Source organism: Pseudomonas sp. IPO3749, from assembly GCF_013386605.1.
GTDB lineage: Bacteria > Pseudomonadota > Gammaproteobacteria > Pseudomonadales > Pseudomonadaceae > Aquipseudomonas > Aquipseudomonas azotoformans_A.
The window spans coordinates 1-57254 of the sequence record NZ_JACARN010000003.1 but is presented as its reverse complement, the minus strand read 5'-3'; the positions used below and the strand labels follow the sequence as shown (position 1 = coordinate 57254).

The window sequence follows — 57254 nt, the reverse complement described above, 5'->3', positions numbered from 1 at the left end:
GCGTCGAAGGGTGAGCGCGAACCCAGCACTGCTTCCACGGTGAGCGCGCCGCATGCCAGGGCGCCGGCGAACAGGTCTTCGCCTTCGAACAGGCCACGCAGGGCATAGGCGGTGGACACTTGGGTGCCGTTGAGCAGCGCCAGGCCTTCTTTGGCGGCGAGGGTCAGCGGCGTCAGGCCGGCGACTTTCAGCGCTTCGGTGGCTTCCAGCCATTCGCCCTTGTAGCGTGCCTTGCCTTCGCCCAGCAGCACCAGGGACATGTGCGCCAAGGGCGCCAGGTCGCCGGAGGCACCGACCGAACCTTTCAACGGAATATGCGGGTACACCTCGGCGTTGATCAGCGCGATCAGCGCGTCGATCACCTGGCGGCGGATCCCGGAGAACCCACGGCTGAGGCTGTTGACCTTGAGCACCATGACCAGCCGCACCAGCGCATCGCTGATCGGCTCACCGACGCCGGCGGCGTGGGACAGCACCAGGGAACGCTGGAGGTTTTCCAGGTCTTCGCTGGCGATGCGGGTCGAGGCCAGCAGGCCGAAACCGGTGTTGATGCCGTAGGCGGTGCGGTTCTCGGCGAGAATCTGCTCCACGCAAGCAACACTGGCGTCGATCTGCGCCGTGGCGCTGTCATCCAGACTGAGGGTTACCGGCTGCTGGTAGATGGCTCGCAGTTGGGCAAGGCTCAGTTGGCCTGGAATCAGGTTTAGCGCAGTCACATTCATACTCCTTTTGAATTGTTCTTTTGAATAAGGCTTCAGTGCAAATTCGGTAAGTCGGTGCTTTTGAGCAGTTGGGCAGCGGCCGCAATGTCCGGCGCCAGCCAGCGGTCCTGCTCGTAGGCTGGGACCACTTCACGCAACAGGCGCCACGCGCGGTCGGTGCCGGCGCCGAAGCGCTGGTCCTTCAAGAATTCGAACGCCTGGGCCGCCAGCAAGTACTCGATGGCGAGGATCTGCGTCACGTTGGCCAACACCTGGTGCAGCTTGAGCGCGGCATTGGTGCCCATGCTCAGGTGGTCTTCCTGCAGGCCCGAGGTGACGAAGTTGTCGAGCACCGCCGGTTGCGCCAACTGGCGGTTTTGCCCACACAGCGAAGCGGCGACGTACTGCACGATCATCATCCCGGAGTTGACCCCAGGGTTGCTCACCAGAAACGCCGGCAAGCCGCTGACATGCGGGTTGATCAGGCGGTCCAGGCGGCGTTCGGCCACCGAGCCGATTTCGGCCATGGCGATTGCCAGCATGTCCGCCGCCAGTGCCACGGATTGTCCGTGGGGGTTGGCCTGGGACACCACGCGGTAATGGTCCGGCGTGCCGAGTACCAGCGGGTTGTCGGTGGCGCTGTTGAGTTCGGTCTCGACCTGGCGCGTGGCGTGTTCCACCTGGTCGCGGGCTGCACCGTGGATCTGTGGGATCGAACGGATGCTCAAGGCGTCCTGGGTGCGAATGCCCTTGCTGCTGGCGATCACTTCACTGCCATCGAGCAACGCGCGCAGGTTGATGCCGACGTGTTGCATGCCTGGGTGCGGTTTTAAGGCGATGATCTCTTCGTCAAACGCGTCGATCTGGCCGCGCTGGGCTTCAAAACTCATGGCACCGATCACGTCGGCCCATTGCAGCAAGTGATGGGCATCGGCCAGGGCCAGGCAGCTCAGGCCGGTCATGCACGGCGTGCCGTTGACCAGGCACAGGCCGTCTTTGGCGCCGAGCACGACCGGATGCAATCCTTCCGCGCTTAAGGCCTCTTGAGCCGGAACGATGCGGCCTCGGTAACTCACATTGCCCACGCCCAACAAGGCCACGCCCACATGGGCCATGTGGGTCAGGTAACCCACCGAACCCTGGGACGGCACTTGCGGTGTGATGCCATGGTTGAGCAACGCCAGCAACGAGTGCACCACCTGCGGATGCAGGCCGGATTTGCCGTGGCTGTAGTTGATGATCGCCGCGCAGATGATCGCGCGGGTCTGCTCGTCACTCAGCACCGGGCCAACGCCACAGGCATGGCTCAGCAAGGTATTGCGCGACAGCTGGCTGAGTTGTTCGCCCTTGAGCGACACATTGCACAGCGCGCCCAGGCCGGTGTTCACGCCATAGGCGCGCTCACCGCTGGTGACGATGCGTTGCACGATGGCCTGGGCATTGTCGATGCGTGCCCAGGCCTGGCCCGAGAGTTCGAGGACCGCACCGTGGCGGGCGACGGCGACGACGTCCTGCCAGCGCAACGGCGTATCGGCGATGGTGATTTTTGTTGCCTGGGACATCTTCATACCTTCTTCAATTCTTGTGCAGCCTTGCCGGCCTATTCGCGGGCAAGCCCGCTCCCACATTTGATCGGGTTCACACACTTCAAATGTGGGAGCCGGGCTTGCCCGCGATGGCGCCAGCCGGTCCACCACATAATCCGGATCAGACCACCGCCGCCCGCCGCTGAACGAACCGATCCACATACTCATCCGCCGGCGAATGCAGGATCTCCCGAGGGGTGCCGACCTGGATCAGCTTGCCGTCCTTGAGGATCGCAATGCGGTTGCCGATGCGCACGGCCTCGTCGAGGTCGTGGGTGATGAACACGATGGTTTTGTGCAGGGTCTTTTGCAGCTCCAGCAACTGGTCCTGCATCTCGGCGCGGATCAGTGGGTCGAGTGCACTGAAAGCCTCGTCCATCAGGATGATGTCGGTGTCCGCCGCCAAGGCGCGGGCCAGGCCGACGCGCTGGCGCATGCCGCCGGAAAGCTGGTGCGGGTATTTGTTTTCGTAGCCCTTGAGGCCCACGGTTTCGATCCAGTGCAGGGCGCGTTCGGCGCAGACCTGCTTGGTTTCGCCACGCACTTTCAGGCCGTAGGCGACGTTGTCGAGCACGCTCTTGTGGGGCAACAGGCCGAAGCTCTGGAACACCATGCTGATCTTGTGCCGACGGAATTGGCGCAGGGCTTCCATGTCCAGTTGCAGGATGTCTTCGCCGTCCACCAGGATCGCGCCGCTGGTGGGGTCGATCAGGCGGTTGAAGTGGCGCACCAGGGTGGACTTGCCGGAACCCGACAGGCCCATGATCACGAAGATCTCGCCAGTGCCGATGCTCAACGACAAATCGTTCACGCCGACCACGCAACCGGTCTCGGCCAGCACCTGGTCCTTGGTCTTGCCCTGGCCGATCAGCGACAGCGCATCCTTGGAGCGGGCGCCGAAGATCTTGAAGACGTTTTTAACTTCGATTTTGCTGACAGTAGTCATTTGCTCGCCTCATGCCGTGGACGACCATAGGCCTGGGTAATGCGGTCGATGACCACTGCGAGAATCACGATCGCCAGCCCGGCTTCGAGGCCACGGCCGACGTTGAGGGTCTGGATGCCGACGAGCACGTCTTCACCCAAGCCTCGGGCGCCGATCATCGAGGCGATCACTACCATCGACAGCGCCATCATGGTGGTCTGGTTGATCCCGGCCATGATGCTCGGCAAGGCCAGCGGCAGTTGCACGCCGAACAGTTGCTGCCAGCGGTTGGCACCAAAGGCGTTGATGGCTTCCATGACTTCGCCGTCGACCTGGCGAATACCTAAGTCGGTGAGGCGGATCAGCGGCGGCGCGGCGTAGATCACGGTGGCGAAAATCGCCGGGACCTTGCCCAGGCCGAACAGCATCAGCACCGGAATCAGGTACACGAAGCTCGGCATGGTCTGCATGATGTCGAGCAGCGGCATCAGCACCGAGCGCAGGCGATTGCTGCGTGCGGACAGAATGCCCAGCGGCACGCCGATCAGCACCGAGATCACCGTGGCGACCATCATCAAGGCCAGGGTCTGCATCAGCTTGTCCCACAGGCCAACCGCGCCCACCAGGAACAGCAAACCGACGATCACCGCCGTGGTTACCACCTTGCGGGTGGCGTGCCAGGCGACGCCGCCGACGATGGCCAGCATCAGCCACCAGGGCGCTGCGCGCAGCAGCCCTTCCAGGTTGACGATGGCCCATAGCAGGGTGTCGGAAATGTGCCGGAACACATCACCGTAGTTGGTGACCAATGAGTCCACCCAACCGTTGACCCAGTCGGCGATGGAAAACGTAAAACTCTCAGGAAACATATCGTGCTCTCGATCCAGTGGGTTGTGGCCAGGCGCCCGGCTGCCCCCTCAGGGTAGCCGGGCACGCTTGACCTACAAGGCCGCGTCGATTTTCTTGGCTGCGTCGTCGCTCACCCAGGCGTGCCAGACTTCAGGATGTTCCTTGAGGAAAATTTTCGCCAGTTTTGGCGACTCAATTCGCTCCTTGGCCATGCGACCCAGGTTCTGGTTCAGCAGGTCGATCGGCAGGTTGACCTTTTCCAGCACGGCCACCAGTTCCGGGGCTTGCTCGTGGAAGGTCTTGGACAGGCCGACCTTGATGCTCACGCTTTTATCCACACCGGGTTTTTCTTCCAGCTTGACCAGGTCGACCTGGCCCATCAGCGGGGTTGGCGACCAGTAGTAGAACAGGATCGGCTCGCCGCGCTTGTAACTCGACAGCACCGCCGCATCCAACGCCGGGCCGGTGCCTGGGCGGAAGTTGGTGTAGGAATTTTCCAGGCCATAGCTTTTCAGCATTTCGCTGTTGTCCAGCTCGCAGGTCCAACCGGCCGGGCAGTTGTAGAAACGGCCTTTGGAGGGCTCTTCCTGGTCCTTGAACACCGCAGCGTACTTGGCCAGGTCAGCAATATTTTTCAGGTCCGGAGCCTTGGCTTCCAGCTTGCGCTTGGCATCGCCTTCGATCACATAACGCGGCACGTACCAGCCTTCGATGGCACCGACTACCGGGGCGCCGACGCCGACGACTTTGCCGGCCTTCTCGGCCTTGTTCCAGACTTCACTGCGGCCCACCCACTCTTCGGCAAAGACCTGGATGTCGTTGCTGCTCAGGGCGTTTTCCATGGTGATGGAGTTGCCCGGCAGGCTGTCGGTTTTGCAGTCGTAGCCTTTTTCCAGCACGGTTTGCAGGATGTCGGTGAGCAACATGCCGCTTTCCCAGTTCAGGCCTGCGAATTTCACCGGCTTGCCGGATTCGCACCAGCCGGCCGCCTGGGCGCCAGCGCTTGCCAGCAAACCTGCAGAGAGCAGGGTGGCCATCAGGGTCTTATGCATTTTCATTGTTGTGACGCTCCCAATCTTGAAATGGATTACGGCAGTCAGTAGGCATCCTGCCCTGTCCACGTCCCATCAGGCTTGTGCCGCCAGCCCGGTTGTTGTTGGTATAGCGCCCTGCTCTGTTGGCAGGATCAGTTGATCGGGCACCGTGCCGTGCCATTTTTTCGCACACAGGTAATACAGCGCTGCCGGCAGTACCAGACCGATGATCCAGGAAATGTCCACATCACCCAGCGCGGCCACCAAAGGACCGGTGTAGAACTTGGTGGAGATGAACGGCAATTGCACCAGCACGCCGAACACGTACACGCTGATCCCCAGCAGGTTCCAGCGACCGTAGCGACCGTTCGGATCGGCCAGCGCCGGTACGTCATAACGCTCACGGGTGATGCAGTAGTAGTCCACCAGGTTGATCGCGCTCCAGGGCGTGAAGAACGCCAGCAGGAACAGGATGAAAGACTTGAACGCACCGAGGAACGAGTGCTGGCCGAGCAAGGCGATCAAGGTCGCGGTGCCGACAATCGCCAGCACGAACACCAGGCGTTGCAAGCGCGTGACCTCCAGGCGGCCACGGAAGCCGCTGATGATGGTCGCGATGCACATGAAGCTGCCGTAGGAGTTGAGCGTAGAGATGGTGACCTTGCCGAACGCGATGCTGAAATACAGCAGCGCCGCAGTGGCCCCCGTGCCACTCAAGCCGACGATGTAGGCCACTTCGTGACCGGCGAATTGCCCGTTGGACATGGCCGCGGCAAACACGCCGAGGACCATCGCCACCTGCGCGCCGATCACCGAACCGGCACCGGCGGCGAGAAAGGTTTTCACCGAAGAGGTCTTGCTCGGCAAATAGCGCGAGTAGTCCGCCACGTAAGGGCCGAAAGCGATCTGCCAGGACGCCGCAAGCGACACCGCCAGCAGGAAGCTGCTCCAGCTGAAGTGGCGGATCTGCAGGAGTGCGCCAACGTCGGTCTGGCTCATCAGACGGCTGAACAGGTAGACAAAGGCGATCACGCCAATGACGCTGGCGACACGACCGATGAAATGGATTACCCGGTAACCCAACACCGTGACCAGCACAATGACACTGGCGAAGATCAGGATGCCGATGCTGTCGCTGACCCCGAACAACTGGCCCAGCGCCTGACCGGACAATACCGTGCCGGTGGCGGTGAAGCCGAGGTACATCAGGCACACCAGCACGATCGGAATCGCCGCGCCGTACACGCCAAACTGCACCCGGCTGGAGATCATCTGCGGCAGGCCCAGCTTGGGCCCTTGCGCCGCATGCAACGCCATCACGCCGCCACCGATCAGCTGACCGACCAACAGGCCGATCAACGACCAGAACACATCACCGCCCAGCACCACGGCCAAGGCCCCGGTAACAATCGCGGTGATCTGCAGGTTGGCACCCATCCACAGGGTGAACTGGCTCAATAGACGACCGTGTCTTTCCGCTTCCGGGATGTAGTCGATCGAACGTTTCTCGATCAACGGGGTGGTGTCATTTGCAGCCATGGGTGTTCAACCTCTGATGGATTGTTGTCAGGGTGGTGCTGGCTTACTTGATCATCGGCAGGTTCAAGCCCTGCTCCTTGGCGCAATCAATCGCGATCTGGTAGCCGGCGTCTGCGTGACGCATCACCCCGGTGGCCGGGTCGTTGTGCAGTACGCGGGCAATACGCTCGGCCGCTTCGTCGGTACCGTCGCAGACGATGACCATGCCGGAGTGCTGAGAGAAGCCCATGCCCACGCCGCCGCCGTGGTGCAGCGAAACCCAGGTCGCGCCGCTGGCGGTGTTGAGCAAGGCGTTGAGCAGCGGCCAGTCGGACACGGCGTCGGAACCGTCCTGCATGGCTTCGGTTTCGCGGTTCGGGCTGGATACCGAACCGGAGTCCAAGTGATCACGGCCGATCACCACCGGTGCCGACAGCTCGCCGCTGCGTACCATTTCGTTGAACGCCAGGCCGAGCTTGGCGCGCTGGCCCAGGCCCACCCAGCAGATACGCGCCGGCAGGCCCTGGAAGCTGATGCGCTCGCGCGCCATGTCCAGCCAGTTGTGCAGGTGAGCGTCGTCGGGGATCAGTTCTTTGACCTTGGCGTCGGTCTTGTAGATGTCTTGTGGGTCGCCGGACAGCGCCGCCCAACGGAACGGGCCGATGCCACGGCAGAACAGTGGGCGGATGTAGGCCGGGACGAAACCTGGGAAGTCGAAGGCGTTTTCCACGCCTTCTTCCTGGGCCATCTGGCGGATGTTGTTGCCGTAGTCGAAGGTCGGGATGCCTTGTTTCTGGAATTCCAGCATGGCTTTGACGTGCACGGCCATCGACTGCTTGGCGGCCTTGATCACAGCAGCCGGCTCGGTCTTGGCGCGGGCGCGGTATTCGTCCCAGGTCCAGCCGGCTGGCAGGTAGCCGTTGAGTGGGTCGTGGGCGCTGGTCTGGTCGGTGACCATGTCCGGGCGCACGCCGCGCTTGACCAGTTCCGGCAGGATTTCCGCCGCGTTACCTAGCAGGGCAATGGAGATGGCCTTGCCTTCTTTGGTGTACTTGGCGATACGCGCCAAAGCATCGTCGAGGTCGGTGGCTTGTTCGTCGACATAACGGCTGTTGAGGCGGAAGTCGATGCTGACCTGCTGGCACTCAATGTTCAGCGAGCACGCGCCGGCGAGGGTCGCGGCCAAAGGTTGCGCGCCGCCCATGCCGCCGAGACCGGCGGTGAGTACCCAACGGCCAGTCAGGTCGCTGTTGTAATGCTGGCGACCGGCTTCGACGAAGGTTTCGTAGGTGCCTTGGACGATGCCCTGGCTGCCGATGTAGATCCAGCTGCCAGCGGTCATCTGGCCGTACATGGCCAGGCCCTTGGCATCCAGTTCGTTGAAGTGTTCCCAACTGGCCCAGTGCGGCACCAGGTTGGAGTTGGCGATCAGTACACGCGGGGCATTGCTGTGGGTCTTGAATACGCCGACCGGCTTGCCGGATTGCACCAGCAGGGTTTCGTCGTCATTCAGGTTGGTGAGGCTCTCGACGATCTGGTCGTAGCACTCCCAGTTGCGCGCCGCACGGCCGATACCGCCGTACACCACCAATTCTTTCGGGTTCTCGGCCACTTGTGGGTCGAGGTTGTTCATCAGCATGCGCAGCGGCGCTTCAGTCAGCCAGCTTTTGGCGGTGAGCTTGTTACCGTGGGCGGCACGGATTTCGACGTCGCGGTATTTTGTAGGCTTGGCTTTAGAAAAATCGGTCACTGCTGGACTCCTCGGCACGATGCGCGAACATGGATGGTGCGAAGGAGAGTCTTACGCACACATCTTTACTTGTACATACAAGCATATGCAATCAAGCGGCCAACTTTAGAAAGGCGTCGTCGGGATTTTTCGTGGAGGGGTGTGCAAGCCTTGGAAATTGAGGCTTTGAGGCTTGATGAAATTTCTTGCAGACGTTTCTTGCCGGGAGAGGGGTTTGTCACCACAACGCAGCGTTGCGCCGCATTGGGGCATTCGGTAACAAAATGGTGCGCACGGTTGGGAAGCGAGGGTGGGCATGCGTAGCAGTGAAATAGCGCGCCTGGCCTGCCAGGCAAAAGGCGCGTCCCAACGACGATTTTTCTGAGTTATCTGTAGCCCAGTAAAAACGGATTTTTTCGTATATTCAGTGGTTTAGAGTCGGCTTTCACACACCCAACACCCTGGAAGACTTATCGTGACCACTCTAAAACGGGCAGGCATCTTTATCGTACTCATGGCGACAAGCATGGCTTCAGTCCAGGCCATTGCCGCCACCTTTACTGCGACCCTTGATAAAACAGGAAAAGTTATTGCGCAGTCACCCAAGTGGATCAAGGACGTGAAACTCACCGCCCAACCTGATTACTTCTCCGATTACAAAGTCAGGTTTGTGCCGGGAGTGTTCAAGGACGCGCCACGGTTTTGCACCGTGTCGGTGACGGACGTCAGCTCCAATGATCACATCTTCTACGGCCACGCCAAGTTGGGGAGCGTCCCGGCGATCAACTACGTCAACGTTTTAACGCTGAAAGTGGGAGACAACAAACCCGCTGGCGATTCTTCGATGGGCTTTCAACTGATGTGCGTTAAGTAAACCCATCTCTCCATACTGGCTGAGCGCCGGTCATACAAGCGCTCAGCTGTTGCTCAGTTCGATAACGCAACAGCGACCGCTCACGGTAACCTCCAGCAGGTCAGTGTTACCGTCCACTTGCAGGCAGTCGTGATGGCCAAGTTTCTGGTCCAGCACCTTCACTTCATCCGCAACACTGAACACCAGCACTGTCTGCGCGGTGCTGAAGAAGCGCTGTTCGCCATCGATCCATTGCAGCCGTGCGTGGTAACGCTGGGGCGAATAGATCAGGTTGAAGTCGCGGATCGGCCCGGTAATCAAACGGCATGACACTTGGCTGTCACCCTTGAACGCAAAAGCTTGCAGCGGCAGCAACCCGCGTTGTTCTTCGCCGTCTACGGTCAAGACCATGCCAGCGCCCTGGATCACGGTGATCACGCGCTGGTAGCCGGCAAAGGTGGAGAAGCCGCCGGACTCAGCGATATCCGCAATCGACAAGCGCCAACCAAAGCCATCCAGCCCTGTACCGGCATCACGGGTGATTTCTTCGGTGCTGCCGCCGCCGTTTTTCCAGGGCATGCGTACGTAATCGGCGGCGCGCCAGACTTTTACGGAACTCATTTACTGAAGCGTCCTTCCAGGCTGTGACGGGAACCGGGGTGGATCAAACGCGCGGCGGTCACCGGTTGGCGACCCGACCAGGTGCGTCGGCGAATCAACAGGCACGGCTCGGTGGGTTCGATCTGCAGCAGCTTGCACTCGGCGGCGTCGGCAAGGATGGCTTCGACCACGTGCTCGCCTTCGGTCAGTGGCGCCACCTGGTTCAGGTAGGCATACGGCGTTTGCTGGGTGAAATCCTGTTGAAGGTACTCCGGCGCGACCAGGGCATTGACGAAACGGTCTTCGATTTGCACGGGAATATCGTTTTCGAAGTGCACGATCAATGAATGGAAAACGCGCCCGCCTTCACGCATCTCCAAGGCGACGGCGCGCTCGGAACCGGCAGCCTCTTCGCCCAGGTGGATGACCTGGCAGGTATGCCGATGACCGCGTGAGGCGATCTCATCGGCAATGTTGTGCACTTCGAACAGGGCTGACTGGCTCTTGGGCTCGGCGACAAAGGTGCCGACACCTTGCATGCGCACCAGCAAACCTTCAGCGGTGAGCTCGCGCAGGGCGCGGTTGATGGTCATGCGGCTGAAACCCAGCTGGCTAACCAGTTCGCTCTCCGACGGCACGCGGTAATGGGGCGGCCAGTTGCCGTTGAGAATCTGCTGGCTGATCATTTGTTTGACGCGGGCATACAAGGGCGCCGGACTTTCGTCCATGTGGGCAGCCAGCGAAGACTTGGCAGGCGGAGTCGGCACAGGGAATCCTTGCAGGGGGAAAAGATGCATAGATTGCCGGAGTTTACCGAGCAGGCAAACGTCTGTATATGTATATACAAATAAACACACGACCGGAGTGCCTTGATCATGTCCGCTTTCTTTGCCGAACGCGCGCTGCTGCCTAATGGATGGGCCAATGATGTACGTCTTGAAGTCAGCGCCGAGGGCCTGCTGACAAAAGTTGAGGCCAATGCCAGTGCAGAGGGTGCCGAACGGCTGAGAGGCCCGGTTTTAGCGGGTATGCCCAACCTGCACTCCCATGCATTCCAGCGCGCCATGGCCGGTTTGGCCGAAGTGGCGGGCAATCCGAATGACAGCTTCTGGACCTGGCGCGACCTGATGTACCGCATGGTGGGCAAGATCAGCCCGGACCAATTGCAGGTGATCGCGCGTCAGCTGTATATCGAGATGCTCAAGGCCGGCTACACGTCGGTGGCCGAATTTCACTATGTGCATCACGACGTCAGCGGCCAGCCGTATGCCGATCGCACGGAACTGTCACGGCAGATCAGCCAGGCAGCGGCCAGCAGCGGGATTGGCCTGACATTGCTGCCCGTGCTTTACACCCACTCCGGGTTTGGCGGCCAGGCGCCGAATGAAGGCCAGCGGCGGTTTATCAACAGCACTGAAAACTACCTGGACCTGCAGGCGCGGTTGAAACCCCTCCTCGCCGCACAACCGGCGCAGCAGTTGGGGCTGTGCTTCCACTCGCTGCGCGCAGTCACGCCGCAGCAAATCAATGATGTGCTGGCCGCCAGCGACAAGGCGTGCCCGGTGCATATCCACATCGCCGAACAGCAAAAGGAAGTCGATGACTGCCTGGCCTGGAGCGGCAAGCGCCCGCTGCAATGGCTGTATGACAATGTTGAAGTGGATGAACGCTGGTGCCTGGTGCACGCCACTCATGCCGATGCGGATGAAGTCGCACGCATGGCCAAGAGCCGCGCGATTGCCGGCTTGTGCCTGACCACCGAGGCCAACCTGGGTGATGGGATCTTCCCGGCGGTGGACTTTCTGGCCCAGGGCGGACGCATGGGTATCGGCTCCGACAGCCATGTGTCATTGAGCGTGGTAGAAGAGCTGCGCTGGTTGGAATATGGCCAGCGCCTGCGCGATCAGCGGCGTAATCGGTTGTATCGCAGTGATCAGCCGATGGTCGGCCGTACGCTGTTTGACGCCGCGCTGGACGGCGGTGCCCAGGCATTGGGCCAGCCGATTGGTCGACTGGAAGTGGGCAAGCGTGCGGATTGGATTGTGCTGGATGGCAATGATCCCTACCTGGCGACGGCGACTGAGGATGGGATTCTCAATCGCTGGTTGTTCGCGGGCGGCGATCGGCAAGTACGGGATGTGCTGGTGAACGGAAAGTGGGTGGTGCGCGATGGGCGGCACGCTGGCGAAGAAGACAGCAATCGCGCATTCACACAAGTCCTGAAGGACCTACTCGGTTAAAACTGTGGGAGCGGGCTTGCTCGCGAAAGCGGTTTGTCAGCCAATACATCTGCCGACTGATCCACCGCTTTCGCGAGCAAGCCCGCTCCCACATTTTAGTCCGCGTTTATTCAGGGTTATTGCGAGGTCTTCGCCATCTGCTTGTCCGACGTGCGCCAGATCAACCGCGTGGTGTCATACCCCTGCTGCCGCGCCCTGCTCAGCAGGTCTTCGCGGGTGTCCGCACTGACCGTCGGCGTGCGCGACAATATCCACATGTAACGCCGGCTCGGGCTGCCCACAATCGCGGTCTTGTAGTCATCACTGACGTACAGCACCCAGTAATCGCCCTTGGCAACGCCCGGCAACAGCGCGGTAAACCAATTGTTGAATTCCACCCAGAGCTTGTCGGTCTTGCCAGGCACTTGCGGGGTGGCGGTGCCCTTGGCTTCTTCCCACTTCCATTCGGTCGTCAGGCAGCGGTTGAACACCGACATGTCGCCATCGGGCAACAAGGTGTAGCGGGCTTCGGACTGCGCGCAGTTGCGCTGGAAGTACATCGGCAATCGAGCCAACTCATACCAGGTGCCCTGGTAACGCTTGAGATTGACGTTGCTCGCTGTCTTGGGTTGCAGATCATCGCCAGAATGGCTGGCGCAGCCCGCCAAAAACAGGCTGGCACAAAGGAACAAAACAAAACGGATCATTCTTCTTCTCCCGCAGGCTCTCGCCCCGGTTTACTTCAGGCCTTGCCCGGAAAACATCAGAACCTTGTCACCGGCATATTGAACGCTGATAAAGCTGTTTTTATCGCCCCAGGTGCAACTGGACATGCCCAGCGCGCCGGAGCAATCGGTTGGCTTGCCCAGCAACGACTCCACTTCAGCCTTGGCCATGCCAGCCGACAATTTTTGATAATTTTCTTGGTTGACCTTGCTGCAAGCGGCCAACAGCACGCAAAAAGCCAGCAAAGCGAGACGGCGTAACGACATGGAAAAACTCCTGGAGGGACGAAGCAGCGTGGGTATCTGCCAGAAGCTTAGAAGGGAAAAGAGGTGTCTGGTTCCCGATGAGCGAAAACAAAAAAGCCCCGAAAACGCTGAAACGTTTCGGGGCTTCTTCAAGGGTGAACCGGCTCACAACAACGCCAGCCACTTATCGCATCACGTTACTTCTTGTGATACGCCGTCACCCGCTCAACTTCTTCCTTCGAACCCAGGAACACCGCCACACGCTGGTGCAGGCCTTCAGGCTGGATGTCGAGAATGCGCTGGTGGCCGTCGGTGGACGCGCCGCCGGCTTGCTCAACCAGGAAGGACATCGGGTTGGCTTCGTACATCAGGCGCAGTTTGCCTGGCTTGGACGGCTCGCGGCTGTCGCGTGGGTACATGAACAGGCCACCACGGGTCAGGATACGGTGCACGTCGGCAACCATCGCAGCCACCCAGCGCATGTTGAAGTTTTTCTTCAACGGGCCTTCTTCACCGGCCATCAACTCGCCCACGTAGCGGGTCACAGGTTCTTCCCAGTGGCGCTGGTTGGACATGTTGATCGCAAATTCCTGAGTAGAAGCAGGAATGGTGATGTCTTCGTGGGTCAGTACGAAGCTGCCCATTTCGCGGTCCAGGGTGAAGCCCTTGACGCCGTCGCCCAAGGTCAGCACCAGCATGGTCTGTGGGCCGTAGATGGCGTAGCCGGCAGCAACCTGTTGGGTACCTGGCTGCAGGAACGCTTTCTCGTTCAGCGGCTCGTTCTGGCTCAGGTATTCGTTCGGGCAACGCAGTACCGAGAAGATCGTACCAACCGGAGCGTTGATGTCGATGTTGGACGAGCCGTCCAGTGGGTCAAACACCAGCAGGTAGGCGCCTTTCGGGTATTTGCCGGGGATCTGGTAGGCATTGTCCATTTCTTCGGACGCCATGCCGGCCAGGTGACCGCCCCATTCGTTGGCTTCAAGCAGGATCTCGTTGGAGATCACGTCGAGTTTCTTCTGCACTTCGCCCTGCACGTTTTCGGTGCCCATGCTGCCCAGGACACCACCCAGTGCGCCTTTGGACACGGCGTGGCTGATTTCCTTGCAAGCACGCGCCACCACTTCGATAAGGAAGCGCAGATCGGCAGGCGTGTTGTTGCTGCGGGTCTGCTCAATCAAATAGCGACTCAAGGTAACGCGGGACATGTAAGGCTCCGGAAAAGGGGGGGCTTGAAAACCCGCGCAGTTTAACGCGAGTCGGGGCGTATTTCCTCCTATCAGAGGATTTAAACCCAATAGAGTTCATGGACTTTATTTAACGTGCCACCGGCGGCTTGCGCAGCAAACTGTAGGCCATGGCGCCCAGTGCCGCCACGCCGAGCAGCAACACGGCCCAGAGGCCGAGTTTTTTCCAGTCTGTTGCGGTATCGGCAGCGGGCGCGACCGCGGGCGGCGCAGTGGCGATTTCCCCGGTGACCGTTGCCTGCCCCAACGTCTTGAGACGCTCGGCGCTGTAGTCGGGGATCAAGGTCGAGAGCGGGAGGTTCGCCGCCTTGGCCGACGCATTGCCCAGCGCCAGGATGAACGGCGGCTCGCCCCGCGCCAGGAACACCAACTGCGTAGCACGCACCGCAAAACGCAGCGCCGGCGCCTCGCCCCCCAGGCCGCCACCGCGCTCATCGACGGTCAACTTGAGTTCGGCAACCGTCTGGCCCGGCAGCTGCAATTCATCCTGCACCACATCCCGACCATTCTGGGTCAGGCGATACAGCAAGCCATTGCTCAGGGGCTGCCAGGCCTGCAGGCTGTCCCTGCGCCCCGCCAGCGTCACGGGCGCCAAGGTGTTGGGTTGTTTCAACTCGATGCGCAGCCGCTCAAGACTCAGCCCCGTGGGCAACTGCCAGCTGTATTCCCCGGCCTTGAGCCGCGTGCCCGCCAACGGTTGCGACCATACCAATGGCAGGGGCAAGTGGCTGCGGGTGGCACTCACCAACTGGGCAGAGGTCAGCAATGGCGCGGCCTGGCCTTGCCAGACCAGGCGCAAGTAACGCGCCGATTGCCCCGGCAGGCTCACGTCATGCTGCTCGACCCGTTCGTCGGCAAATGACAAGCGCGCCACTTGCCCATCGCCCCAGGCTTGCCAGTGCTGCAAGTCATCACTGGCTTCAATGCTGAAACGCTGGAAGCCTTCTTGCTCATGGCTCCAGTCCAGGCTCAATTGCTGCAAAGGCGCCTTGATTGCACTGGCGTCCAACACCCAGCCGCGCAGCACTTGCTTGCCGGGTTTGGGCGCAGAGGATGGCGTGATTTCCACCAGGGTGCCTGTGGTGGTGGCCTTCATCACCACGTCGGGCAAGGCTTGCTCGGTATCGGCAGCGTACAGCGGGAACCACTTCACGTCGGTGACGTTGCGAGTCTCGGAGCGTTGCGCGGACTGACGCGACAACGCATAGGCCTGGGGTTCACCGGCAGCGTTGAATACCCGCACATCGCTGAGATCGGCCTGACGTGCACTTAGTTGAACCGCCAATGGCAGCTCCAGGCGATACCAGGGACCCGTGCCGCTCACGGCCAGCGGCACCTGGGTGGCGAAATCGGCCGGACGTTCTTGAGCAAACGCCGCCGAGCACAGCATCCACACCGTCAACCCACTCAGACTCAGCTTGCCCATCAAGAAGACGCTCCCTCAGTTTCAACGCGTTTGGGCGGCAGCGGCGCAAAGTAGCCCACCACCAGCAACAAACCGCCCACGCCGATAAACGACACGATCCGCGCCAAGCCGCCACGATTGCTCAGCTCGACAAAGAACAGCTTGGCCACCACCACCGCAATCAGTGCCGCACCGATCAGCCACACTTCGCGGCGATGGCGCAGGTGGCCGCCGATCATCAGGCCGAGGGCGATCAGGGTCCAGACGATCGACAGGCCAGCCTGCACCAACATGGACTCCAGCAGCGCATCCAGATAAAACGGCACGCCGCCCCAATGGTGGGCTGTGCGCATCACCAGCGCAGTAAAAAAGGCGAACAGCGAAATGCCGGCCACGCCCTGGGCGATCAGCTCGACACGCGGCCCACGCTCCGGCGCCACACTGCGCGACCACAGGTAAATGCCCAGCAGCGCGAACAACAGGCCCAGGTCCAGCGGGTTGAGCAGCGGCACATAGGGCAGCGGCTTGGCCGTGCCGTCACTGAAGATATTCGCCAGCCAGAACCAACCGAGCATCAGCACCGCCAGCGGCAACGCGGCGAGCACGCGGTATTCCCTTGGATATGCCGAAACGGGCCACGGCCAACTGCGCGGCGCGGCGGCCAGCACCAGGTACAGGCTTGGCAGGATCGCCCAGCCCAGCCAGCGCCAGGCGTTGTATTCGCTCGACAGCACCAGCAGGCCATAGCGCAATTCCAGCGCCAGCACGCCGATCAGCATCCAGCAGCCCAGCACATGAGCCGCGCTCAAGACTTTTCCAGGCACCAATGCCGTCAAACGCCGCAGCGAGATGAAATGCACCACGAACACCGCCAGCCAGGCCAGCCAGCCGAACTGCGCGGCAGGGTGGTAATACTCGGTCCACGCGCCCCACAACACCAAGCCCGCCGCAGGCATCAGCAACGTGCTGGCGATACCCAACGCCACCCAGCGCAAACGCAGCGCCACTGCCGTCCAGATCACCCCGCTCAACGCAGCCGCCAGCAGCAACAGCGGCGCGTGCAACGCCGCAGGTGCCAAGCGCCACACTTCAATGATCACCGCCAGCGCCCACCACGCCACGCCCCAGGCCAGCAGACCTGCGGACAAACGGCCACGGGGTAAGCGCCAGGCGCCGAGCATTGCCGCCAAGGCAATGATCATCGGCGTCCAGGCATTGTTCACCGGGTCGAGGGCAAACAGCGCGCCCGCAAGCACTTGCACAGCAACGCCACAGCGCACCACCACGGGCGAGCAGATTCGCTGGCCCGCCCACAGGGTCGCAAGGCCAGCAACCGCCCAACCGACGATGCTGCCTTGGGTTGAAAACAACAGCGGCGCCAGCAGGTAAGCGCAACCCAGGCCAAGTACGGCGAGCCCTGGAGCGCCGAGACGCTCCCAACGCCGGGTCTGCTCCGGCGCGGCTTTGTGTAGTTGATAAAAGCTGAACAACAATGCCGCGCCCAGCAACAACGCCCCTAGTGGAGGCCCCTGCAGCAAGGTGTCCTGGCCATCGCGCAGCTCGCTGAGGAAGGCGAACAGCGAACCCAGTTGCAGCAGCAAGGCGAACGCCCGCGCCACGGGGCGATGCTGGCGTAGACCGAGCCAGAAGATCCCGGCGCCTTCGACAGCCCACGCCGCAGCCGTCCAGCGTGCATCGAGCCCCAAGGGAATGGCCAGGCTGGCGAAGATCACGCCCAGGGCCAGACAGGTTTCCGTCAGGAGCACGGCGCGCCCGCCACTGAGTACACGCGCCAAGACCATGTAAAGGATGCCCAGGCCCAGCGCACTGAACGCAGCGGCGAACTCAAGGTGTTGCACCAGCGCGAACTGCAAGCCGAAGCCCACCAGCGGCGGGCCGAACAACAAGGTGCCGTCGACATAGTTGCCTTTGCGCCATTGCGCACCCAGGCTGTCGCCCTCGCCCGCCTCCAGCAATGTGCGCCGGGCGTACAACAGGCCGATAGCCAGGTACATCGCGAAAAACAGGATCAGGAACGGCTCGGTGCTCCACAACAGCTCCGGGGTGTAAGAGCGCATGCCCCAGGCGAAACCGATGCCGAAGGTGCCTACAAAACCAATCACGTTCAGCAGGCGCCAGGCTTTGAACCAGGCAATCACGAGAATGCCGGCGTTGAGCAACGCAAAGTAGCTGAACAACGCCACATGGCTTCCGGCGCCGGTCGACACCAGGATCGGCGCCGCAAAACCGCCCAACGCTGCCGCACAGGCCAGGCCGAGCGCATCCTGGGTGATCGCCAGGATCGCTGAAAATACCGTGACGGCAACCAGCAAGCCCATCGCCGCGCCGGGATCGATCAGCGGATGCAAACGCATCGCCGCAAATACTGTGAGGTACAACACCGCAATGCCCGCACCTTGCAGCATCAAGCCGTAGCTGCCGTTACGCAGCCGCAGCCACCAGCCCAGGCCCAGCAGGCCCAATGCAGCGGCGGCAACACCGGCGTACCGCAGCTCGATCGGCACCACCATGCCTTCAGTGGCATAACGCAGCAGGAAGGCAAGGCCGAGGAATAACAGCACCACGCCGACGCGCAGCACGGTGTTGCCGCCGAGCAGCCAATTGCGCGCGCCGTCGATGGCGCGTTCGATCATGTTCGGGCCGCGAGGGGTTGCGGGTGCTTTAGGCGTCGGCGCTGGCGTCCACACGTCATCCAACAGCGGCTGGCTTGGCTCAGGGACCAGGGCAACGGGTGCCAATTCGGCAGGCAGCTCCCACACCAATTCGGGCGACTTGGCGACAGGTGCCGATTCAGGAACAGAGGGTTCAACCCTCATGCTGCTTGCAGGCGCAGGGACTTCCAACTGCCGCAGGCGTTCGCCCAGCGCAATCAGCGACTTCTGCGTGGTTTCCAACTGACGTGCCTGCTGGTCCGCCTTGGCCGACAGCTGCGCCAGGCGAATCGCCTGGCCAATGCCCAACCCCAGCAGCGCACCGATGCCCGCATCACTGAACGACTCGTCGAGCGTCCAGCCGAGCACCAGGCCAATCAGCATGAAAATCCATTGCATGGTCGATATCCCTAAGCAAACCGAGGCCTAGTATATCGACAAGGCCCAACAGAGGTTGGGCCTTGGGGCACAGATCTGGAAAACTCAGTCGAGGGCTTTCCAGATCTCCGTGGCGTACTCCCTGATCGTACGATCCGAACTGAACCAGCCCATACGCGCCGTATTCAGCACCGCCGAACGCCACCACGCCTTGGAATCATGCCAATGCGCCTCGACTCGCGCCTGGGCGTCCCAGTACGAATCGAAGTCGGCACACACCAAAAAGCGGTCGTAGTCGATCAGTCCATCGATCAACCCTACGTAGCGGCCCGGATCATCCGGCGAGAACACCCCGCCCCGGATCGCTTGCAGCACGTCGTTCAACCGATGAGAGGCCGCGATATCAGGACCCGCATTGAATTCACCCGCATGCTTGCGGGCTTCCACCTGCTGCGCACTGAGGCCGAAGATAAACATGTGCTCGGCACCCACACGCTCATGCATTTCCACGTTGGCGCCGTCCATGGTGCCGATGGTCAGCGCGCCGTTGAGGCCGAATTTCATGTTGCTGGTGCCCGACGCTTCGAAGCCGGCAGTGGAAATCTGCTCCGACAAGTCCGCCGCCGGAATAATGCTTTCCGCCAGGCTGACGTTGTAGTTGGGCAGGAACACCACCTTGAGCAAACCGCGCACGGTCGGGTCGTTGTTGACCGTTCGGGCGATGTCGTTGGTCAACTTGATGATCAACTTGGCCTGGTGATAACTGGCCGCCGCCTTGCCGGAGAAGATCTTCACCCTCGGCACCCAGTCGGTGCCCGGTTCGGCGCGGATCGCCTGGTACAACGCCACGGTGTGCAGCAGGTTGAGCAGTTGACGCTTGTATTCGTGGATCCGCTTGACCTGCACGTCGAACATCGCCGCCGGGTTGACCGCAATGCCCAGGCGCTCATGAATGATGTCCGCCAGCGCCCGCTTACTGTGCAAACGCTGCTCGGCAAAGGCCTTGCGGAACGTCTGTTTTTCGGCAAATGGCTCAAGCTCCACCAGCCGCTCTTCGGGCTTGTCGAGAATGTCCGGGCCGAGCGCTTCCACCAGCATGGACGTGAGCTTGGGGTTGGCCTGGTACAACCAGCGACGGAAGGTAATGCCGTTGGTTTTGTTGTTGATGCGCTCCGGGTACAGCTTGTGCAGCTCGGAGAACACGGTGCTGCGCATCAATTGGGTGTGCAAGCCGGACACACCGTTGACGCTGTGGGAACCGAGGAACGCCAGGTTGCCCATGCGCACGCGGCGGCCGTTGTCTTCTTCGATCAGGGACACGGCGCGCAGCACGTCAAAGTCATGGATGCCTTTGGCGCGCAGCGAATCGATGTGTTGGGCGTTGATCAGGTAGATGATCTGCATGTGCCGGGGCAGCATGCGTTCCATCAAGCCTACAGGCCAGGTTTCCAATGCCTCAGGCAACAAGGTGTGGTTGGTGTAGGAAAGGGTTTCGACAGTGACATCCCACGCGGCTTCCCATGGAATGTCGTGCAGGTCCACCAACTGACGCATCAACTCGGCCACGGCGATGGACGGGTGGGTGTCGTTGAGCTGGATCGCAGCGTGTTCGCCCAGGCTCAGCACCGAGCCGTGCATGTTCTTGTGGCGGCGCAGCAGGTCTTGCAGGGAGGCGGCGACGAAGAAGTATTCCTGGCGCAGGCGCAGCTCCTGCCCTGCTTCGGTGCTATCGGCCGGGTAAAGCACTCGGGAGATGCTTTCGGCACGCGCTACTTCGGCGACGGCGCCCAAGTGATCACCGGCGTTGAAGCGTTCCAGGTGCAGGTCTTCCACCGCACGGGCACGCCACAGGCGCAAGGTGTTGACGCTTGCGCCGCGCCAGCCGACCACCGGCGTGTCATAAGCGATGGCGCGCACGGTTTCATTGGGGGTCCATCGCTGAACCATCTTGCCGGTGCCGTCATCCAGGGTTTCGACGCTGCCGCCAAAGCCGATCGGGTACACCACTTCAGGGCGTTCGAATTCCCAGGGGTTGCCGAAGTCCAGCCAGTGTTCGGTCTGCTCCTGTTGCCAACCATCGACAATCGCCTGGCGGAACAGGCCGTGTTCATAACGGATGCCATAGCCGTGGCCGGCCACACCCAGGGTCGACATGCTTTCCATGAAGCACGCCGCCAGGCGGCCCAGGCCACCGTTACCGAGCGCGGCATCGGGCTCCAGCAGGCGGATGCGCTCCAGATCGACGCCCAACTCCGATAGCGCTTCGCGCGCAATCTCCAGCACGCCGAGGTTGCTCAGGCTGTCATAGAGCAAGCGGCCGATGAGAAATTCCAGGGAAAGGTAGTAAACCCGCTTCTGGCCTTTGCGGTAAATGCGCCGGGTGTGGTCCATCCAGTGATCGACCATCTGGTCGCGCGCGGCCAGGGCAATGGCTTCGAACCAGTCGTGGTCGAAGGCGTGATCCGGGTCCTTGCCCACCGCGTAGGTGAGTTTGGTCAAGACGGCATCGCGAAATGCGGCTACCTCTGCTTCTCGTGCAAGTGGTTCCTGAGACATCAATTGCGACCTCGGGCGAGATAGAAGGAGTTGCTAAAGCCTAGACGGTCTGACAGACGGTAGACGCTCTGGTTCGGCACTTTTTTAACGCATTTACCTTTGCAGGGTTTTGATGCATTGGCCGTGCCTGCTTTTGGCAAACGCGCACCTTCTGGCCGAAACCCACAAAATATTGTTCAAAAAATCACCAATCCCGGTATGATCGCGCGCCCGGATACAGCCCCACCTTTTGGAACCCTGATGAAGCCTCAATTGATCGCCGCCGCGGAACTCGACCGTCTCGAAACGTGGCAGAAATATTCCGCGCACATGTGCGGTGGTTGCGTGTCCAGCTGCTGCACGCTGCCGGTCGAAGTGAAGGTCAAGGACCTGATCCGCATTGGCCTGGTCGATGAATTCGAGCTGGGCGACCCGGCGAAGAACATCGCCAAGCGGTTGCAGAAGGAAGGCATCGTCGAGCGCTTCAACTCCAAGTCCGAGATTTTTACCCTGCAGCGCATGAGCAACAACGATTGCCTGTTCCTGGATCGTAAGACGCGCTTCTGCACTATTTATGACAAGCGCCCGGATACTTGCCGTAACCACCCAAAGATCGGGCCGCGGCCGGGGTATTGCGCGTACAAGCCGAAGGAAGTGGTGCGCGAGACCAAGTTCAAGACCCTCGACAAGTTCTGATCCCAATTTTGTATTGCTTGGACTACCGCTTTCGCGAGCAAGCCCGCTCCCACATTTGAACGCATTCCAAAGTTGGAACTCGGTCGAATGTGGGAGCGGGCTTGCTCGCGAAGGGGCCAGTACAGCCACTACACAAACTGCAGGCACAAAAAAACGCCCCCGGCCTTTCGACCGGGGGCGTTTTTCATTCAGCCTGAGTTAACTCAGTTCTTGGCTTTCTTGGCAGCGCGGGTACGCTCGCCTTCGTCCAGGATCTTCTTACGCAGGCGGATCGATTTAGGCGTGACTTCGCACAGCTCGTCGTCCTGGATGAATTCCAGGGCCTGTTCCAGGGTGAAGCGAACAGGTGGAACCAGAGCGATGGTTTCGTCTTTGCCCGAAGCACGCATGTTGTCGAGCTTCTTGCCTTTGGTTGGGTTGACGCCCATGTCGTTGTCACGGCTGTTCAGACCAACGATCTGACCGTTGTAGATCTCTTGACCGTGTTCAACGAACAGCTTGCCACGCGCCTGGAGGGTTTCCAGGGAGTAGGTCAGCGCCTTGCCGGTTTCTACCGATACCAGAACACCGTTCTGACGGCCGGACATGTCGCCGGACTTCATGGTGTCGTAGCGATCGAAGATCGAGGTCAGGATGCCAGCACCGTTGGTCAGGGTCAGGAACTGGTTACGGAAACCGATCAGACCACGCGCAGGGATGTTGTATTCCAGACGTACACGGCCTTTGCCATCCGGCACCATGTTGGTCAGGTCGCCTTTACGCAGACCCATCTCTTCCATCACCTTGCCCTGGGATTCTTCCGGGGTGTCGATGGTGACGTTTTCGAACGGTTCCTGCTTCACGCCGTCAACCTGACGGATGATCACTTCTGGACGACCAACGCCCATTTCGAAGCCTTCGCGACGCATGGTTTCGATCAGTACCGAGAGGTGCAGCTCACCACGGCCGGAAACCTTGAACTTGTCAGCCGAGTCGCCTTCTTCAACGCGCAGAGCAACGTTGTACAGCAGCTCTTTGTCCAGGCGTTCCTTGATGTTACGGGAGGTCACGAACTTGCCTTCTTTACCGCAGAATGGCGAGTCGTTTACCTGGAAGGTCATGGAAACGGTTGGCTCGTCAACGGTCAGAGGCTTCATCGCCTCGACGTTGTCTGGCTGGCACAGGGTGTCGGAGATGAACAGCGAGTCCATACCGCTTACGCACACGATGTCGCCGGCGAAAGCTTCTTCAACGTCGATACGGTGCAGACCGTGGTGACCCATCAGCTTCAGGATACGACCGTTACGCTTCTTGCCGTCGGCGCCGATGGCGACAACCGGGGTGTTCGGCTTGACGCTACCACGAGCGATACGGCCAACACCGATAACACCCAGGAAGCTGTTGTAGTCCAGTGCCGAGATTTGCATCTGGAACGGGCCGTCACGGTCAACTTTCGGCGCTGGTACGTTGTCGACGATCGACTGGTACAGCGGGGTCATGTCTTCAGCCATGTCGGTGTGTTCCAGACCGGCAATGCCGTTCAGGGCCGAGGCGTAGACGACTTTGAAGTCCAGCTGTTCTTCGGTGGCACCCAGGTTGTCGAACAGGTCGAAGATCTGGTCCAGAACCCAATCCGGACGCGCGCCTGGACGGTCAACCTTGTTGATGCACACGATCGGACGCAGGCCGGCTTCGAAAGCCTTCTTGGTCACGAAACGGGTTTGCGGCATAGGGCCGTCTTGAGCGTCAACCAGCAGCAGAACGGAGTCAACCATCGACATTACGCGTTCTACTTCGCCGCCGAAGTCGGCGTGGCCCGGGGTGTCCACGATGTTGATGTGGTAGCCGTTCCAGTTGATAGCGGTGTTTTTAGCCAGGATGGTAATACCGCGCTCTTTTTCCTGGTCGTTGGAGTCCATCACGCGCTCGTCGTTGAGCTCGTTGCGCTCCAGGGTGCCGGATTGACGCAGGAGTTTGTCTACCAGGGTGGTTTTACCATGGTCAACGTGAGCAATGATGGCGATGTTACGTAGATTTTCGATCACTTGTGTATCTCGATCAGAGGATTCGGTGTGCTGACAGGTCGTGGCAGCGATTAACAGTAGAGTCAGGCCTTGCCGTTACAGCTTGACGGCAGAGTCGGGGGGCCGGTGACGCAGGCCACAGGCAAACAGCCCCGGGCTCTTAGCTCGGTCGATAAACGCGCACATTGGCATGCCCCTCACTGAGCAAATGGTGGGCATGCAGGCGACTCATCACGCCTTTGTCGCAATACAGCAGGTACTGACGGCTGTTATCCAGTTCCTTGAAACGCGCGTTCAATGCATAGAACGGCAGCGTTTGTACGTCGATGCCGGCGATTTCCAGCGGCTCATCTTCAGCGGCGTCCGGGTGACGGATGTCGATGACGATCTGGCCGGCCAGGGCTTCGCTGACTTCTTCGATCTTCACATCCTGGCCCAGTTCGTCGATCACACGATCGATCGGGACCAGCTTGGCGTTCTCGAGCGCACGCTCCAGAATCGCCATGTCGAATTCTTTCTCTTCATGCTCCACGCGGTGACGCTTGGCGTGGGTCTTGGGGTTCACCGAAATGACCCCGCAGTACTCGGGCATGTGCTTGGCGAAGTCGGCGGTGCCGATTTCTTCTGCCAGGTCGATGATGTCCTGCTTGTGACTGGCGATCAGCGGGCGCAACACCAGCTTCTCGGTAACGCAGTCGATGATCGACAGGTTCGGCAGCGTCTGGCTGGACACCTGGGAGATCGCCTCACCGGTCACCAGCGCGTCGATCTGCAAGCGGTCGGCAATCTGCGACGCGGCGCGCAACATCATACGCTTCAATACCACGCCCATATGACCGTTATCGACTTTACCGAGAATTTCGCCCAGCACTTCCTCGAACGGTACGCTCACAAATAGCACGCGTTGGGAGCTGCCGTACTTCTTCCAGATAAAGTGCGCGACTTCCATCACGCCCAATTCGTGTGCACGCCCGCCCAGGTTAAAGAAGCAGAAGTGGCTCATCAGGCCGCGGCGCATGATCTGGTAGGCCGCCACCGTGGAGTCGAAACCGCCGGACATCAAGACCAGGGTCTGTTCCAGGGCGCCCAGCGGGTAGCCGCCGATGCTGTTGTGCTGGCTGTGGATGACAAACAACCGTTGGTCGCGAATTTCCATGCGCACTTCAATTTGCGGCGCTTTCAGGGAAATTCCGGCGGCGCCGCACTCGCGACGCAGCTTGCTGCCGACGTATTTTTCGACATCCATGGAGCTGAAAGTGTGCTTGCCGGCACGCTTGCAGCGCACCGAAAAGATCTTGCCTTCCAGCTCACTGCCGTAGTGCTGTTTGCACTTCTCGGTGATGTCGTCGAAGTCGCCCAGCGGGTACTCATCCACCTGCAGGAAATGCGCGATACCCGGCATGCAGCTCAGGCGCTCGGTCATGTCCTTCAAGGCTTTGGGCTCGGTGACACGGGTTTCCAGCTCGAGGTTGTCCCACACGCCGTTCACCACCACAGCCGGGTCCAGATCGCGGAGCACGGCACGGATGTTCTTGGCCAATTGACGGATGAAACGCGTCCGTACCGGTCGGCTTTTGATGGTGATCTCGGGGAAGACTTTTACGATTAATTTCATGGAAACAGCGCGCGCCGGGCCTGCTGAAAAAGGGGGGCGCGGATTATAGCGGAAATCGCTCAAGGTTTAACCAGTTAATATGCATCACAAGCGCAACGCACTAAAGAGGTGCATTTGTGCGCCTTTGCGCTACATTGCGGTGCGCTATTTTTGGGCTTTTGTCGCAATGCACCTTTATAGGGGCGTTTTTGGAGCAGAAAACCCATGTTGGCGCACTGGCATGCAATTTGCTCTCTTGTGAGGCAGGTTGCCATGGCGGACTATCCGCGCCGGCATCACCCACATTCTAAGGGCTAACTCCACTACCCCAGCCCGAAGCCACCCGGAGGACACTATGTCGAAGTCGGTTCAACTCATCAAAGATCATGACGTTAAATGGATTGATCTGCGCTTCACGGACACCAAAGGCACTCAGCACCACGTGACCATGCCGGCTCGCGACGCGCTGGATGAAGCTTTCTTCGAAGAAGGCAAAATGTTCGACGGTTCCTCCATCGCTGGCTGGAAAGGCATCGAAGCCTCCGACATGATCCTGATGCCGGACGACAGCACTGCCGTACTCGACCCGTTCACCGAAGAGCCGACCCTGATCCTGGTCTGCGACGTGATCGAGCCTTCGACCATGCAAGGCTACGACCGCGACCCACGTGCGATCGCCAAGCGTGCCGAGGAATACCTGAAGTCCACCGGTATCGGTGACACCGTATTCGTAGGCCCAGAGCCAGAATTCTTCATCTTCGACCAGGTTAAGTTCAAGTCCGACATCTCCGGCTCCATGTTCAAGATCTACTCCGAACAAGGCTCCTGGATGTCCGACCAGGACGTGGAAGGCGGCAACCATGGCCACCGTCCAGGTATCAAAGGTGGCTACTTCCCAGTTCCGCCGTTCGACCACGACCACGAAATCCGTACCTCCATGTGCAACGCCATGGAAGACATGGGCCTGGTCATCGAAGTGCACCACCACGAAGTGGCCACTGCCGGTCAGAACGAAATCGGTGTGAAGTTCAACACCCTGGTTGCCAAGGCTGACGAAGTACAGACCCTGAAGTACTGCGTACACAACACTGCAGTCGCTTACGGCCGTACCGCTACCTTCATGCCTAAGCCACTGTACGGCGATAACGGTTCGGGTATGCACGTTCACCTGTCCATCGCCAAAGATGGCAAGAACACCTTCGCTGGCGAAGGTTATGCCGGCCTGTCCGACACTGCCTTGTACTTCATCGGCGGTATCATCAAGCACGGTAAGGCCCTGAACGGCTTCACCAACCCGTCGACCAACTCCTACAAGCGTCTGGTCCCAGGTTTTGAAGCACCGGTAATGCTGGCCTACTCGGCACGCAACCGTTCCGCTTCGATCCGTATTCCTTACGTGTCCAGCCCTCGCGCTCGCCGTATCGAAGCCCGCTTCCCGGACCCAGCAGCCAACCCGTACCTGGCCTTCGCTGCCCTGGTAATGGCTGGCCTGGACGGTATCCAGAACAAGATCCACCCTGGCGACGCCGCCGACAAAAACTTGTACGACCTACCGCCTGAAGAGGCCAAAGAGATCCCACAAGTGTGCGGCAGCCTGAAAGAAGCCCTGGAAGAGCTGGACAAGGGCCGTGCGTTCCTGACCAAAGGCGGCGTGTTCAGCGACGACTTCATCGACGCTTACATCGGCCTGAAAAGCGAAGAAGAAATCAAGGTTCGCACCTTCGTACACCCACTGGAATACGAGCTGTACTACAGCTGCTGATCCGGTAGCGCTATTTAACGTAGCGTGATGAAAAAGACCTCCTTCGGGAGGTCTTTTTTTGCCTGACATAAAAGCCTGACACCCTCACTATTGAGACCTCACCCAACTGCCCGACAAGGAAACCGACCTTGAACCTGCGAATCGCCTTTGCCCTGTTCTTGATCAGCGCCAATGCCTCTGCGGCGCCCGCCACGCTCGCCCCGCTGCTCAACAGCATCGCCGAACGCCTGGAGATCGCCGACCAGGTAGCCCTGAGCAAATGGGACAGCCACAAGCCTGTAGAGGACAAAAAGCGCGAACAAGAAGTGATCGCCAGCGTCGTCGCCCAAGCACCGAGCTACACATTGGCGCCTGCCGCGGTCGAGCAGTTTTTCGCGGCGCAGATCGAGGCGAACAAACTGGTGCAGTACACCCATCTGTCCGACTGGCAGTTCCAGGGCAAGGCGCCTGACGATCCGCGGCCGGACCTGGTGAAACAGATCCGCCCGCAGCTGGACGAACTGCAAAAACGCCTGCTGCAGCAATTGGCGGACTTCACCCCGCAGCGCACCGACCCACAGTGCCCACAGTGGCTGGCCGAAGCCGTGCATGAGCCGCTGAATGATCCGTTGCGTCAACTGGCGATGATCCGTGCCACCGCAGAATTGTGTACGCGACCTACTTGATTTGAGGCGCCGTCCTGCATCCTCACTGCGATCAATCGCCATAGCCTGACTGTTCACTGACCGAACAGGATGGAACCATGGATATCTGCAAGTGCTTGATCGCAACAATGCTGGGTTTAACGCTGCTTGGCTGCGGCGTCCAACCAAAGGACGCTACGCAAATCGAGAAAGAAGTATTGCTTGAAAGCAGCGAGTCGTGGGACGGCATGCCCTATAGGGCCTACCCCGCTGGCCCGCCGCAGCTCACGCTGATACGCCTGAAGATCCCTGCGCGCACGCAACTGCCCTGGCACACCCACCCCATGCCCAACGCCGCCTACATCGTTTCGGGTGAGTTGACCGTTGAAGCCCGCAGCAGCGGGGCTACACGCACCTTGAGGCAAGGCCAAACCCTGGCCGAGATGGTGGGCACCGAGCATCGCGGCGTCACCGGAGACACCCCGGTGGAGCTTCTGGTGTTTTACGCGGGCACACCGGGCATGCCGCTGTCAGAGCAACACTGACCGCTGCGGATCGTTTTCACCTCACATAGAAAACGGTCCGTTCACCACTTCCTGAACAACCTTCACAAAACCGCACTATATTGGTGCGATAGGCTGCACCCTTCCCACCTACCCAGCCCATTTTGGTTCGAAACTTCCCGAGCAAGCTGGCAGAACGCCACAGTTTCGCGCCTAAAACCCCCATTTCAGGGCTTGCACGCTTCTTTTCGGAGCCTTGGTTTGGTTTTTGCATTTTCCTTGTATCAGCGTGTGCCTCAAGCCCGCGCCTTGCTCCAAAAGAGGTCCTGATGACCATCAGCGATGCACTGCACCGTTTGCTACTCGACAACCTGACCACCGCGACCATCCTGCTCAATGACGACCTGCGCCTTGAGTACATGAACCCGGCGGCGGAGATGCTCCTGGCTATCAGCGGCCAGCGCAGCCATGGGCAGTTCATCAGCGAATTGTTCACCGAGTCGGCCGAAGCCTTGAGCTCGCTGCGCCAGGCGGTGGAGCAGGCGCACCCGTTCACCAAGCGCGAGGCGATGCTCACGGCGCTTACGGGCCAGACGCTGACCGTCGACTATGCCGTGACCCCGATCCTGAGCAACGGCGCCACCCTGCTGTTGCTGGAAGTGCACCCCCGCGACCGCCTGCTGCGCATCACCAAGGAGGAAGCGCAGCTGTCCAAGCAGGAGACCAGCAAGATGCTGGTGCGCGGCCTGGCCCATGAAATCAAGAACCCACTCGGCGGCATCCGTGGCGCGGCGCAGTTGCTGGCCCGCGAGCTGCCGGACGAGAACCTCAAGGACTACACCAACGTCATCATCGAAGAGGCCGACCGCCTGCGTAACCTGGTGGACCGCATGCTCGGCTCCAACAAGCTGCCGTCGCTGGCGATGACCAACGTGCACGAAGTGCTGGAGCGTGTCTGCCAACTGGTCGAGGCCGAAAGCCAGGGCTGCATCACCTTGGTGCGCGACTATGACCCCAGTATTCCGGATGTACTGATCGACCGCGAACAGATGATCCAGGCAGTGCTCAATATCGTGCGCAACGCCATGCAGGCCATCAGCAGCCAGAACGAGCTGCGCCTGGGCCGCATCAGCCTGCGCACCCGCGCCCTGCGCCAGTTCACCATCGGCCACGTGCGCCATCGCCTGGTGACCAAGGTCGAGATCATCGACAACGGTCCGGGCATTCCTGCGGAACTCCAGGAAACCATTTTCTTTCCCATGGTCAGCGGCCGCCCAGACGGTACCGGGCTGGGCCTGGCCATTACCCAGAACATCATCAGCCAGCATCAGGGCCTGATCGAATGTGAGAGCCATCCTGGCCACACCACCTTCTCGATCTTTCTGCCACTGGAACAAGGAGCCCCATCGACATGAGCCGTAGTGAAACTGTCTGGATCGTCGATGACGACCGTTCTATCCGCTGGGTCCTCGAGAAAGCCTTGCAACAGGAAGGCATGACCACCCAGAGCTTCGACAGCGCCGACGGGGTGATGAGCCGCCTGGCACGCCAGCAGCCCGACGTGATCATCTCCGACATCCGCATGCCCGGCGCCAGCGGCCTGGACCTGCTGGCGCGGATTCGCGAGCAGCATCCACGCCTGCCGGTGATCATCATGACCGCGCACTCGGACCTGGACAGCGCTGTCGCGTCCTATCAGGGCGGCGCCTTTGAATACCTGCCCAAGCCTTTCGACGTGGACGAGGCGGTGGCGCTGGTCAAGCGCGCCAACCAGCACGCCCAGGAACAGCAAAGCCAGGAAGCACCACCAGCGCTGACCCGCACCCCGGAAATCATCGGCGAAGCGCCGGCGATGCAGGAAGTGTTTCGCGCCATCGGGCGCTTGAGCCACTCCAACATTACCGTGCTGATCAACGGCGAATCGGGCACCGGTAAAGAACTGGTGGCCCACGCGCTGCACCGCCACAGCCCACGGGCGGCCTCGCCGTTCATTGCGCTGAACATGGCGGCTATCCCGAAGGATTTGATGGAGTCCGAGCTGTTCGGCCATGAAAAAGGCGCGTTCACCGGCGCGGCCAACCTGCGCCGCGGCCGCTTTGAACAAGCGGACGGCGGCACGCTGTTCCTCGATGAAATCGGCGATATGCCAGCCGATACCCAGACGCGCCTGCTGCGTGTGCTGGCGGACGGTGAGTTCTATCGGGTGGGTGGGCACACGCCGGTCAAGGTCGACGTGCGCATCATCGCCGCGACCCACCAGAACCTGGAAACCCTGGTCCACGCGGGAAAATTCCGTGAGGACTTGTTCCATCGCCTCAACGTGATCCGCATTCACATTCCACGGATGTCGGACCGCCGCGAAGACATCCCGACCCTGGCCCGTCACTTCCTCAGCCGCGCTGCCCAGGAGCTGGCCGTCGAGCCGAAGCTGCTGAAAAGCGAAACCGAGGAATACCTGAAGAACCTGCCGTGGCCCGGCAACGTGCGCCAGCTGGAGAACACCTGCCGCTGGATCACAGTGATGGCGTCCGGCCGCGAAGTGCACATCAGCGACCTGCCGCCGGAGCTGCTGAGCCTGCCACAGGATTCGGCGCCGGTGACCAACTGGGAGCAGGCCCTGCGCCAATGGGCCGACCAGGCCCTGGCACGCGGCCAGTCGAACCTGCTGGACAGCGCCGTGCCGGCGTTCGAGCGAATCATGATCGAGACCGCCCTGAAGCACACCGCCGGTCGCCGTCGCGATGCCGCCGTGTTGCTGGGCTGGGGCCGCAATACGCTGACTCGCAAGATCAAGGAGCTGGGGATGAAGGTCGACGGTGGTGACGATGACGAGGGCGACGAGGGCTAAAGGTGCACCGCTTCAATGCACCATGAACCGGCATTGGGCATGGATCCAACCTATGAGACTTCGGCCTCACTGATAAAAATCTAAAAGCCTAAAACACCAAAGCCCCGTATTCCGGGGCTTTGCGCTTTCTGGAGAAATTTTTTGGCACACTTTGCCGACTCTGGCACGCGCCCTGCAATAACCCTTGTACTACCCAGTTTCGGGGACCTTGGTACAGGCAGGCCGAGAATCCCCTCTTTACACCCGGGGTGCTTGATGCGAATCGCGTCGCGCTCCACACCGCTTTGGGGAACCTCGGTACAGGCAGGCCGGGGATTCCCTCTTTAACACCGAAGCTTTAAAAGCTTCACCCCGTTTTGGGAGCCCTGGTACAGGCAGGCCGGGAACTCCCTCTTTTATTGCTCTTGGAGATGGATCTCCAGCCGCCAACGGCCTTCAGTCTTTTCTCCTTTCCATTCCCCGCGCAACGGCCGAGCCGCCACCAGGTTCAGTAACAGGCCGCCATCGGTCTTGCGCACGCGCCAGTTCACATCCTTGTCATTGACCTTGAGTTGCCCACTGGCAGCCTTGCCTTGCGCGTCGAACAGCAGCGCCACGGTGCCGTCGATATGCTCGCCGTGCAGCTTGGGTTCGCTGTTGAACCACACCACTACGCCGTCCGCTGCGGTCTCGACCTGTTGCAGCTCGACCGGGTCCGGCGTGGTCAGGCGGCCGATCATCAGGCCCACCATCAAGCCAACAATTGCCAAAGAGCCCATGACCCGTGGCATTAGCTTCGGTCTTGGGTCCTCTTCGGGGGTAGAATGCAGCGCATCTTTACCTTCGGAGCCGTGCATGTTTCACGTCATCCTTTTTCAACCAGAAATTCCGCCGAATACCGGCAACGTTATCAGGCTGTGCGCCAATAGTGGCTGCCACCTGCATTTGATCGAGCCTTTGGGCTTTGACATGGACGACAAGCGCCTGCGCCGTGCCGGGCTGGACTACCACGAGTACGCCACGCTCCAGCGCCACGCCGACCTGGCCAGCTGCCTGGAAAGCCTGGGCCACCCGCGGTTGTTCGCGTTCACCACCAAGGGCTCGCAGCCGTTCCATGATGTCAGCTTCGCCGAAGGCGACGCCTTCCTGTTTGGTCCGGAAAGCCGGGGCCTGCCGGCGGAGGTGCTTGACGCGCTGCCCGACGGTCATCGCCTGCGCTTGCCGATGCGCGAGGGCTGCCGCAGCCTGAACCTGTCCAATACCGTGGCGGTTGCTGTGTACGAGGGCTGGCGCCAACTCGGCTTCAAATAACACCGTAAAACAAATGTGGGAGCGGGCTTGCTCGCGAAAGCGGTGTGTCAGTCACTGAAGATATCGACTGAAGTACCGCATTCGCGAGCAAGCTCGCTCCCACATTTTTTACCGTGTCGACTTATTGAACCGTCGACGAACCTTCCTGTTGCATGCGCTGCAGCTCTTGAGCGTACAGGGCATCGAAGTTCACCGGAGCCAGCATCAGCGCCGGGAACGAGCCACGGGTGACCAGGCTGTCCAGGGTCTCGCGGGCATACGGGAACAGGATGTTCGGGCAGAACGCGCCCAGGGTGTGGCTCATGGACGCTTCGTCCAGGCCCTGGATCAGGAAGATGCCGGCCTGTTGCACTTCAGCGATGAAGGCCACTTCTTCGCCGTTCTTGACGGTCACGGACAGGGTCAGCACCACTTCGTGGAAGTCGCCTTCCAGGGCTTTCTGGCGGGTGTTCAGGTCCAGCGCAACGCTTGGGGTCCATTCCTGGCGGAAGATGGCCGGGCTTTTCGGCGCTTCGAACGACAGGTCACGCACGTAGATGCGCTGCAGCGAGAACTGTGGCGCTTGGGCTTCTGCAGCTTCGGTGTTCTGTTGGTCAGTCATCGCAGATCCTTGTGATCTTGGGGTCTTTTAGGGTTTAGGAGTCAGACGAGCAGCAGCGCATCGAGTTTACCGGCGCGCTCAAGGGCGAACAGGTCGTCGCAACCACCGATGTGCCTGGCGCCGATCCAGATCTGCGGCACGGACGTACGCCCCGCCTTCTGGGCCATTTCGGCGCGCACCTGGGGTTTGCCGTCGACCTTGATTTCTTCGAAGGCAACGCCCTTTTTCTCAAGCAAAGCCTTGGCCCGCATGCAGTAAGGGCACCAATCGCTGGAATACACGACAACCTGGCTCATATCACTTCACCAGCGGCAGGTTATCGGCGCGCCAGCTGCTGATGCCACCGGACAGCTTGGCCGCGGTGAAACCGGTCTTGAGCATTTCGCGGGCGTGGGTGCCGGCGTGCTGGCCTTGGGCGTCGACCAGGATAATGGTCTTGGCCTTGTGCTTTTCCAGCTCGGCCAGGCGCGCGATCAGCTTGTCCTGCGGAATGTTCAGGGCACCGACGATGTGGCCGGTGGCGAAATCCTTGGCTGGGCGGATGTCCACGACAACGGCCTCGTCCTTGTTGACCAGCGCGGTCAGCTCCGCCGTGCTCAGGCTGCGGCCACCGCGGCTCAATTCGTGAGCGATCAGCAGCGCCAGCAGGATGACGAAGGCACCCACAAGCAGGTAGTGGGCAGTGGCAAATGCAATCAGGTGATCAACCATCAAGGAGGTTCCAGGGCGTTAAAATGGCGGTAAGTATACACAGCCGTCAGGGGGGGCCAACCCCCGTAAAGCGGTGACGTGGTCGGAACTTCGCTTTAAACTGCCACTCCCTTTTCAATTGTCTTCCTTTATTACCGCCGCGAGAGGATCTATGACTACTACGCCTAAACCTTTGGTCCTGATAATTCTCGATGGCTTCGGACACAGTGAAAGCCACCACGACAACGCGGTCTACGCGGCCAAGAAGCCGGTACTCGACCGCCTGACCGCCACTGTACCCAACGGACTCATCTCCGGTTCCGGCATGGACGTAGGCCTGCCGGACGGCCAGATGGGCAACTCGGAAGTCGGCCACATGAACCTCGGCGCCGGACGAGTGGTATACCAAGACTTCACCCGCGTGACCAAAGCGATCCGCGATGGCGAGTTCTTCGAGAACCCGACCATCTGCGCCGCGGTAGATAAAGCAGTGGCCGCCGGCAAGGCCGTGCACTTCATGGGCCTGCTGTCCGATGGCGGCGTCCACAGCCACCAGGACCATCTGGTCGCCATGGCCGAACTGGCCTTCAAGCGCGGCGCCGATAAGATCTACCTTCACGCCTTCCTCGACGGCCGTGACACCCCACCGAAAAGCGCACAATCGTCCATCGAACTGCTCGACGCCACCTTCGCAGCACTGGGCAAAGGCCGCATCGCCAGCCTGGTGGGCCGTTACTTCGCCATGGACCGTGACAACCGCTGGGACCGCGTCTCCCAGGCCTACAACCTGATCGTCGACGGCCAGGCCGAATTCCACGCCGCCACCGCCCAGGAAGGCCTGGAAGCCGCCTACGCCCGTGGCGAGAGCGATGAATTTGTCAAGGCCACCACCATTGGTGAGCCGGTGAAGGTAGAAGACGGCGACGCCGTGGTGTTCATGAACTTCCGCGCCGACCGCGCCCGCGAGCTGAGCCGTGTGTTTGTCGAGGACGGTTTCAAGGAGTTCGAGCGTACCCGCCAGCCAAAAGTGCAGTACGTGGGCCTGACCCAATACGCCGCCAGCATCCCAGCCCCCGCCGCTTTTGCAGCAGGCACGCTGGATAACGTGTTGGGCGACTACCTGGCGAAAAACGGCAAGACCCAGCTGCGCATTGCCGAAACCGAAAAATATGCCCACGTGACCTTCTTCTTCTCCGGCGGCCGCGAAGAGCCGTTCCCAGGCGAAGAACGCATCCTGATCCCGTCGCCAAAGGTCGCCACCTACGACCTGCAGCCGGAAATGAGCGCACCGGAAGTCACCGACAAGATCGTCGACGCCATTGAACACCAGCGTTACGACGTGATCGTGGTCAACTACGCCAACGGCGACATGGTCGGCCACAGCGGCAACCTGGAAGCCGCGACCAAGGCCGTGGAATGCCTGGACCTGTGCGTCGGCCGCATTGTCGATGCCCTGGAAAAGGTCGGCGGCGAAGCGCTGATCACCGCCGACCACGGCAACTGCGAGCAGATGTCCGACGAATCCACCGGCCAGGCTCACACCGCTCACACCACCGAGCCAGTGCCATTCATCTATGTTGGCAAGCGTGATTTCAAGGTGCGTGATGGCGGCGTGCTGGCGGATGTGGCGCCGACCATGCTGATGCTGATGGGGTTGGAGAAGCCGGTGGAGATGACTGGCACCTCAATCCTGGTCTGAAAATATTTCAGGGGTTGCTCAATGCGAGTAGCCCGTCAATAATAGACCTGAGCGCGAAACCAGTTGCCTCCAGCGGCGATAACTGGCGTAGGAACCCCGTCGATGGCTGGACATCAGCGTAGGGTGAGACCTCCACACCCCCGCTTGAGGGTGTGTATATGAATATCAAGCATGTCATTTAGGGCAGTTCTCTCGAACTGCCCTTTTCTTTGCCTGCTATAAAAGTTGGTAACGCCTGTAGATCAGTTCGCCATGACGGTGCTTGTTCAAGGCCTTGGCATCGGTCTGCATGAAATTCCACAGCAGATTGCCTGCCTGGATATGCACAACCACCAGCATTTGCCGTTTGGTTTCATAAGCGCCAATGAAGGCCAAACGAGTCGAACCATCACTGTAAGCGACACGCCAAATTTCCAGAGGCCCGGTGAGTGTATCCAGCGCAAACTTCACATATCGCTCTCTGGCATCTTGTCGCTTTTCAACTATGTGCCGCAGCGTTACAAGCCGGATCAACACTTCTCCTAACGGAGAAACGATACGAGTTTCTGAGGACGCTGAATCGGTAAATCCCAAGTTGGAAGCCACGACTTCAACAGCATCAGCAATGTCCTTGCCTGTCGCCACTTCCTCAAGCGAACAGGACCGAAGAGCCCGGTCGAGGCTACGCAAATCGGGCAAGCCGTGATCAAGCCAAGTTTTCTGGCCTTTGAGTTCATGAATACGGGGCATTACCGATCGGGCCGACTACCTTATGAGCGGGTTCGAGAGTCTATTCCCAGAACCAAAACTCCGTTCAAGCGGAGCGTTTCAAGGCGTTTCTTCGATTTTGTTTAACCCCTTAAACCAACCGATTAAATCGCCCTAAACGGCTTTTTATGACGAACGCCTCAAAGCAGTTGGCTTTGAGGCGTTTTTTTTGCTGCGCTTGGCGGGCATACTAGGCCGTCCATTTCCCTGGTGTCGCCCGCCTCTATGCTTCGCGCCTTGATTACCCTTGCTCTTGTCTGCCTGCTCCAACCGGCGTTTGCCGATGAGCGCGCACAAACCCAACAACAGTTGGACGCTACGCGTCAGGACATTACCGAGCTGAAAAAACTGCTCGGCAAGCTCCAGGAAGAGAAATCCGGGGTGCAGAAAGACCTGCGCGGCACGGAAACCGAGATGGGCAAGCTGGAGAAGCAGGTCCAGGAGCTGCAGAAAGAATTAAAGAAGAGCGAGTCGGAACTGGAGCGACTCGACGCTGAGAAAAAAAAACTCCAGAGCGCACGCGTTGAACAGCAACGCCTGATCGCGATCCAGGCCCGTGCCGCCTACCAGAACGGCCGCCAGGAATACCTAAAGTTGCTGCTCAACCAGCAGAACCCCGAGAAATTCGCGCGCACCCTGACCTACTACGACTACCTGAGCAAGGCCCGCCTGGAGCAACTCAAAAGCTTCAATGAGACCCTGCGCCAGTTGGTCAACGTCGAGCAGGAAATCGGCAACCAGCAATCGCAGCTGCAAGACCAGAAAATCGCCCTCGACACTCAGCGCAACGAATTGGACAAGGTCCGCAAGGAACGCCAACTGGCCTTGGCCAAACTCAATGACGACGTAAAGGCCCGTGACGCCAAGCTGCAGGCCCGTGAGCAGGACCAGGCCGACCTGGCCAAGGTGCTCAAGACCATCGAAGAAACCCTGGCCCGCCAGGCACGTGAGGCCGAAGAAGCGCGTCAGAAAGCGCTGATCGCCCAGCAGGAAGCCGAAAAAAAGCGCCAGCGTGAGGCCGAGCTGGCTGCCACCTCGGACGCGCCGGCACCGCGTAAACCGGCGCGTGCAGCGCCTGGCCCGCTGGTTTCCAGCGCCGGTGAGAATTTCGGCGGCCCTTTTGCTTCAGCCCGCGGCAAACTTCCATGGCCCGTTGATGGTCGACTACTGGCACGCTTTGGGGAAACCCGTGGCGATGACACCCGCGCGAAGTGGGATGGCGTGATGATCAGCGCCTCCGCCGGCAGCCAGGTGCACGCCGTCCACGGTGGGCGCGTGGTGTTTGCCGATTGGCTGCGCGGCGCCGGCTTGTTGGTGATTCTTGACCACGGTAATGGCTATTTGAGCCTTTACGGCCACAATCAGACTTTACTCAAGTCGGCAGGTGATGTTGTAAAAGCCGGTGAATCCATCTCCACTGTCGGTAACAGTGGTGGCCAGGACACCCCGGCGCTGTACTTCGCTATTCGTCAGCAGGGTCGCCCGAGCGATCCTGCACAATGGTGCCGTTCCCAAGGATAGGGCTGCATCTACATTAGGAGTTCGTTCGACATGCTGCATTTGTCCCGCCTCACTTCGCTGGCCCTGACGATCGCCCTGGTGATCGGCGCGCCTCTGGCATTTGCCGACCAGGCCGCTCCGGCGGCACCTGCTGCCTCGGCCGCGACCACCAAGGCGCCGTTGCCGCTGGACGAGCTGCGCACCTTTGCCGAGGTCATGGACCGGATCAAAGCCGCCTATGTCGAACCCGTAGATGACAAGACCCTGCTGGAAAACGCCATCAAGGGCATGCTCAGCAACCTCGACCCGCACTCCGCCTACCTGGGCCCGGAAGATTTCGCCGAGTTGCAGGAAAGCACCAGTGGTGAATTTGGCGGGCTGGGCATTGAAGTCGGCTCCGAAGACGGCAACGTCAAGGTGGTCTCGCCGATCGATGACACCCCGGCGTCCAAGGCCGGCATCCAGGCCGGCGACTTCATCGTGAAGATCAACGGCCAGCCGACCCGTGGCCAGACCATGACCGAAGCCGTCGACAAGATGCGCGGCAAGATCGGCCAGAAAATCACCCTGACCCTGGTACGCGACGGCGGCAACCCGTTCGACGTGACGCTGACCCGCGCGACCATTGTGGTCAAGAGCGTGAAGAGCCAGCTGCTGGAGTCGGGCTACGGTTACATCCGCATCACCCAGTTCCAGGTCAAGACCGGTGACGAAGTGGCCAAGGCCCTGGCCAAGCTGCGCAAGGACAATGGCAAGAAGCTCAACGGCATCGTGCTCGACCTGCGTAACAACCCAGGCGGCGTGCTGCAGTCGGCGGTGGAAGTGGTCGACCACTTCATCACCAAGGGCCTGATCGTGTACACCAAGGGCCGTATCGCCAACTCCGAGCTGCGCTTCTCGGCCACCGGCAACGACCTCAGCGAAAACGTGCCCCTGGCCGTGCTGATCAACGGCGGCAGCGCCTCGGCCTCGGAAATCGTCGCCGGCGCCCTGCAAGACCAGAAACGCGGTGTATTGATGGGCACCACCAGCTTTGGCAAAGGCTCGGTGCAAACCGTGCTGCCGCTGAACAACGAGCGTGCGCTGAAGATCACCACCGCGTTGTACTACACGCCGAATGGCCGTTCGATCCAGGCCCAGGGCATTGTGCCGGACATCGAGGTGCGCAAGGCCAAGATCACCAACGAGATCGACAGCGAGTATTACAAAGAGGCCGACCTGCAGGGTCACCTGGGCAATGGCAACGGCGGCGCCGACCAGCCGACCGGCAGCAGCAAGAAAGCCAAGCCGATGCCGCAGGACGACGATTACCAGTTGGCCCAGGCGCTGAGCCTGCTCAAGGGCCTGAGCATCACGCGCAGCCGTTGATATGCGTTTTGCCCTGATCATCGCTGTGCTGTGCAGCCTGGCTGGAGCCGCCCACGCGACCCCGGCCAGCGAGCCATCCAAAGCCTACCTGTCCCTCATCATCGACGACCTCGGGCAAAACCTGCCCCGGGATCGTCGTGTGCTGGCCCTGCCTGGGCCGGTGACCACGGCAATCATGCCCGACACGCCCCACGCTGCCGAATTCGCCCGCGAAGCGCACAAGGCCGGCAAGATCGTGATCCTGCACATGCCCATGGACCCGGCCACCGGTCCGTTCGCCTGGCACCCCGAACTCCCCATCGAAGAACTCGGCAAGCGCCTGGACGCCGCCTTCAAGGCGGTGCCCTACACCGCCGGCATCAATAACCACATGGGCAGCCGCATGACTGCACAACCCGCCGCCATGGCCTGGTTGATGGCTGAACTGCAACGGCGCAACAAGTTCTTTGTCGACAGCCGCACCAGCGCGCAAACCGTGGCGGCGGCCGAGGCCCAGAAGATTGGCCTGGCCCATGTTTCACGGGATGTATTCCTGGATGACGAGCGCACTGAAGCGGCAATCACCACGCAGTTGCAAACCGCGATCAAGTTGGCCCACAAGCAGGGTTCAGCGGTGATGATCGGCCACCCGTATCCGCAGACGCTGGCGGTGCTGGAGCGCGAACTGCCCAAGCTCAAGGCTCAGGGTGTCGACTGGATCGATATCAAGTTGATGATCAGTGTGCGCAGTAATCAAGCGATGGCCGGGCATGGCAAGGGCGGCATCTACCGGCCCGCCACTAGATAAATACCACTCACGCCACACTTGCACCCTGAATAGTGAGCCCTTCAGTTCACTCTTACAGGACGTTTCCTGAACATAACCCCCATGGTTCTTTCCGGGCTGCTGCTCGGGTATCTGACGGGCGCCGCTGTTGCGGCCCCCAAGGATTTCGGCGAAGGCCTGACTAACGCAAGCCCGGCACGCCTGCTCACAAACGCCCACCAAGAGCATAGCCACTGGAACGGCGTTGGCCGCATCAGGAACGAATCCCAGACCCTGTGCACAGCTACCTTGCTGGATACCCGCGACGACACCGGAAAATCAGGCCCGGCGTACGTGCTCACCAGCAGCCACTGCCTGCATCGCCTCAATGGGCCTGTGCAGAAAGACCTTCCGATCAAAGGCAGCGCCAGCTTCAACTATTTCGACGACACCCTGGAGTCGCTCAAGACCTACCCGCTCAAGACGTTGAAATGGGGTAGTAGCCAGGGCATGGACCTGGCGATTGTCGAGTTGCAGGCCTCGCTGGCAAGCCTGCTCAAAGACGGCATCAGCCCGCTCAAGCTCGCCGATGAGGTTCCCTCCAATGGTAACGAAATCCTCGCCCTGACCGCGCCAGAATGGGACACCTTGCATCTGTCTGCATGCTCCCATGCAAAGCTCCCAAGAGCTGGTGGAGCAACCTTTCGTATGGCGTGTCACCATGAAAAACCAATGCAAGGGCATCACCCTGGGCAGCTTTGGCGGGCCTTTGCTTGATCGTGCCAGCAACACCGTGTTCGGCATTCTCAGCACCAGCACCATTGGCCAGTCCGAAGAACACAAGTGCCAGCGCGACGCGCCCTGCGAGATCAGTAACGGACAGCCTGCCTGGCATGCCGACACCAACTACGGCAGCCCGGTAACTTTCCTGAACAGGTGCTTTTCTGCCGGGATATTGCGGCCCGACAGCGAGCACTGTGAACTCTTCCCAACAACCACAATCACCTTCAAAAACCCGGAACCGATCCAGCAGTACTTCATCAAGAAGTCCGACAGCAAAGGCCCGGACATCGTGCCGCGGTGGAACCTGAAGTTCACCACCAATACGCCGTTTTATCGCTACAAACCCACGCGCCATGCACTAGACTGCGAAAACCCGGTGCACTACAGCTCGCCCATAGCAGCCGACAAGGCGTTTATCGACGACGCCCTCGGCCCGCAAACCGGCATGCACATGCTGTGTATCGTCGGCGTAACGTCCGCTGAGCAACAGGTGACCAACGGCATGATGCGAAATGCGTTAACCCTAGCGGTTGAACTCGCCGAGCCCGGTCCAGCGCGCCCCCCCAATCTCTCGATCAACCTCGATAAACATGGGCTGCAGGCCTACACCGTGAGCTGGCACCTGGCCCCGCCGTTCATGCAGCGCTACACCTACAAGCATGGCCCGGCGGCGACCACCGACTGCCTGCGCCCTGTTGGCTATCTGCCGATCCCCCTCGTGCCCTTGGTTGACGAAGACGAAGATGAGCCCATCGATCTGGTACACCCACTTAACGATACGCCAGAAACGCTATCAGATAAGCTCGTACAATTGCTCACCGTAAGAGCAACACCGATCAAGATTTGCACCTACGCATTCGATCAGGCAGACCAACCTTCGACCCTGCGTGTTGACCTGCTAAAACCTCGCTGAAACCTGGCGGCAACGCTAAATAGCTACCGCTTGCCGCCAGTTGAACTGCACGATAGTTGGGGCTCTCATCTACTGGAGAGCCTTCCAATGAACCCTCTGCAATTCAATGACCTGCTCATCAGCTTCACCAGCGAATTCCTGCCCCTGTGGAACGACAAGGGATCAGGTGCGCACAACGCCATCGGCTTGTGGCGCCCCAGCACAGCGTCCGACGCACTGAACCCGTTTTTTTCCTTGGGCGACATTGCGGTCAATCACTATCGCAACATCAATCAAAGCAACGTCGTCGCCGTGGTCAGCGACGCCAACAAAGTCGATGGCACAGCGCTGCGCCCGCCAGTGGATTACCAATTGGTGTGGCACGACGAAGGCACCGGTGCACTCAGCAACGCATCTATCTGGCGCCCCATACCACCACAGGGCTATGTGGCGATGGGGCTTGTGTACGGCGTGAACTACGACAAACCCTCGCGCCATGCCGTGCGCTGTGTACGCGAAGATCTGGTGGTGGCGTCCAAAGTGGGCGAACGGATCTGGAATGACAAAGGCAGCGGTTCCGCCAGCGATTTGAGCACATGGTCGATCATGCCTCCCGATGCATCGGCTGGAGAAATCTACTTGGCTCCCGGCACGTTCGTCGCCAATAACAGCTATGCCAGGCCAGGCCTTGCAACCTATTCGCTACGCCTGGCACTGACCGCGCAGCTCAACGACCTGCCGCCAACACCCGTTCTCGTCGGCACTGAAAGCCCTACCCTTGAAGAAACCACGCCGACTCTCCAAGTATGCGAGATTCCATGGTTCTGTGTAAAAGACCCGGAATTGACAGCAGTCGAACAGTTTCAGTCGTCACCGGTTTACCGGCTGGAGCGCACCGATCGCCACATGCTCGCAGGCTTCGGGCACAACACTGAAGCAACCAGCCAGCCATTCATGTGGACCGCCACCAAAGGCGAGCTGGGAGGCAATGCGAAGGCCTTGGCCTTCAATACAAACGTCGACCTGAGCCGAGAGTGGCCCGTGTACGCACCCGCCTTTGATCCGGCCTTCTCGGCGCATCTGGACCGCGAGTTCACCCATACGCAACGCTCGGCAAAAGGCTGGAGCCAACCGTCGCCACTGGAAATCATCACCTACATTGCGCCGAACAAAGCCGTCGCGGCCTACCTTCTGCACAGTGAATACCGCCTGCTGCGCCAGGACGGCAGCCAAGTGTCGGGCACGATCAGCTATACCAATGGCGATCACGTTTACCTGAGCGAATCCCAAGAGACCGAGCCACAACCCGAAGAGACAGTTGAACGCTTGAGTCCCCCTCAAGCCCAGCCTGAGCTAGAGGTAACGAGCTACGATCTGTTCGACGACACCCTCACCCCGTAACTGATCGAGTGCCGCCTGAAGCCTGCCGACCACCTCATCCGGCACGTCTTTGTTCAGGGCCAGGTACAACTGGGCGCTGTTGAAACGCAAGACGGTTTTGAGTTGAGTCACGCCGACCTGGCGGGCCAGATAACGGCCCGCCGGATCGCCGGTGGCCCACAGGTCGATCTGGCCATCCACCAGTTTTTGCGCGTTGTCCTGGTCACGCAACGCAACGACCGGGTTGAGTCCTTGCTTCTCCAGGGTCTCGGCGATGGCATCGCCTTTATACGCGCCGATCTTGTAACGCCGTGCGTGCTCAAGGTCTGTCAGTTGGATCTTACTGTCAGCCTTGGCCAGCAATACCCAATCGTCCGGACCGATAGGGCCGACCCATTTGAACAGGGCTTCACGGTCCGGCAGGCGGGCCATCACGAACACGCCGTAACCGGGCTTTTCCAGGGCGAGTTTGTAGATGCGCTCCCAAGGAAATCGCAGGGTGAGGTTGTAGGAAATGCCGGCGCGCTTGAAGGTTTCGCGCACGATGTCCACGGCGATGCCTTCGATGTTGTCTTCCTTGGCGAAGTTCTTGCCGTTTTTCGCCATGTTGTACGGCGGGAAGTTTTCCGTCAGCAACACCAGGGGAGTGTCAGACGGCTCCTCGGCGTGGGCCGGGCCTGCCAAAAGGATGGACGTACTGGCGAGGGCAAGCAGAAGATGTTTGAACATGAAGGGCTACCGGAATCCATGGCAAGCGCAGAGAGTGCCGCGCACTTGCCATGGTGTCCAGCAGCATTCAGCGAACGACGATACCGCGCGCCGCCATGTAGGCTTTTGCCTCGGGAACGGTGTATTCGCCAAAGTGGAAAATACTCGCCGCCAGCACTGCACTGGCGTGGCCTTCGATGACACCGTCGGCCAAGTGCTGCAGGTTGCCGACGCCGCCGGAAGCGATCACCGGAATACCCAGCGCATCACTGATGGCACGCGTCACGCCCAGGTCGAAGCCGTTTTTCATGCCGTCCTGGTCCATGCTGGTCAGCAGGATTTCACCCGCGCCCAGGCCTTCCATCTTCATTGCCCACTCCACCGCGTCCAAGCCGGTCGGCTTGCGCCCGCCGTGGGTGAAGATCTCCCAGCGCGGGGTTTCGCCCGGGCCCGAGACTTTCTTGGCGTCGATGGCGACCACGATACATTGCGAACCGAAGTGTTGCGCGGCTTCGCCGACAAACTCCGGGTTGAACACGGCGGCGGTGTTGATCGAGACCTTGTCCGCGCCGGCATTGAGCAGGTTGCGGATGTCTTGCACGGTGCGCACGCCGCCGCCCACGGTCAGCGGGATGAACACCTGGCTGGCCATGCGCTCCACGGTATGCAACGTAGTGTCGCGGCCGTCGACGCTGGCGGTGATGTCGAGAAAGGTGATCTCGTCGGCACCTTGCTCATCGTAGCGACGGGCGATTTCCACCGGGTCGCCGGCGTCACGGATGTTCTCGAACTTGACGCCCTTGACCACGCGACCGTTGTCGACGTCCAGGCAAGGGATGATGCGTTTGGCCAGCGCCATGGTCAGTCCTCAGCCGTTGTAGGCGTCGCAGTAAGCCTGGGCTTCGGCGACGTCCAAAGTACCTTCGTAGATCGCGCGACCGGTAATGGCGCCGATGATGCCGGGCGCCTTGGCGTCCAGCAGCGACTTGATGTCACCCAGGTTGTGGATACCACCCGAAGCGATCACCGGGATCTTGGTCGCCGCAGCCAGCGCGGCGGTGAACGGTACGTTGCAGCCCTGCATCATGCCGTCTTTGGCGATGTCGGTATAAACGATGGCGGAGACGCCGTCGGCTTCGAACTGCTTGGCCAGGTCGATCACCTGCACGGTGCTGATTTCAGCCCAGCCGTCGGTGGCGACGAAACCGTCCTTGGCGTCCAGACCAACGATGACCTTGCCAGGGAACGCGCGGCAGGCTTCGGCAACAAACGCCGGGTCTTTCACAGCCTTGGTGCCGATGATCACGTAGCTCACGCCCGCCTTGACGTAATGCTCGATGGTTTCCAGGGAGCGGATACCGCCGCCGATCTGGATCGGCAGGTTCGGGTAGCGCTTGGCAATCGCGGTCACTACTTCGCCGTTGACTGGCTGGCCTTCGAAGGCGCCGTTCAAGTCCACCAGATGCAGACGACGGCAGCCCCCTTCCACCCATTTGGCAGCCATGCTCACCGGATCATCGGAGAACACGGTGGAGTCTTCCATGCGGCCTTGGCGAAGACGGACGCAGGCGCCGTCCTTGAGATCGATAGCGGGGATAATCAGCATCTGGCAAACCTTATTCGATATTCAGCAATGCTTGGGAAATCAGGGTTTCTCAAGCGACCACAGGTCGCTTTCGATGCTTTCGAACCTTTCTTTAAGGAGCGTCTGCGTATCGAAAATCGCCCTGTTGTAATAATGCGGAGCCACTTCGGTGGTGAACAACTCAAGAATCTCGGCAACCTCGAATGAGCCCAATTTGAGCTCAAAGCGGTCCTCCATGAAGCGCTTGATCTTGAGGGTAGCCTCACTCTCCTGTTCGGGCGTGAGGTTCAAGATCGGCTGCTTCGGCTTCCTGGCCATTTACCAGCGCCCGTCCCAGGCGGCGAAGTTCTGCAGCAATTGCAGGCCATGGGTATGGCTCTTCTCCGGGTGGAATTGCACGGCAAAGCGCGAACCCTCGGCCAATGCGGCGGCGAAGTCGACGCCGTAATGCCCGCCACCCACCACCTGGCCGGGTTGACCGGCGGCGATGTAGTAGCTGTGCACGAAGTAGAAACGCGCCAGGTCCGGAATGTCGTGCCACAGTGGGTGGTCGACGGTCTGGCTGACTTCGTTCCAGCCCATGTGCGGCACTTTCAAGTGGGCGCCGTCTTCATGCAGGTCCTTGCCGAAGAACTTCACCTGGCCTGGGAACAGGCCGATGCAGTCGACGCCGTCGTTCTCTTCACTGCGGTCGAGCAAGGCCTGCATGCCCACGCAGATACCGAGGAACGGACGGTCCTGGCTGACTTCGCGCACCAGGCTGTCAAAGCCCAGGCGGCGGATCTCGGCCATGCAATCACGAATCGCGCCGACGCCGGGAAACACCACCCGGTCGGCTTCGCGAATCACGTTGGCATCGCTGGTGATCAGCACCTTGCCGGCCCCTACGTGTTCGAGGGCCTTGGCCACCGAGTGCAGGTTACCCATGCCGTAATCGATAACCGCGACCGTCTGCATTACAGGACGCCCTTGGTCGAGGGCATTTGCCCGGCCATGCGGTCATCCAGCTCGACGGCCATGCGCAGCGCGCGGCCAAAGGCCTTGAACACGGTTTCGATCTGGTGGTGGGTGTTGGTGCCGCGCAGGTTGTCGATGTGCAGGCTGACGAGTGCGTGGTTGACAAACCCCTGGAAGAATTCCTGGAACAGGTCGACATCGAAGCCGCCCACAGTGGCGCGGGTATAGGGCACGTGCATCTGCAGGCCTGGGCGGCCCGAGAAGTCGATGACTACGCGCGACAGCGCTTCGTCCAGCGGGACATAGGCGTGGCCGTAGCGACGGATGCCTTTTTTGTCGCCGATGGCCTTGGCAAACGCCTGGCCGAGGGTGATGCCCACGTCTTCCACCGTATGGTGGTCGTCGATGTGCAGGTCGCCCTTGCTGACGATATCCAGGTCGATCAGCCCGTGACGGGCGATCTGGTCCAGCATGTGCTCAAGAAAAGGTACACCGATATCAAATCGGGCCTTTCCGGTGCCATCCAGGTTGATCGAGGCTTTGATCTGGGTTTCCAGAGTGTCGCGCTCGACGGACGCCTTACGTTCGGCCATCACCAGCTCCGCAAAATCATTGGGCGAAAAAGGCAGCCATTATAGGGGCGCGGGCGCTAAACAGAAACATCGGAGGGGATAAGACTGACGAGTTGAAGCGAGGAATGTCGGGGATAGACATGTGCATACATGTGAACGCCCCCCTGTCTGAGGGCTTGCTTGTTGTGGTGAGCGGGNNGCTGCGCAGCAGCCCCAAAAGCAGCCACTGCGCTCTATCTGAAAAAGCGCAGTGGTTTCACAAGGGGCGGCTTCGCCACCCAGCGCGGGGCAAGCCCGCTCACCACACAAGCTCACTCACCACAACAATCCCGTAAGGGCGTTCGGTGTTAGTGGAACAATACCGCCGTCTTCTGCAGGGTCACCCACACACCCCACGCCAACGGAATACCTACCACCAGCCACGCGGCAATCGCCAACGGCACGGTGCCAGGGGCGGCTTTCCACTCCAGGGAAGTGGTCGCGTCCGCGCCTTTGTCGTGGCCCAGCGCCTGTTCGGCGGCCAGTTCGGCGTCGGTCATGAAGTACTTGTCGGCCACTGGACGAACCAGCAGGTTGCAGATGAAACCCAGCACCAGCAGGCCGGCGAGGATGTACAAGGTGATGTCATAGGCAGCGGCGCGCTCTACGCCGATGCTCAGTTGATACTCACGCAGGTAGTTCACCAGTACCGGGCCCAGCACACCCGCCGCAGCCCAGGCTGTCAGCAGGCGACCGTGGATCGCACCGACCATCTGTGTACCGAACAGGTCGGCCAGGTAGGCCGGAACGGTCGCAAAACCACCGCCGTACATCGACAGGATGATGCAGAACGCGGCCACGAACAGCGCCACGTTGCCCAGGTGACCCAGGTTCGGGATCAGCGCGTACAGGGCAAAGCCCAGGGCGAAGAACACGAAGTAGGTGTTTTTACGGCCCAAGTAGTCGGAAAACGACGCCCAGAAGAACCGGCCACCGATGTTGAACAGGCTCAACAGACCGGTGAAACCTGCCGCGATGGCCGCGATGGAAGCCAATTGGCCCGCATCCAGTTGACCGAACGGTACATCCACACCCAGCAGCTTGCCGCCGAACACTTCCTGCAGCAGTGGCGAAGCCATGCCGAGGATGCCGATACCGGCGGATACGTTCAGGCACAGCACCAGCCAGACCAGGCGGAACTGCGGGGTTTTCCACGCTACGTTCACGTGTACGTGACGGTGAGTGATCATCGCGTTGCTGGCTTTTTTCGCCGGCGCGGTCCAGCCCTCAGGCTTCCAGCCGGTCGGCGGAACGCGGTAGGACAAGGCGCCACCGATCATGAACACGAAGTAGATCGCGGCCATTACCAGGAAGCTCTGCCATACGCCCACGCTGTCTGGGGTGGCGAAATGGCCCATCAGTGCTGCTGCCAACGGAGCACCCACCATCGCGCCGCCGCCGAAGCCCATGATCGCCATGCCGGTGGCCATGCCACGCTTGTCCGGAAACCACTTGATCAGGGTCGACACGGGCGAGATATAGCCCAGGCCCAGGCCGATACCGCCGATGACCCCGGAGCCGATCCACATCAGCCAGATCTGGTGGGTATAGATCCCCAACGCCGAGATCAACAGGCCACCGCACCAGCACAATGCCGATACAACGCCAGCCTTACGTGGCCCGGCGTGTTCCAGCCAGCCACCCCAGATCGCTGCCGAGCAGCCCAGGAAGATGAAGAACAGGGTGTAGATCCAGCCCAGCATGGAGATGGGCCAGTCGCATTGGGACGAGAAGACTTGGCTGATAAAGCTCATGTCCGGCGCGCAGGCGACCGGCTTGGTGATACCCAGCGCCTTGGACAATGGCAGCCAGAACACCGAGAACCCGTAGGCCATGCCGATGCACAGGTGGATGGCCAAGGCGGCCGGTGGAACCAGCCAGCGGTTGAAGCCGGGCTTGGCGATAATGCGTTCCTTGGACAGGAACGCAGGCTGTGCGGCAGTTGAACCCGCCGCAGTGCTAGTGCTCATTGGTGTTTCCCCCAGTTGTTAGTATGTGTCCGTCAGGCGCTCTCTCCCTCGGCCTTGCACGCAAAGCGTTGGCCGTTGTTGTTGAGTAAAGCTCCATTTAAGCGCGACGCTATGTCGCAGAAGGCAGACGAACCTGCGCAGATTAGCACCTGTGGATGACAGAAAAACCAAACTGATATCACCTTTTTCAGGAAATCTGTTTTGTTTGACGCCAAAAACCCGTTTCACACCCCCTGGATACAATGTAACGATCGGGGGCACTGACGCAGGCCGTCGGGCGTTATACTCTGCGGCTAAATTTTGAAATCGACATACAAGGACTCGCCCATGAAAGCGTTCGGCAAAATCCTGGGTCTGGTACTTCTCGGGCTGTTGCTGATCATTGTGGCTCTAGGCTTTGCCCTGACCCATCTCTTCGATCCCAACGACTATAAAGACGAGATTCGCCAGATTGCCCGCGACAAGGCCCACATCGAGCTGACGCTCAATGGCGATATCGGCTGGAGCCTGTTCCCCTGGCTTGGCCTGGAACTGCACGAAGCCAGCGTGGCGACCCTGACTGCGCCGACCCAGCCCTTCGCCGACCTGCAGATGCTCGGTCTCTCCGTACGCGTGTTGCCGCTGCTGCGCCGCGAAGTGCAGATGAGCGATGTACGCGTCGAAGGCCTGAACCTGCGCCTCAACCGTGACAAGCAAGGCCACGGCAACTGGGAAGACATCGGCAAGAACGTCACCGAGGCGACCGTCGGCAGCCCTGGCTCGACCGAGCAACCTGTCGAGACCGAACCGGAAAAACCCTCGAAGCCTATCCGCCTGGACATCGACAGCCTGACGGTCAACAACGCCCGCGTCGAATACAACGACGAGCAGACCGGCAAGCAGTTCAGCGCCGAAAGCATCCAACTGAGCGCCGGCGCCGTGCACGAAGGTGCCAGCATTCCGGTGAAGCTCACCGCCTTCTTCGGCAGCAACCAACCGGTGATGCGCGTCAAGACCGAGCTCAACGGCAACCTGCGTATCCAGCGTGCGCTCAAGCGCTATCAGCTTGAAGACATGAAGATTACCGGCGAAGCCACGGGCGAGCCGCTGCAAGGCAAGACCGTGACGTTCTCCACCCAGGGCCAATTGCTGGTGGACCAGGCGGCCAATATCGCCGAATGGACCAACATGAAGTTGTCGGCCAATCAACTGCGCGCCTTGGGCGAGCTGAAGGTCAACGACCTGGACAAGACCCCGCAACTCAGCGGCGCGCTGTCCATCGCCCAGTTTGACCTGGCCAAGTTCCTCGATGGCATCGGCCACCCGTTGCCGCCGATGGCCGAGGGCAGCCTGAGCAAGGTCGAACTGGTCAGCCGCCTCAAAGGCACGCCGACCAGCCTGGCCCTGGAAGACCTGAACCTGAAACTCGACGGCAGCACGTTCACCGGTCGCCTTGCCGTGGAGGACTTTGCCAAGCAATCCCTGCGCGTCCAGCTCAAGGGCGACACCTTCAACGCCGACAACTACCTGCCGGCCAAGTCTGAATCCGCCAAGGGCGCAGCCGCTGCCCGCCAGGCCGAAGTGCAGAACAGCGAAGCTGGTGCCATGGCCGCCGGCGGCACCACGCCGCTGCCCGACGCGCCGACCAAAGGCGCCTGGAGTACCGACAAACTGCTGCCTCTGGCGCGCCTGCGCACGCTGGATGTGAACGCCGACCTGGCTTTCGGCCAACTGACCTTGAGCAAGCTGCCGATCCAGAATGCGGCGCTCAAGGCGTCCGGCATCGATGGCCAGCTCAAGCTCGACACCTTGAGCGGCGGCCTCTACAACGGCACCTTCCAGGCCAACGGCACGCTCGACGTGCGCCAGGACATTCCGGTGCTGGCGCTGCAAAGCCATATCAAGCAGGTGCCGGTCGAACGCATCCTGCAAGCCCAGGGGCAAAACCCGCCGGTGAAGGGCCAGATCACCCTCGACAGCAACCTCACGGGTCGCGGCAATAGCCAGAAAGCCCTGATCGACAGCCTGAATGGCACCGCCAGCTTTGTGATCAACAACGGTGTGTTGCTCAACGCCAACCTCGAACAGCAACTGTGCACCGGTATTGCCCTGCTCAACCGCAAGACCTTGAACAGCACGCCGCAGGGCAAGGACACGCCGTTCCAGGAGTTGAAGGGCAACCTGACCTTCCGTAACGGCGTGGCCAGCAACCCTGACCTGAAAGTGCGCATCCCAGGCCTGACCGTCAACGGCAACGGCGACGTCGACCTGCGCGTGCTGGGCATGGACTACCGCGTCGGCATCATCGTCGAAGGCGACCAGCGCGAAACCCCGGACCCAGCCTGCCAAGTGGGCTCGAACTTCCAGGGCATCGAAGTGCCACTGCGCTGCCGTGGCCCGCTGGAACTGGGCGCCAAGGCCTGCCGCCTGGACAAGGACGGCCTCGGCCAGGTCGCCATCAAGGCCGCCGGCAACCGCCTGAACGAAAAGCTGGAAGAGAAGCTCGACAAGGTTAATCCGCAGCTCAAAGATGCTTTGAAAGGCCTGTTCAAACGATGAGAAACGAGCAGTTTTCAACGGCGGTGCTGGACTGGTACGACCGCCACGGTCGCCACGACCTGCCCTGGCAACAGGGCATCACGCCTTACCGGGTGTGGGTCTCGGAGATCATGTTGCAGCAGACCCAGGTGAGCACCGTGCTCAATTACTTCGACCGCTTCATGGCCTCGCTGCCGACGGTCGAAGCCCTGGCCGCCGCGCCGGAAGATGAAGTGCTGCACCTGTGGACCGGCCTGGGTTACTACACCCGGGCGCGCAACCTGCAAAAAACCGCGAAGATTGTCGTGGCCGAGTACGGCGGCGAGTTTCCCAGGGATGTCGAGAAGCTCACCGAGCTGCCTGGCATCGGCTTGTCCACCGCCGGCGCAATCGCCAGCCTGAGCATGGGCCTGCGTGCGCCGATCCTCGACGGCAACGTCAAACGTGTACTGGCGCGCTTTACCGCGCAAGAGGGCTATCCAGGCGAGCCCAAGGTGGCCAAGCAACTGTGGGCCACCGCAGAACGCTTCACGCCCCATGATCGCGTCAATGCCTACACCCAGGCGATGATGGACATGGGCGCGACGCTCTGCACCCGCAGCAAACCCAGCTGCCTGCTATGCCCGCTGGAAAAAGGCTGCGAAGCCCACATGCTCGGCCTGGAAACGCGCTACCCGATCCCCAAACCGCGTAAGACCATCCCACAGAAGCGCACGTTGATGCCGTTGCTGGCGAATGCCGAAGGCGCGATCCTGCTTTACCGTCGCCCTTCCACGGGCCTGTGGGGCGGCCTGTGGAGTTTGCCGGAGCTGGATGACCTGCAAGACCTGGAACACCTGGCCAACCAGCACGCGCTGGAGCTGGGCAATCAACAGGCGCTGCCGGGGCTGGTCCACACTTTCAGCCACTTCCAACTCGCCATCGAACCCTGGCTGGTCCAGGTCGAGGAAACCGCCCATCACGTGGCCGAGGCCGACTGGCTCTGGTATAACCTCGCCACCCCGCCGCGCCTGGGCCTTGCCGCCCCGGTAAAAAAACTGCTGAAGCGCGCGGCCGACGTATTGAATGCAGGAGTTCCGTCATGACCCGCACCATCATGTGCCGCAAGTACAAAGAAGAATTGCCCGGCCTCGAACGCCCTCCGTATCCAGGCGCCAAGGGCCAGGACATTTTCGAGCACGTCTCCGCCAAAGCCTGGGGCGACTGGCTGAAACACCAGACCCTGCTGATCAACGAAAAACGCCTGAACATGATGAACGCCGAAGACCGTAAATACCTGGCGGGCGAAATGGACAAGTTCTTTTCCGGCGAAGATTACGCCAAGGCCGACGGCTACGTGCCGCCTGCTCAATAATTGATCAAAAACCGGGGTCTGCACGTAAGCGACGGTAATAATTAAATATTTTTTGAAAACTTGCTTGACGACCCCCTGAAAAACCCGTTTAATGCGCCCCGTTGCCCAGATAGCTCAGTCGGTAGAGCAGGGGATTGAAAATCCCCGTGTCGGCGGTTCGATTCCGTCTCTGGGCACCACCTTTAGCTTTCAGGTGGTGTCAACATCACGTGAAAGCAATCAAGAAACCCGCCTAGTGCGGGTTTTTTGTTGCCTGGGATTTATTGTGTTGTCTTGGGGCGACCTACGCCACCCCGAAACGAACAGCCTCTATTACTTCAACAAGAACACCATCAGCGGATTGTCGTTCAGACGCCCTTTAAACCTTGGTACCAGCGATTCCAGATCCGTTCCTTGGAGCAACGCGGTTTCCTTGCGCGACACAATAACCCAGGCTGGCCGAGGCAAAGTTCCCAGTCGCCCGATCTCGCTGCCTCCGATAAAGATCGGTTGCTCATCATGGTCAAGATTCATCATGTAGCGCACCGCCCAGGTGTCTCTCCCCAGATTGATAAACACCAGCGGCCCAGGCGTCTCGGCACGCAGCGCTTCAACCTGACCGACAAACTTGCGGGTATCGAACTGCATATCCTTGGACGGCTCCACCACCGTCACCAATAACAACCATTGCGCCAGCAATGCGATCAGGCTGAGCCACACCAACCGCCCCGCTCGCCGCCAGGCAATCAGCGCTGCCACTTGCAGCACCACCAGCACACCAATCAACAGCGGCAGCGAAACGTCGGGCCAGTAACCATGCTTTTGCCACCCATGCCGACAGACAAAGACTACAACCACGCACAACGCCGGCAGCGCCACGACCAGCCCTTCGTAGCATCGGCGCACGCCCGAGAGCCAACTCGGCGCCTGAAGCAGCCCATAGGCCGCGACAGCCGCAAACATCGGCACCATGGGCAAGATGTAATAGGCGCGCTTGAAGTGCGGCACCGACAGCCCGAGCAAGATCATCAAGCCGCAAGCGGCGAGTCGCACCACCAGTTGCATATCGCCTTCGAGCCGCTCGGACCAGCGATGACGCAGCGCAATCATGGTGGCCAGCGCCAACGGCACCACCGGGAAGTAGCGGTACAGGCTCAGTTGGAAGTAGAAATAGAACGGCTCGCCGGTTTCATCGAGGCGGCCGCCCACCTGCATCTTGAACACCTCGTCGGCAAAGGCGTCACCCCCGCTGATACGCGCCAACTTCACCAGCAACCACCAACAGGCTGCCAACAACGCCAGGCCAACAGCGCCGTGAACCAGCACCTGTTTCACCCGCTCCCCAGGCTTGCCCAACGCCCAGTACACGCACACCACGCCACAGACTTCGATCAACCCCAGCGGCCCGCGTATCGCAAAGCCCAGGACGAACAACGGAAACACCGCAAGTCGCCTCCAGCGCCCGCCACTGTGCAGCAGGTAAAAACTTCCCACACACAACAATGCCACCATCTGATCCAGGCAGACCGAGCGGGATTTTTCGAGCAATTGAGTCGTGAGCAAGGTCAACAACACAGTGAGCAGCGCCCACTGGCGATTCGCCGGGACCAGCAGGCGATAGACCACGGCCACCACGCCCGCAGACGCCAGGGCGGTGGGCAGCACATTCGCCAAATGGTTGGGGGCGCCAAACAGCCGGGCAAACACATAGCTGAAGAACGTCGCGGTGCCGGGGTAATCCGCGTAGGGCTGACCATAGGTGGTCGGGAAAAGGCTCGCGCCATGGCGAAACATTTCTTGCAGGAACAGCGCCCAGCGTCCGTCAAATCCTTGGGGCTGCTGATCCCAGATACCCAGGGTGAACAACAGCAGGGCGAACAGGAAAATGCCCAGGGACTCCAGGCGAAAACGGTTGCGGTGATCCATCGGTTGACCTGTCAGGTAAGGGGCGCCGACTTATGGTGCCGACTGCCCTGCTGAATAGCGCCTGAACAGACCTGAATATTCCGGTGTTTACCGACCCACGGGCCACACCCATTTCGGGATCAATCGAACGTAAATCAACTCACCCAGCAGTTCGACCAGGGTTTGCAGGATCACCGCCGTCGCCGCCAACCCGCGTACATCCTCCGGAAGCGCCAGCGCCAAGGGCAACACCACCAGCGAATTTCGCGTCGACGTGCTGAACGTCACCGCCCTGGCCGTCACTGCTGGCAGCGCAAACAGCCGCGATGCCAGCGCCCCCATCAACGGCGCCAGCAACAGGAAAGCGATGTACACAGGGATCACCGGCAGCAACAGATTGATATCCCGTACCACCGAGGTGATTTGCGAGCCGATCACCACAAACAGCACCAGCGCCATCGCTGGCACCGGCATCCACGCCCAGGCGTCATTCCAAGCACTGACGAGCGATGATCGCCGTGCCAGGGAAGTGGTGAACACCGCCAGAACCATCGGCACCACGATCAGCAGGAGGAACGCCTCGATAAACGGCCCCACCTCCACCACCACCTCAGATTGCGTACCGAGCATTACACTCAGATAGATCGGCAACAACGCCAACTGCAACAACAACAGCACCGGCGTCGCCGCCAGCATCAGCCGCGAATCGCCCTTGCCGATATGGGTAAACACCACCACGTAGTCGATGCACGGGGTCAGCAATACCAGCAACGCTCCTACCAGCAGTGCCGGACGGCTTGCCAGGCCTTGGGTCAATGCCCATACCAATAACGGAATGAGGATGAAGTTGGCGAACAGCAACGCTGACAGGAAGCGCTTGTTGCTCAGGCTTTGACGTAGGTCCAGAAAGGGGATTTGCAGGAACATTGCGTACATCAGCACCGCGATGGTGGGTGTGATCAGTGTGCTGACGTGGTGGGCGAATGACGGAGCGAGCAGACCGAAACCGGCCGCCAGCAGCACGACTACGAAGTACAAAGGGATCTGGTTGCGTTCGAGGGTATCGCGGGTCATAAGACAGCTCTATCGGGTCGCAGAGCGCAAGGTTATGCGTCTACTGATCCAACGTCGAGCGACACAAAGAAAAGGGTATCAGGGGTACTCCTGGCGCGCATGTAACACTGTCACTATTTCGATCCAATCCGTGATTCGATACACCACCAAATAGTTAGGATGCACGACAATTTCTCGAGTACCAGGGATTCGGCCCAGACGGTAGAGATACGGATGATCAGGAAGAGCCGTTGTCGCTGCCTCGATGGATTCGCTCAAACTACTGGCTGCCACGGTATTGCGCTCAAGGATATATTCTAGAATTACTCTTAGCTCGGCGCGAGCTTCCGGCCGCCACTCAACCTGCATCTTGCGCTTTTCGCTTCGATTCAATCAGAGCGCGCATCTCTGCCATAACCTGATCATGCGGAATATTTGGACGAGGATCATCAATCGAAGCCTGCACCTTGGCACGGAACCAACGGTCATAGCTGGCAGCCTGCTCTTCAGTTTCAAACTCAGAAACGATGGGAGAAAGTGGGATGCTCATAGAGACCTCCTTAATGGATGCCTGCCAGTCTAATCGGTCCATGGTTTGCTGTCGTTCCTCTCGGATGTATGGCTTTATCAGCGGGTATCGAAGGTTAATGACCCTGCCAGACGCGGTGCAACTACTGGCAAACTGGTGAACTGTTACTAAAAAAATAAGAAACCTATAAAGGCCGAGAACCCAATGAATTTGAACGACGCCTCTTTGCGATTGCCCTCGGCCTCACCTACGCGCGACCACGGCGAATCCTTCAAGGAGCCCGCCGCCGACGGCCACCTGCTAGGCGGCTTCACCTGGCGCCACATCAGAACCGATCCCACACGGCCCGTGGTCATCATCAACGCTGCCACCTCCGTGCGCTGCCGCCACTACGCCCGCTTCGCCGACTACCTGTACACCAACGGCTTTGACGTCATCACCTACGACTACCGTGGCATCGGCGAATCCCGCAGCGGCTCATTGCGCGGCTTCAAGGCTTCATGGTCGGACTGGGGCGCACTGGATTTCGAGGCCATGCTGCAACGTGCGCAACGGGAGTTCCCGGGGCAGCCGATTGATGTGGTCGGCCACAGCTTCGGTGGCTGCGCGGCAGGGCTCGGGGCGTCGGGTGCGGTCATTCGGCGAATGGTGACCGTGGGCGCGCAGTTTGCGTACTGGCGCGATTACGCAGCGAGTGTGCGCTGGCGGATGTTTGCCAAGTGGCATGTGATGATGCCGCTGCTGACCGCGCTGTACGGACACTTTCCCGGTAAGCGCCTGGGCTGGCTGGAAGATACACCGGCGGGCGTGGTGCGGGATTGGAGCACCCCGACGCCCAGATATGAAACCCGCCCCAGCGGACGAGCCCTGGGTGAGTTGCCGTTCAGTCGCGTGAAGGCGCAGATACTGGCTATCAGCATTACCGACGATCCGTTCGGGACCGTCGCCGCCATCGAACGGTTATTGGGTTATTTCGACGGCAGTGAGCGCACTCATTTACGGATAGCGCCTGAGGATATAGGCGAAAAGGTAGTCGGACATTTCGCATTTTTTCGCAGCGAATATCAGGATAGGTTGTGGCCGATTGCACTTCTATGGCTACAAAAAGCGAACTGCCCCGCTAAGGATGGTCTGAAGTAG

General features: G+C 60.3%; 53 protein-coding genes and 1 tRNA gene (1 of these 54 running past the window's edge). 21 read left to right on the top strand and 33 right to left on the bottom strand.

Going from position 1 to position 57254, the window contains the following annotated elements; translation table 11 throughout:
- The 7 genes from hutH (HX812_RS01105) to hutU form a co-directional block, all read right to left on the bottom strand.
- Positions 1-722, bottom strand: the start of a protein-coding gene (gene hutH, locus HX812_RS01105; RefSeq protein WP_152514709.1) for a histidine ammonia-lyase. 817 nt of this gene lie to the left of the window's left edge; the window shows 722 of its 1539 coding nt (coding positions 1-722); the start codon lies at positions 720-722; its stop codon lies beyond the left edge, outside the window.
- Between the two features lie 32 nt (positions 723-754).
- Positions 755-2263 (bottom strand): histidine ammonia-lyase, encoded by a 1509-nt coding sequence (gene hutH, locus HX812_RS01100; RefSeq protein WP_038844813.1) that lies wholly within the window; start codon positions 2261-2263, stop codon positions 755-757.
- A gap of 145 nt (positions 2264-2408) precedes the next feature.
- Entirely contained in the window at positions 2409-3233 is an 825-nt protein-coding gene (locus HX812_RS01095) for a glycine betaine/L-proline ABC transporter ATP-binding protein (protein ID WP_050572407.1), read from the bottom strand.
- Positions 3230-4081: a proline/glycine betaine ABC transporter permease gene (locus HX812_RS01090; RefSeq protein WP_010213842.1), complete on the bottom strand. Its 852-nt coding sequence runs from the start codon at positions 4079-4081 to the stop codon at positions 3230-3232. Before HX812_RS01090 ends, HX812_RS01095 begins: the two co-directional genes overlap by 4 nt.
- Positions 4082-4153: 72 nt before the next feature.
- On the bottom strand, positions 4154-5119 hold the full coding sequence (locus HX812_RS01085) for an ABC transporter substrate-binding protein (RefSeq protein WP_038844753.1): 966 nt from the start codon (positions 5117-5119) through the stop codon (positions 4154-4156).
- A 69-nt stretch (positions 5120-5188) separates the two neighbouring features.
- Positions 5189-6634: a cytosine permease gene (locus HX812_RS01080; RefSeq protein ID WP_038844751.1), complete on the bottom strand. Its 1446-nt coding sequence runs from the start codon at positions 6632-6634 to the stop codon at positions 5189-5191.
- Between the two features lie 43 nt (positions 6635-6677).
- The gene (hutU, locus tag HX812_RS01075) at positions 6678-8363 is read right to left on the bottom strand and encodes a urocanate hydratase (protein ID WP_016979142.1); all 1686 of its coding nucleotides are present in this window, start codon (positions 8361-8363) and stop codon (positions 6678-6680) included.
- 454 nt (positions 8364-8817) lie between these two features.
- Between hutU and HX812_RS01070 the strand changes: the two genes are divergently transcribed.
- Positions 8818-9216 (top strand): hypothetical protein, encoded by a 399-nt coding sequence (locus tag HX812_RS01070; protein WP_152514708.1) that lies wholly within the window; start codon positions 8818-8820, stop codon positions 9214-9216.
- Between the two features lie 42 nt (positions 9217-9258).
- Here the strand turns inward: HX812_RS01070 and HX812_RS01065 are convergent, their stop codons facing one another.
- Together HX812_RS01065 and hutC are read right to left on the bottom strand one after the other, a co-directional pair.
- Positions 9259-9816, bottom strand: a complete 558-nt coding sequence (locus HX812_RS01065; RefSeq protein WP_038844749.1) for a HutD family protein — start codon at positions 9814-9816, stop codon at positions 9259-9261.
- On the bottom strand, positions 9813-10523 hold the full coding sequence (hutC, locus tag HX812_RS01060) for a histidine utilization repressor (protein WP_232920667.1): 711 nt from the start codon (positions 10521-10523) through the stop codon (positions 9813-9815). The genes HX812_RS01065 and hutC overlap by 4 nt, the downstream gene beginning before the upstream one ends.
- Before the next feature lie 147 nt (positions 10524-10670).
- On the opposite strand from hutC, the gene HX812_RS01055 reads away from it, so the two are divergent.
- Complete coding sequence (locus tag HX812_RS01055; RefSeq protein ID WP_038844746.1) at positions 10671-12035, top strand: formimidoylglutamate deiminase; 1365 nt, start codon at positions 10671-10673, stop codon at positions 12033-12035.
- A 116-nt stretch (positions 12036-12151) separates the two neighbouring features.
- Here HX812_RS01055 and HX812_RS01050 read toward each other — a convergent pair whose 3' ends face one another.
- The 6 genes from HX812_RS01050 to HX812_RS01025 all read right to left on the bottom strand — a co-directional run bounded on the left by HX812_RS01050 (position 12152) and on the right by HX812_RS01025 (position 21243).
- Positions 12152-12721, bottom strand: a complete 570-nt coding sequence (locus HX812_RS01050; protein ID WP_038841684.1) for a lipocalin family protein — start codon at positions 12719-12721, stop codon at positions 12152-12154.
- A 30-nt stretch (positions 12722-12751) separates the two neighbouring features.
- Positions 12752-13006, bottom strand: a complete 255-nt coding sequence (locus HX812_RS01045) for a lipoprotein (RefSeq protein ID WP_033897714.1) — start codon at positions 13004-13006, stop codon at positions 12752-12754.
- Positions 13007-13182: 176 nt separating this feature from the next.
- Positions 13183-14193 (bottom strand): class 1 fructose-bisphosphatase, encoded by a 1011-nt coding sequence (locus tag HX812_RS01040; RefSeq protein WP_033897713.1) that lies wholly within the window; start codon positions 14191-14193, stop codon positions 13183-13185.
- 109 nt (positions 14194-14302) lie between these two features.
- Positions 14303-15658 (bottom strand): DUF3999 domain-containing protein, encoded by a 1356-nt coding sequence (locus HX812_RS01035; RefSeq protein ID WP_038841683.1) that lies wholly within the window; start codon positions 15656-15658, stop codon positions 14303-14305.
- Positions 15658-18708, bottom strand: coding sequence for a DUF2339 domain-containing protein (locus HX812_RS01030; protein WP_038841682.1), 3051 nt, complete (start codon positions 18706-18708; stop codon positions 15658-15660). Before HX812_RS01030 ends, HX812_RS01035 begins: the two co-directional genes overlap by 1 nt.
- 84 nt (positions 18709-18792) lie before the next feature.
- Positions 18793-21243, bottom strand: a complete 2451-nt coding sequence (locus HX812_RS01025) for a glycogen/starch/alpha-glucan phosphorylase (protein ID WP_033897710.1) — start codon at positions 21241-21243, stop codon at positions 18793-18795.
- Between the two features lie 240 nt (positions 21244-21483).
- Between HX812_RS01025 and HX812_RS01020 the strand changes: the two genes are divergently transcribed.
- Positions 21484-21918, top strand: coding sequence for a YkgJ family cysteine cluster protein (locus tag HX812_RS01020; protein WP_017734855.1), 435 nt, complete (start codon positions 21484-21486; stop codon positions 21916-21918).
- Between the two features lie 203 nt (positions 21919-22121).
- On the opposite strand, the gene typA is transcribed toward HX812_RS01020, so the two are convergent.
- Together typA and thiI are read right to left on the bottom strand one after the other, a co-directional pair.
- Positions 22122-23942: a translational GTPase TypA gene (typA, locus tag HX812_RS01015; protein WP_032890153.1), complete on the bottom strand. Its 1821-nt coding sequence runs from the start codon at positions 23940-23942 to the stop codon at positions 22122-22124.
- A 139-nt stretch (positions 23943-24081) separates the two neighbouring features.
- A complete protein-coding gene (gene thiI, locus HX812_RS01010) occupies positions 24082-25536 on the bottom strand; it encodes a tRNA uracil 4-sulfurtransferase ThiI (protein ID WP_033897709.1) in 1455 nt (484 codons plus the stop codon).
- A 334-nt stretch (positions 25537-25870) separates the two neighbouring features.
- Between thiI and glnA the strand changes: the two genes are divergently transcribed.
- The 5 genes from glnA (at position 25871) to ntrC (ending at position 31251) form a co-directional block, all read left to right on the top strand.
- Complete coding sequence (glnA, locus tag HX812_RS01005; protein ID WP_016979133.1) at positions 25871-27277, top strand: type I glutamate--ammonia ligase; 1407 nt, start codon at positions 25871-25873, stop codon at positions 27275-27277.
- A 128-nt stretch (positions 27278-27405) separates the two neighbouring features.
- Positions 27406-27942 carry a chorismate mutase gene (locus HX812_RS01000; RefSeq protein WP_050572355.1) on the top strand — a complete coding sequence of 179 codons (537 nt, stop codon included), beginning with the start codon at positions 27406-27408 and terminating at the stop codon, positions 27940-27942.
- A 77-nt stretch (positions 27943-28019) separates the two neighbouring features.
- A complete protein-coding gene (locus tag HX812_RS00995; protein ID WP_038841680.1) occupies positions 28020-28445 on the top strand; it encodes a cupin domain-containing protein in 426 nt (141 codons plus the stop codon).
- Between the two features lie 287 nt (positions 28446-28732).
- The gene (gene glnL / locus HX812_RS00990; RefSeq protein ID WP_016979130.1) at positions 28733-29818 is read left to right on the top strand and encodes a nitrogen regulation protein NR(II); all 1086 of its coding nucleotides are present in this window, start codon (positions 28733-28735) and stop codon (positions 29816-29818) included.
- Positions 29815-31251 (top strand): nitrogen regulation protein NR(I), encoded by a 1437-nt coding sequence (gene ntrC, locus HX812_RS00985; protein WP_016979129.1) that lies wholly within the window; start codon positions 29815-29817, stop codon positions 31249-31251. The genes glnL and ntrC overlap by 4 nt, the downstream gene beginning before the upstream one ends.
- Positions 31252-31646: 395 nt before the next feature.
- On the opposite strand, the gene HX812_RS00980 is transcribed toward ntrC, so the two are convergent.
- On the bottom strand, positions 31647-32087 hold the full coding sequence (locus HX812_RS00980; RefSeq protein WP_038841677.1) for a hypothetical protein: 441 nt from the start codon (positions 32085-32087) through the stop codon (positions 31647-31649).
- Here HX812_RS00980 and HX812_RS00975 point away from each other — a divergent pair.
- Positions 32086-32541, top strand: coding sequence for a tRNA (cytidine(34)-2'-O)-methyltransferase (locus tag HX812_RS00975; RefSeq protein ID WP_016979127.1), 456 nt, complete (start codon positions 32086-32088; stop codon positions 32539-32541). The genes HX812_RS00980 and HX812_RS00975 overlap by 2 nt on opposite strands.
- 121 nt (positions 32542-32662) lie before the next feature.
- On the opposite strand, the gene secB is transcribed toward HX812_RS00975, so the two are convergent.
- The 3 genes from secB to HX812_RS00960 are packed head-to-tail and all read right to left on the bottom strand — an operon-like array spanning position 32663 to position 33853.
- Positions 32663-33142, bottom strand: a complete 480-nt coding sequence (gene secB, locus HX812_RS00970; protein ID WP_010213875.1) for a protein-export chaperone SecB — start codon at positions 33140-33142, stop codon at positions 32663-32665.
- A gap of 41 nt (positions 33143-33183) precedes the next feature.
- Positions 33184-33438 (bottom strand): glutaredoxin 3, encoded by a 255-nt coding sequence (gene grxC, locus HX812_RS00965; protein ID WP_033896917.1) that lies wholly within the window; start codon positions 33436-33438, stop codon positions 33184-33186.
- A 1-nt stretch (position 33439) separates the two neighbouring features.
- Entirely contained in the window at positions 33440-33853 is a 414-nt protein-coding gene (locus tag HX812_RS00960; RefSeq protein ID WP_010213877.1) for a rhodanese-like domain-containing protein, read from the bottom strand.
- 151 nt (positions 33854-34004) lie between these two features.
- On the opposite strand from HX812_RS00960, the gene gpmI reads away from it, so the two are divergent.
- Positions 34005-35531, top strand: a complete 1527-nt coding sequence (gpmI, locus tag HX812_RS00955; RefSeq protein WP_038841672.1) for a 2,3-bisphosphoglycerate-independent phosphoglycerate mutase — start codon at positions 34005-34007, stop codon at positions 35529-35531.
- Positions 35532-35747: 216 nt separating this feature from the next.
- On the opposite strand, the gene HX812_RS00950 is transcribed toward gpmI, so the two are convergent.
- Positions 35748-36260, bottom strand: coding sequence for a PBECR2 nuclease fold domain-containing protein (locus HX812_RS00950; protein WP_038841670.1), 513 nt, complete (start codon positions 36258-36260; stop codon positions 35748-35750).
- 243 nt (positions 36261-36503) lie between these two features.
- Here HX812_RS00950 and HX812_RS00945 point away from each other — a divergent pair, with 243 nt between their 5' ends.
- The 6 genes from HX812_RS00945 to HX812_RS00925 all read left to right on the top strand — a co-directional run bounded on the left by HX812_RS00945 (position 36504) and on the right by HX812_RS00925 (position 42967).
- A complete protein-coding gene (locus tag HX812_RS00945; protein ID WP_038841667.1) occupies positions 36504-37799 on the top strand; it encodes a murein hydrolase activator EnvC in 1296 nt (431 codons plus the stop codon).
- Between the two features lie 30 nt (positions 37800-37829).
- Complete coding sequence (locus tag HX812_RS00940; protein WP_038841666.1) at positions 37830-39146, top strand: S41 family peptidase; 1317 nt, start codon at positions 37830-37832, stop codon at positions 39144-39146.
- A gap of 1 nt (position 39147) precedes the next feature.
- Positions 39148-39933, top strand: coding sequence for a divergent polysaccharide deacetylase family protein (locus tag HX812_RS00935; protein ID WP_038841664.1), 786 nt, complete (start codon positions 39148-39150; stop codon positions 39931-39933).
- 81 nt (positions 39934-40014) lie between these two features.
- On the top strand, positions 40015-40668 hold the full coding sequence (locus HX812_RS32040) for a hypothetical protein (RefSeq protein ID WP_235165379.1): 654 nt from the start codon (positions 40015-40017) through the stop codon (positions 40666-40668).
- On the top strand, positions 40613-41587 hold the full coding sequence (locus HX812_RS32035; protein WP_235165378.1) for a hypothetical protein: 975 nt from the start codon (positions 40613-40615) through the stop codon (positions 41585-41587). Before HX812_RS32040 ends, HX812_RS32035 begins: the two co-directional genes overlap by 56 nt.
- 87 nt (positions 41588-41674) lie before the next feature.
- Entirely contained in the window at positions 41675-42967 is a 1293-nt protein-coding gene (locus HX812_RS00925; protein ID WP_038841662.1) for a Vps62-related protein, read from the top strand.
- Here the strand turns inward: HX812_RS00925 and HX812_RS00920 are convergent.
- The 7 genes from HX812_RS00920 to HX812_RS00890 all read right to left on the bottom strand — a co-directional run bounded on the left by HX812_RS00920 (position 42920) and on the right by HX812_RS00890 (position 48777).
- The gene (locus HX812_RS00920; protein WP_038841660.1) at positions 42920-43675 is read right to left on the bottom strand and encodes an ABC transporter substrate-binding protein; all 756 of its coding nucleotides are present in this window, start codon (positions 43673-43675) and stop codon (positions 42920-42922) included. The genes HX812_RS00925 and HX812_RS00920 overlap by 48 nt on opposite strands.
- Positions 43676-43742: 67 nt before the next feature.
- Positions 43743-44513, bottom strand: coding sequence for an imidazole glycerol phosphate synthase subunit HisF (gene hisF / locus HX812_RS00915; protein ID WP_003171107.1), 771 nt, complete (start codon positions 44511-44513; stop codon positions 43743-43745).
- 9 nt (positions 44514-44522) lie between these two features.
- Positions 44523-45260 carry a 1-(5-phosphoribosyl)-5-[(5-phosphoribosylamino)methylideneamino]imidazole-4-carboxamide isomerase gene (hisA, locus tag HX812_RS00910; protein WP_003187784.1) on the bottom strand — a complete coding sequence of 246 codons (738 nt, stop codon included), beginning with the start codon at positions 45258-45260 and terminating at the stop codon, positions 44523-44525.
- Positions 45261-45299: 39 nt separating this feature from the next.
- The gene (locus HX812_RS00905) at positions 45300-45557 is read right to left on the bottom strand and encodes a DUF2164 domain-containing protein (RefSeq protein WP_010213888.1); all 258 of its coding nucleotides are present in this window, start codon (positions 45555-45557) and stop codon (positions 45300-45302) included.
- The gene (gene hisH / locus HX812_RS00900; RefSeq protein WP_038841654.1) at positions 45558-46196 is read right to left on the bottom strand and encodes an imidazole glycerol phosphate synthase subunit HisH; all 639 of its coding nucleotides are present in this window, start codon (positions 46194-46196) and stop codon (positions 45558-45560) included.
- The gene (hisB, locus tag HX812_RS00895; protein ID WP_003218037.1) at positions 46196-46789 is read right to left on the bottom strand and encodes an imidazoleglycerol-phosphate dehydratase HisB; all 594 of its coding nucleotides are present in this window, start codon (positions 46787-46789) and stop codon (positions 46196-46198) included. Before hisB ends, hisH begins: the two co-directional genes overlap by 1 nt.
- Positions 46790-47115: 326 nt before the next feature.
- Positions 47116-48777, bottom strand: a complete 1662-nt coding sequence (locus HX812_RS00890) for an OFA family MFS transporter (protein ID WP_033896905.1) — start codon at positions 48775-48777, stop codon at positions 47116-47118.
- A 327-nt stretch (positions 48778-49104) separates the two neighbouring features.
- On the opposite strand from HX812_RS00890, the gene HX812_RS00885 reads away from it, so the two are divergent.
- The 4 genes from HX812_RS00885 (at position 49105) to HX812_RS00870 (ending at position 52827) form a co-directional block, all read left to right on the top strand.
- Entirely contained in the window at positions 49105-51315 is a 2211-nt protein-coding gene (locus tag HX812_RS00885; protein WP_038841648.1) for an AsmA family protein, read from the top strand.
- Positions 51312-52379 (top strand): A/G-specific adenine glycosylase, encoded by a 1068-nt coding sequence (gene mutY, locus HX812_RS00880; RefSeq protein WP_038841646.1) that lies wholly within the window; start codon positions 51312-51314, stop codon positions 52377-52379. The genes HX812_RS00885 and mutY overlap by 4 nt, the downstream gene beginning before the upstream one ends.
- Complete coding sequence (locus tag HX812_RS00875; RefSeq protein ID WP_010213895.1) at positions 52376-52648, top strand: oxidative damage protection protein; 273 nt, start codon at positions 52376-52378, stop codon at positions 52646-52648. The genes mutY and HX812_RS00875 overlap by 4 nt, the downstream gene beginning before the upstream one ends.
- Before the next feature lie 103 nt (positions 52649-52751).
- A tRNA-Phe gene (locus tag HX812_RS00870) sits at positions 52752-52827 on the top strand.
- Between the two features lie 133 nt (positions 52828-52960).
- Here the strand turns inward: HX812_RS00870 and HX812_RS00865 are convergent.
- From HX812_RS00865 to HX812_RS00850, 4 genes are all read right to left on the bottom strand, one after another.
- A complete protein-coding gene (locus tag HX812_RS00865; RefSeq protein ID WP_038841642.1) occupies positions 52961-54553 on the bottom strand; it encodes a glycosyltransferase family 39 protein in 1593 nt (530 codons plus the stop codon).
- Between the two features lie 87 nt (positions 54554-54640).
- Entirely contained in the window at positions 54641-55606 is a 966-nt protein-coding gene (locus HX812_RS00860) for an arsenic resistance protein (protein ID WP_038841639.1), read from the bottom strand.
- 78 nt (positions 55607-55684) lie between these two features.
- Entirely contained in the window at positions 55685-55954 is a 270-nt protein-coding gene (locus HX812_RS00855) for a type II toxin-antitoxin system RelE/ParE family toxin (protein ID WP_080642320.1), read from the bottom strand.
- On the bottom strand, positions 55944-56135 hold the full coding sequence (locus HX812_RS00850; RefSeq protein WP_016979109.1) for a hypothetical protein: 192 nt from the start codon (positions 56133-56135) through the stop codon (positions 55944-55946). Before HX812_RS00850 ends, HX812_RS00855 begins: the two co-directional genes overlap by 11 nt.
- 183 nt (positions 56136-56318) lie before the next feature.
- Here HX812_RS00850 and HX812_RS00845 point away from each other — a divergent pair, with 183 nt between their 5' ends.
- On the top strand, positions 56319-57254 hold the full coding sequence (locus HX812_RS00845) for an alpha/beta fold hydrolase (protein WP_038841634.1): 936 nt from the start codon (positions 56319-56321) through the stop codon (positions 57252-57254).

Bases quoted from the DNA above. Each gene is read 5' to 3' on its own strand.
- hutH (WP_038844813.1), bottom strand. From the start codon at position 2,263: ATGTCCCAGGCAACAAAAATCACCATCGCCGATACGCCGTTGCGCTGG.
- HX812_RS01095 (WP_050572407.1), bottom strand. From the start codon at position 3,233: ATGACTACTGTCAGCAAAATCGAAGTTAAAAACGTCTTCAAGATCTTC.
- HX812_RS01090 (WP_010213842.1), bottom strand. From the start codon at position 4,081: ATGTTTCCTGAGAGTTTTACGTTTTCCATCGCCGACTGGGTCAACGGT.
- HX812_RS01085 (WP_038844753.1), bottom strand. From the start codon at position 5,119: ATGAAAATGCATAAGACCCTGATGGCCACCCTGCTCTCTGCAGGTTTG.
- HX812_RS01080 (WP_038844751.1), bottom strand. From the start codon at position 6,634: ATGGCTGCAAATGACACCACCCCGTTGATCGAGAAACGTTCGATCGAC.
- HX812_RS01065 (WP_038844749.1), bottom strand. From the start codon at position 9,816: ATGAGTTCCGTAAAAGTCTGGCGCGCCGCCGATTACGTACGCATGCCC.
- hutC (WP_232920667.1), bottom strand. From the start codon at position 10,523: ATGGACGAAAGTCCGGCGCCCTTGTATGCCCGCGTCAAACAAATGATC.
- HX812_RS01055 (WP_038844746.1), top strand. From the start codon at position 10,671: ATGTCCGCTTTCTTTGCCGAACGCGCGCTGCTGCCTAATGGATGGGCC.
- HX812_RS01050 (WP_038841684.1), bottom strand. From the start codon at position 12,721: ATGATCCGTTTTGTTTTGTTCCTTTGTGCCAGCCTGTTTTTGGCGGGC.
- HX812_RS01045 (WP_033897714.1), bottom strand. From the start codon at position 13,006: ATGTCGTTACGCCGTCTCGCTTTGCTGGCTTTTTGCGTGCTGTTGGCC.
- HX812_RS01040 (WP_033897713.1), bottom strand. From the start codon at position 14,193: ATGTCCCGCGTTACCTTGAGTCGCTATTTGATTGAGCAGACCCGCAGC.
- HX812_RS01035 (WP_038841683.1), bottom strand. From the start codon at position 15,658: ATGGGCAAGCTGAGTCTGAGTGGGTTGACGGTGTGGATGCTGTGCTCG.
- HX812_RS01030 (WP_038841682.1), bottom strand. From the start codon at position 18,708: ATGCAATGGATTTTCATGCTGATTGGCCTGGTGCTCGGCTGGACGCTC.
- HX812_RS01025 (WP_033897710.1), bottom strand. From the start codon at position 21,243: ATGTCTCAGGAACCACTTGCACGAGAAGCAGAGGTAGCCGCATTTCGC.
- HX812_RS01020 (WP_017734855.1), top strand. From the start codon at position 21,484: ATGAAGCCTCAATTGATCGCCGCCGCGGAACTCGACCGTCTCGAAACG.
- thiI (WP_033897709.1), bottom strand. From the start codon at position 25,536: ATGAAATTAATCGTAAAAGTCTTCCCCGAGATCACCATCAAAAGCCGA.
- glnA (WP_016979133.1), top strand. From the start codon at position 25,871: ATGTCGAAGTCGGTTCAACTCATCAAAGATCATGACGTTAAATGGATT.
- HX812_RS00995 (WP_038841680.1), top strand. From the start codon at position 28,020: ATGGATATCTGCAAGTGCTTGATCGCAACAATGCTGGGTTTAACGCTG.
- glnL (WP_016979130.1), top strand. From the start codon at position 28,733: ATGACCATCAGCGATGCACTGCACCGTTTGCTACTCGACAACCTGACC.
- ntrC (WP_016979129.1), top strand. From the start codon at position 29,815: ATGAGCCGTAGTGAAACTGTCTGGATCGTCGATGACGACCGTTCTATC.
- HX812_RS00975 (WP_016979127.1), top strand. From the start codon at position 32,086: ATGTTTCACGTCATCCTTTTTCAACCAGAAATTCCGCCGAATACCGGC.
- HX812_RS00980 (WP_038841677.1), bottom strand. From the start codon at position 32,087: ATGCACGGCTCCGAAGGTAAAGATGCGCTGCATTCTACCCCCGAAGAG.
- secB (WP_010213875.1), bottom strand. From the start codon at position 33,142: ATGACTGACCAACAGAACACCGAAGCTGCAGAAGCCCAAGCGCCACAG.
- grxC (WP_033896917.1), bottom strand. From the start codon at position 33,438: ATGAGCCAGGTTGTCGTGTATTCCAGCGATTGGTGCCCTTACTGCATG.
- HX812_RS00960 (WP_010213877.1), bottom strand. From the start codon at position 33,853: ATGGTTGATCACCTGATTGCATTTGCCACTGCCCACTACCTGCTTGTG.
- gpmI (WP_038841672.1), top strand. From the start codon at position 34,005: ATGACTACTACGCCTAAACCTTTGGTCCTGATAATTCTCGATGGCTTC.
- HX812_RS00950 (WP_038841670.1), bottom strand. From the start codon at position 36,260: ATGCCCCGTATTCATGAACTCAAAGGCCAGAAAACTTGGCTTGATCAC.
- HX812_RS00945 (WP_038841667.1), top strand. From the start codon at position 36,504: ATGCTTCGCGCCTTGATTACCCTTGCTCTTGTCTGCCTGCTCCAACCG.
- HX812_RS00940 (WP_038841666.1), top strand. From the start codon at position 37,830: ATGCTGCATTTGTCCCGCCTCACTTCGCTGGCCCTGACGATCGCCCTG.
- HX812_RS00935 (WP_038841664.1), top strand. From the start codon at position 39,148: ATGCGTTTTGCCCTGATCATCGCTGTGCTGTGCAGCCTGGCTGGAGCC.
- HX812_RS32040 (WP_235165379.1), top strand. From the start codon at position 40,015: ATGGTTCTTTCCGGGCTGCTGCTCGGGTATCTGACGGGCGCCGCTGTT.
- HX812_RS32035 (WP_235165378.1), top strand. From the start codon at position 40,613: ATGAAAAACCAATGCAAGGGCATCACCCTGGGCAGCTTTGGCGGGCCT.
- HX812_RS00925 (WP_038841662.1), top strand. From the start codon at position 41,675: ATGAACCCTCTGCAATTCAATGACCTGCTCATCAGCTTCACCAGCGAA.
- HX812_RS00920 (WP_038841660.1), bottom strand. From the start codon at position 43,675: ATGTTCAAACATCTTCTGCTTGCCCTCGCCAGTACGTCCATCCTTTTG.
- hisF (WP_003171107.1), bottom strand. From the start codon at position 44,513: ATGGCGCTGGCCAAACGCATCATCCCTTGCCTGGACGTCGACAACGGT.
- hisA (WP_003187784.1), bottom strand. From the start codon at position 45,260: ATGCTGATTATCCCCGCTATCGATCTCAAGGACGGCGCCTGCGTCCGT.
- HX812_RS00905 (WP_010213888.1), bottom strand. From the start codon at position 45,557: ATGGCCAGGAAGCCGAAGCAGCCGATCTTGAACCTCACGCCCGAACAG.
- hisH (WP_038841654.1), bottom strand. From the start codon at position 46,196: ATGCAGACGGTCGCGGTTATCGATTACGGCATGGGTAACCTGCACTCG.
- hisB (WP_003218037.1), bottom strand. From the start codon at position 46,789: ATGGCCGAACGTAAGGCGTCCGTCGAGCGCGACACTCTGGAAACCCAG.
- HX812_RS00890 (WP_033896905.1), bottom strand. From the start codon at position 48,777: ATGAGCACTAGCACTGCGGCGGGTTCAACTGCCGCACAGCCTGCGTTC.
- HX812_RS00885 (WP_038841648.1), top strand. From the start codon at position 49,105: ATGAAAGCGTTCGGCAAAATCCTGGGTCTGGTACTTCTCGGGCTGTTG.
- mutY (WP_038841646.1), top strand. From the start codon at position 51,312: ATGAGAAACGAGCAGTTTTCAACGGCGGTGCTGGACTGGTACGACCGC.
- HX812_RS00875 (WP_010213895.1), top strand. From the start codon at position 52,376: ATGACCCGCACCATCATGTGCCGCAAGTACAAAGAAGAATTGCCCGGC.
- HX812_RS00865 (WP_038841642.1), bottom strand. From the start codon at position 54,553: ATGGATCACCGCAACCGTTTTCGCCTGGAGTCCCTGGGCATTTTCCTG.
- HX812_RS00860 (WP_038841639.1), bottom strand. From the start codon at position 55,606: ATGACCCGCGATACCCTCGAACGCAACCAGATCCCTTTGTACTTCGTA.
- HX812_RS00855 (WP_080642320.1), bottom strand. From the start codon at position 55,954: ATGCAGGTTGAGTGGCGGCCGGAAGCTCGCGCCGAGCTAAGAGTAATT.
- HX812_RS00850 (WP_016979109.1), bottom strand. From the start codon at position 56,135: ATGAGCATCCCACTTTCTCCCATCGTTTCTGAGTTTGAAACTGAAGAG.
- HX812_RS00845 (WP_038841634.1), top strand. From the start codon at position 56,319: ATGAATTTGAACGACGCCTCTTTGCGATTGCCCTCGGCCTCACCTACG.